Here is a 56,313-nt window from a genome sequence, read left to right on the forward strand (position 1 = left end):
GACGCGCTCCGTGACGAGGTGCTCGCAGGGCGTCTCCAGCCGGGCCGGGAATTCACCGTCAAACAGATCGCCGAGCAGTACGGGGTCTCCGCGACACCCGTGCGCGAGGCGCTCGTCGACCTCTCGGCGCAGGGGCTTCTCGACTCCGACCAGCACCGCGGCTTCCGCGTGCACCAGTTCTCGGTGGACGACTACCGGGGGATGGTCGAGGCCCGGATGCTCGTCGTGGACGGCCTCTTCCGCCGCTACCCGTCCGCGCCCGCGCCCGCCACTCCCGACGTGGGCCGCGGGGTCGCCCTCGTCTCCGTCCGACGCCGCGGCGAGGCGGCGGTACGTGCCGCCCGGGCCGGCGACCTCGACGTCCTGATCGGCTACGACATCCGCTACTGGCGCGAGTTGGGACGCCTGGTGTCCGCCAACGACTACCTCGCGGACTTCCTGCACCGGCTGCGGGTCCAGGCGTGGGTCTTCTCCGTCCCCTACCTGCGCTCCGACCGCGAGGTGCTCGGCGGGCTGTGGAGCGGGCACCTGGAACTGGTGGACGCGGTCACGCTCGGTGACGCGGAGGAGGCGATCGCCGTCGTCCGCGCGTACAACGCGCGCTCGCTGGAGTGGGCGGACCGACTGGAGGGGCTCGCCCCGTGACACGCGGGCGTCCCGGGGACGGCGGATCGCCCCGGACCCGGAGCCTCGCACGACAGACGGAACAGCCGCCTCCGTGACGACCGGAACAGGCGTCCTCGTCGCCCACGGCCCGCGAGCCGCGCCGCCCGGCACGGCTCGCGGGTTGACCGGGCGCGCCGACGGGCAGGCACCCTCCGGGTGTGCGTCAGGTATCCCGCGCACTACCCTGGCCGTCCCTGCAACTGACGGAGAGCGAGCCTCCCTTGGCCTGTGACCTGTGGCTGGTCCCCCTTGTCGACGTGCTGTGCCACAGCCCCGACAATCCCTTCGCCGAAGAGATCGCCGCCTACGACAAGGCCCTGACCGCGGCCGGTCTGCCCACCGTCCCCGTGTTCGCCTACATGCCGGGGCTGTCCGGCGACGTCGCGCCCGTCGCCGGGTTCGACTACGACGCCCTGCACTTCCTGCGGCGCGCCTATCTGCTCCAGCTGTGCGGCCTCCCCGTCGAACCCGTCGACGAGTTGGGCGGGGACTACGAGCAGCTGCTGGAGATGTTCGAGGCGACCGCGCAGCAGTCCCACCTCGTCTGGCACTACGACCACGCCGGCGCGTACGTCCCCGTGGACTTCCCGGCTCCGCTTTCCAACGACGAGCTGCTGGAGGGTGGCGGCCCGCTCGGTTCCTCGCACGGGCTGCTGCGGGAGCTGGACATCGTCGCGCCCGCGATCGGCATCGACCCGGCCAACCCGCCCGCCCCGCCGTTGCCGCCGGAGCGGCCGACCTCGCTGGAGGAGCCCGCGGGGACGGTTCCCCGCGACGACAGTCCGTTCGCGCGCGAGCGCCACGTATGGCTGGGCCTGCACGCGGCGGCCACCCGGAGCCTCGGACAGGGCTCGATGATCATCCTCAGCTGACCGAGGGGCGGTACTCCTCGCCGGAGTGCGGCACCTGTCGTTCCGCCCGCGTCAGCGCGGCTCCGGGGGCCGCTGCCTGGGCATGTTCGGGCGGGTGCCCGGAGGGAGCGGGAAACGGGGAGCCGCCGGGCCCGCCTCCGGCCGGGGGAGGGCCGGTCCGGCCGACTGGAGGGCGAGCGGCGTCGGGCCGGAACGGAACTCGACCATCCAGTCCGCCGTCTCCGCCCGCACCAGTTCCGTCACGTCCTCGGAGAACCGCCGCAGCACGCCCAGGCACCGCTCGGCGGCCTCGCTCGCGGTGCCCTCCGTGGGGCCGAGCACCTCGCGCACGCTCTCCGCGGCCCAGTCGAACTGGAGGGTCTGCAGCCGGCGCTGTACGGCCTGCGCCGTGGCCACGTTCCTTATCCACCCGGACGTCAGGCCGAAGTACCGGTCACAGCCCAGACAGGCCGCGCCCAGCAGCAGGGAGAGGTATCCCCAGCCGGCGGCACCGTCCGCTACCCCCGTCAGGTCGAGCAGCGGCAGCGCGGCCCCCACGATGACGCCCAGCGCCGTTCCGATCCGCAGGGCCCTGGCACAGCGGCGCTTCCAGAGACGGTCCGAGAGGTACCACTCGGCCGTCCGCAGTGCCTGGGTCTCGACCCAGCGGTACAGCTCGTCCAGCCGTTCCGCGGGTTCGCCCCAGTCGCCGAGCGGGAACGGCGTTCCGGTCAGATCACGGGGGGCCGGCCCCTCGGGCTGCCCCGGTGGCGGCTGCATCTCCGGCTGCTGGCTCACCGGGGCACTCCTCTGTTCAGCTCAGCGCTCGAGTCCTGCTGTGACGTGCGGTGCACGTGGTGCCTGCCCTTCCTACCGCCGAATGGTGGGCTATGGGCCCGGAATCCCGGGATTTCCGCCCGCAAGAGGGTGTTGATCAGCTAGAGGAGCCCGCAGTTTCTCACTCGAAAGAGTTGGGCGGCAGCCCGGGCGGGGACCACGTAGGCTCGGCGTACCGAACAGTCGTCAGTGAATGCCAGGAGTGAGTGATCGTGATTCCCGGTGGTGGCCAGCCCGACATGCAGCAGCTCCTCCAGCAGGCCCAGCAGATGCAGCAGGATCTCGCCCGTGCCCAGGAGGAGCTCGCCGCGACCGAGGTCGACGGACAGGCCGGCGGTGGCCTGGTGACGGCGACGGTCACCGGCTCCGGCGAGCTGCGCGCGCTGGTGATCGACCCCAAGGCCGTGGACCCGGAGGACACCGAGACGCTCGCCGACCTGGTCGTCGCGGCGGTCAAGGCCGCCAACGACAACGCTCAGCGGCTCCAGCAGGCCAAGCTGGGCCCGCTGACGCAGGGCCTGGGCGGCATGCCCGGCCTGGGATTCTGAGGCCCGGCTTCCCGGCGCCGGGCTTCTAAGCCGGCGCTCCGGCTACTACCGTAAGAATCAAGCAGACCCGAGAAGGGCGTTCCGTTGTACGAAGGCGTGGTTCAGGACCTCATCGACGAACTGGGCAGGCTGCCCGGAGTCGGTCCCAAGAGCGCCCAGCGGATCGCCTTCCACATCCTCCAGGCCGAGCCCACCGACGTACGCCGTCTCGCGCACGCGCTCCTCGAGGTCAAGGAGAAGGTCAGGTTCTGCGCGGTCTGCGGCAACGTGGCACAGCAGGAGCAGTGCAACATCTGCCGCGACCCGCGCCGCGACCAGTCGGTCATCTGCGTGGTCGAGGAGCCCAAGGACGTCGTGGCGATCGAGCGGACCCGTGAGTTCCGCGGGCGCTACCACGTGCTCGGCGGCGCGATCAGCCCGATCGAGGGGGTCGGCCCGGACGATCTGCGCATCCGCGAACTGCTGGCGCGGCTCGCGGACGGTGCGGTCACCGAGCTGATCCTGGCGACCGATCCGAACCTGGAGGGCGAGGCCACCGCGACCTATCTGGCGCGGATGATCAAGCCCATGGGGCTGAAGGTCACCCGGCTCGCGAGCGGTCTGCCGGTGGGCGGCGATCTCGAATACGCCGACGAGGTGACGCTGGGGCGTGCCTTCGAGGGGCGGCGCCTGCTAGATGTATGACCGACAGGGCCGACACGGCTCGTGCGCTCACCCGTGAGCCCCTAGGGAGGCACCCCTGATGTCCGACGCCACGCTGCACGCGCTCACGCAGAACCCGGACGACTTCGCGGTCCAGATCGCGGACTCGATCGAGTCCTTCATCGTGGCCACCACGGAAGTGGCGAAGGGCGACGAGCCCGACAGCGCGGTGCCCTTCCTGTTGCTGGAGATCTCGCAGCTGCTGCTCGCGGGCGGGCGGCTGGGCGCGCACGAGGACATCCTCCCGGACGAGCGCTACGAACCGGACACCGGCCCGGACGTCGACGTCGACGACCTGCGCGAGCGCTTCGCCCGGCTGCTGGACCCGGTGGACGTGTTCTCCGAGGTCTTCGACCCCTACGAGCCCCGCAAGGCGCCGGTGCCCTGCCGGATCTCCGACAACCTCGCCGACATCGTCATGGACCTGCGGCACGGACTGGCCCACTACCGGGCGGGCCGGACGGCCGAGGCGCTGTGGTGGTGGCAGTTCTCGTACTTCTCCAACTGGGGCCCGACGGCCTCCGGCACCCTGCGGGCACTCCAGTCACTGGTCTCGCACGTCCGCCTGGACCAGCCGCTGGCCGCTCTGGACGGCCTGGACACGGACGAGGACCTGGCGGAGGACGACCTGGCCGAGGAGGCCGGGCGGGTCATGGTGGAGGAGATCGCCGGACCGCTGGGCCTGGGGTCGCGCCGCACGTGACGGGGTGTCCCGGGGCCGTCGCACGGGGCTCCCGAGGAGATCACTATGACCATCCTCCGAGCAGCTCGTCTCAGGATGCGATATCCGGAGGGTGAATTCGGGCCGCTCGTTAGACTGAGCCGACCGCAGGGATGGCTGCGGCAGACACCGAGCGAGGAGCGCACGTGGGCCTTGTCGTGCAGAAGTACGGAGGCTCCTCCGTTGCGGATGCCGAAGGCATCAAGCGCGTCGCCAAGCGAATCGTGGACGCCAAGAAGAACGGCCACCAGGTGGTCGTCGTGGTTTCCGCGATGGGCGACACGACGGACGAGTTGATCGATCTCGCCGAGCAGGTATCCCCGATTCCTGCCGGACGCGAATTCGACATGCTGTTGACCGCCGGGGAGCGGATCTCCATGGCCCTGCTGGCCATGGCGATCAAGAAACTGGGCCACGAGGCGCAGTCGTTCACGGGCAGCCAGGCCGGTGTGATCACGGACTCGGTCCACAACAAGGCGCGCATCATCGACGTCACGCCTGGCCGGATCCGTACCGCCCTCGACGAGGGCAACATCGCCATCGTCGCGGGCTTCCAGGGCGTGTCCCAGGACAAGAAGGACATCACCACGCTGGGCCGCGGCGGTTCGGACACCACCGCCGTCGCCCTCGCCGCAGCGCTCGACGCCGAGGTCTGTGAGATCTACACGGACGTCGACGGCGTCTTCACGGCCGACCCGCGCGTGGTGAAGAAGGCGAAGAAGATCGAGTGGATCTCCTTCGAGGACATGCTGGAGCTCGCCGCCTCCGGCTCCAAGGTGCTGCTGCACCGGTGCGTCGAGTACGCACGCCGCTACAACATCCCGATCCACGTCCGCTCGTCCTTCTCGGGACTGCAGGGGACCTGGGTCAGCAACGAACCGCAAGGGGACCGCAAGGTGGAGCAGGCCATCATCTCCGGTGTCGCCCACGACACCTCCGAGGCGAAGATCACCGTCGTCGGAGTTCCGGACAAGCCGGGCGAGGCCGCGGCCATCTTCCGGGCCGTCGCGGACGCCGAGATCAACATCGACATGATCGTGCAGAACGTGTCCGCCGCCTCCACCGGCCTGACGGACATCTCCTTCACCCTTCCCAAGGCCGAGGGCCGCAAGGCCATCGAAGCCCTCGAGAAGGCGAAGGCCGCGATCGGCTTCGACTCGCTTCGCTACGACGACCAGATCGGCAAGATCTCGCTGGTCGGCGCCGGGATGAAGACCAACCCGGGCGTCACCGCCGCCTTCTTCCAGGCGCTGTCCGACGCGGGCGTGAACATCGAGCTGATCTCCACCTCCGAGATCCGCATCTCGGTCGTCACCCGCGCCGACGACGTCAACGAAGCCGTGACGGCCGTGCACACCGCCTTCGGGCTCGACAGCGACTCCGACGAGGCCGTTGTCTATGGCGGAACCGGCCGGTGACCTCGCCGCGCCGCAAGCCGACGCTCGCGGTCGTGGGAGCGACCGGGGCCGTCGGAGCGGTGATGCTCCAGATGCTGTCGCAGCACGCCGACGTCTGGGGCGAGATACGACTCGTCGCCTCCCCGCGCTCAGCCGGCCGCAAGCTGGCCGTCCGCGGGGAGGAGTGCGAGGTCCTCGCGCTGAGCGAGGACGTACTGGAAGGGGCCGACCTCGCCCTCTTCCTTGCGCCCGAGGACATCGCCGCGCGGTGGGCGCCGGTCGCCGCGGCCAAGGGCGCGGTGGTCGTGGACACCTCCGCGGCCTTCCGGGCGGACCCCGACGTGCCGCTGGTGGTGCCCGAGGTCAATCCGCACGCCGTCCGCATGAGGCCGCGCGGGATCGTCGCGAGCCCGGGATGCTCCACGCTGGCGCTTATCGTCGCCGTGGGCGCCCTGCACGCCGAGTTCGGGGTCAGCGAGCTGGTGGTGACCGCCCAGCAGGCCGCGAGCGGGGTAGGGCAGGCGGGTGTCGCCGCCCTGCGGGAGCAACTGGCGCTGGTCGCCGGCACCGACCTCGGAAACTCCCCCGGGGACGTCCGGCGCGCCGTCGGCGACGGCACCGGTCCCTTCCCGGGGCCCGTCGCCCTGAACGTGCTGCCCTGGTCCGGGGACCTGATGGCGGACGGCTGGTCGTCCGAGGAACTGCGCATCCGCGAGGAGACCCGCAGGATCCTCGGCATGCCCGCGCTGCCGGTCGCGGCGACCTGCGTCCGGGTACCGGTCGTCACCGGGCACTCCGTCTCCGTACACGCGCGCTTCGAGCATCCCGTCACGGTCGAGCGCGCCCACGAGATCCTGGCCACCTCGCCGGGTGTGGTGCTGTACGACGATCCGGCCTCGGGGGACTTTCCCACGCCCGCCGACATCGTGGGCACGGACCCCACCTGGGTGGGCCGGGTGCGGCGTTCCCTGGACGACGAGCGTTCGCTGGAGTTCTTCGTGTGCGGGGACAACCTGCGCAAGGGCGCGGCGCTCAACGCCGTCCAGATCGCGGAGACGATCATCCGTCCGGAGCGTCCCGAGCGTCCGGAAATCGGCGTCGGCTGACCGGTCGTCTTTGTAGGATCTGTGAACACCTTGTGATCGATTCGGCCACGGAACGCCCTTGAACTGGGATGATGTCGTGCTCGACGATGCTCTTCGGGCGTACCGCAACCAGCAGTCGGTCGGGGTGCGTCTCCGCGTGCGCCTGTGGTGTGCCACAAATCATGCTGTGAAAACGGGGTATTGGGGAAAAACGGGTGCGCATGAGGGCGATTTGCACACCGTCGAAAACGGTGGCGTACGCGTACAACCCTGACGGGGGGAAACGTGTCCAACAGGCGTGGCAGAGGTACTCGAGATCGCAGCGGTCGTCCCGCTCCGCGGGACGCCGATCATCCCCGTGCGGGGCACGGTCGTGGCTCCCGTCCGGAGCGCCGCGGCGCGTCCGCTCAGGCGGCCGCGCCCAAACGGCGGCATGCCGGTGATCGCGCCCATGCCCGCCAGAGCGCACGCGACCGCGGTGAACGGCATTCCCTCGCCGCGCGAGAGCGCTGAGGACGGCATGGCCGCCGGCACCACCGTCGACCATCTGACCGAGACCTACCGGGCCCACTACCGTTCCCTGCTGGGGCTCGCGGCGTTGCTCCTCGACGACACGGCCTCCTGCGAGGACGTGGTCCAGGAGGCGTTCATCCGCGTGCACTCCGCGCGGAACCGGGTGCGGGAGCCGGAGAAGACCCTCGCCTATCTGCGGCAGACCGTCGTCAACCTGTCGCGTTCCGCGCTTCGCCGTCGCATCCTCGGGCTCAAACTGCTGTCCAAGCCCATGCCGGACATGGCGAGCGCGGAGGAGGGCGCTTACGACCAGCTGGAGCGTGACGCCCTGATCAAGGCGATGAGGGGGCTCCAGCGGCGTCAGCGCGAGGTCCTGGTCCTGCGCTACTTCGCCGATATGACGGAGGCGCAGGTCGCGGAGGCCCTCGGCATATCGCTGGGATCGGTGAAGGCGTACGGCTCGCGGGGCATCGCGGCGCTGCGCGTCGTGATGGAGGCACAGGCATGAGCCCCGGAGAGGTGCCCGGTGACCCGCTCGGCAACGGGGACGCCGGCGGTAGGAACGGGCTGCCCCACGGCGGTACGCACGGGCCGCGCCACGGCGGCCGAGACAGCATGGGACACGGTGTGAACGACGGGCCCGGCGAGGCGCAGGCCGACAGCGGCCTCGGGCGCGACCGCCTCTTCCGAGATGTCCCCGGTGGTGCCGGAGGGGCCGACGAGGCGGAGCTGCGGAGGCTCCTCCAGGGCGCCGTCGCCGACCTCGTGCCCTCGGAGGATGCGCTCGACCATCTGCTCCGGGCGGTGCCCGCACGGCGCGCCCGCAAACGCCAGGCCGTCGTCGGCATCGCCGCCGCGGTGGTGCTGCTGGGCACGGCCGTCCCGGCGTTCGTCCACGTCGCCAACTCCGGCGCGGCCGTCGACGACCACTCCGTCAACGCGGGCCACGGCGAGCAGGCCCAAGGCGGTACCGGCTCCGAGACCGGAGTCGAGGGCGGTGAGCAGGGCGGGGACACGCCGGCCGGCTCCGGCGCAACCCGCCAGGGCGAAGCCCAGGGCGGCGGTACGTCGCAGGAGCCCGGGACCGGCGAGACGGAGGGCGCGGGCACCGACGCGACTCCCTCGGCCGACCCGCTTCCGGTGAAGGCACCGGTGTGTGGCGCGGGACAGCTGGGCGTCAGCTCGGTGCAGTCGGGTGCGCCCGACGCGTCGGGCAAGGTGTACGGCACCTTCCGTATCGCCAACATCTCCGAGAAGGACTGTGTGGTCGGCGGTGCGGGCCGGGTCTCCTTCGAGGCCCGGGGGGCGGCGGATCCGGCCAGGATCACTGTGGTCGCCCATGCGGCCGGGGACGCCGCGAGCGGTCTGCCCGATCCGTCGCAGGAGTCGCCCGCCCTGGTGCTCCAGCCGCAGAACGCCTACGAGGTCAGATTCGCCTGGATCCCCACCGAGACCTGCCCGACCACGAGCCCGCCACCCACCCCGACCGCACCGGCGGAGAGCGGCGGGGCGTCGGGAGGCGCCACCGGGTCGACGGGCGCGGGACAGTCGGCGAACGGCACCGAACCCCAGCTCGGCGCCGCGGACGGGACACCGGCGAACGGCAGCGTCGCGGTCAGCCACACGGCGGAGCCGGGCGGCCCGGCCGCCGCGGCGACGATCACCAACGCCTGCGCGGGCACGATCTACCGGACGGGCGTCCTGGACGCCTCCTGACCCCACGCCGTACGGGCCGGGGGCGGGGTGTGGGGCCGGGCGAGACACCCGTGCGACGGCGGCCGACCTACGGCGTGGCGCCCCGGGCGACCTCCCCGGGGAACGACGGACACCGCTCAGAGCCTGTCGGCCGAAGGCCACCCGACAGGCGCTCAGAGGCCGAGTGCGGCGTCCTTCGACGCCTCCACCTCGCGGCGCAGGAAGCGGAACCACATGAAGGCCACGAAGCCGGCGAAGACGAACCACTCCGCGGTGTAGCCGAGGTTCTGGAATGCCTTCAGATCCAGCGACGTGCCCGCCGCGGCAGCAGCCGGGACCGGGGTCAGCCCCTCCGGCGCGTCGGTGACGGTGACCCAGGCGTCGTAGATTTCGTCAGGGACGAGGTTGACCAGCGCTCCCGCGCTGATCATGCCGAGCTGGCCCTCCGGCAGCCCGCCCGCCGCGTCGACCCCCTTGGTGCCCACGGTCTCGGACGCCTGCAGGGCGCCCTCCACCGTGACCTCACCGGACGGCGGGGCAGGGACCTCCGCCCCGGACGGCAGCCAGCCGCGTACCACCGGCAGCGTCTTGCCGCCGTCCGTCCTGAGCAGCGTCAGCACGTAGCTTCCGGTGCGGCCGTCCAGCTGTCGGCCCGGCACCAGGAACTGCTCCCCGTAGCGGCCGCTCGCCCGCGCGCGCCGGCCCGAGGTCTCCTTGTCCACCGGCAGCAGCGAGTCCAGCGGCTCCGCCTTCAGCGTGCCCGGCCCGGGGGCCCGCTCCGCCTCCCGGTGGGAGTCGACGCGTTCCTCGAACTTCCCCAGCTGCCAGCTCCCCATGAACACGCAGAACGGGATCGCCAGCAGGACGAAGACATGGAGTCCCCACCAGCGGGGCGTTCTCAGGAACCGGTACACCCCTCCACGGTACGCAGCCGCGTCACCCCCCGGCCGGCCGGGTCCCCAGGTGGCGCGCGGCGAAGTCCAGCTCCAGACGCACCTGCCTGATCCTCTCCTCCACCACCAGGGAGCCGTGCCCCGCGTCGTACCGGTACACCTCGTGCACCGCGCCCCGGGCCGCGAGCCGGTCGACGTACACGTCGATCTGGCGGATCGGGCAGCGCGGATCATTGACGCCCGCCGAGATGTAGACCGGGGCCGTCACCTTGTCGACGTACGTCAGCGGGGACGAGACCTCGAAACGCTCCGGCACCTCCTGCGGCGAGCCGCCGAAGAGCGTCCGGTCCAGCGCCTTGAGCGCCTCCATCTCGTCCTCGTACGCCGTCACGTAGTCGGCGACGGGAACGGCGGCGAGGCCCACCGACCAGGAGTCCGGCTGCGTACCGAGCCCCAGGAGCGTCAGATAGCCGCCCCAGGACCCGCCCGACAGGACCAGCTTCGCCGGGTCCGCCAGGCCGGACGCGACCGCCCACGCGCGAACCGCGGCCACGTCCTCCAGCTCGATCAGGCCGATCCGGTGCTTCAGCGCGTCCGTCCACTCCCGCCCGTAGCCGGTCGAGCCGCGGTAGTTGACCCGGACCACCGCGTAGCCGTGGTCCAGCCAGGCCGCGGGTCCCGACGCGAAGGCGTCGCTGTCGTGCCAGGCCGGCCCGCCGTGGACCTCGAAGACGGTCGGGAAGGGCCCCTCGCCCTCCGCGGGCCGCTGCACCAGAGCGTGGACCCGGCCACCGGGCCCCTCCACCCACACGTCCTCCACCGGCACGGACCGCGGAGCCCTCGCACCCGGAGCGTCGAGCACGACCCCGCCCGTCGTGGAGCGCACCGCAGGCGGCTCGGCGGCCGAGGACCACAGGTACTCCACGGAGCCGTCCGGACGCGCCGTCGCCTCCGACACCGAGCCGGCCGGGGTCTCCACCCGCACCAGCGCCCCCGTCGCGATGTCGTAGCGCCACAGCTCACTGCGTGCCTCGAAGCTGTGCACGATCAGCAGGCCCGAGCCGTCCGGATACCACTCGGCCGACACGTCACCCGGAAGATCGAGCCGCAGATCGGTCTCCTCGCCCGTCGCCACGTCCCACAGCAGCGGCTCCCAGCGCCCCCGACGCTGGTGGCCGACGAGCAGCCGGGTGTCCCCGTCCACCGGGGCGAATCCCAGCACCGCCAGGCCCAGCTCCTCGGTACCGCCCCGGGTGTCGTCGAGTTCGGCGAGTACCGAGGAGTCCCCGGCCCGCAGCACCCGCAGGGCCGCGTGCATGGCGTCGCCGTGCTCGGTGTGCTCGATCGCGATCAGCGTCGCGTCGTGCGAGAGGTCACCGACCCCCGCCGACTCCCGGTGGCGGTATATCTCGACGGGCTCCGAGCCCTTCCGCACGAGATGGACCGTCGACCCCTCCTCGTCCGTCGACCGGCCCACCACCAGCGTGCCGTCCCGGCCGATGGCGAGCCCCGCCGGATAGGAGGGTGCGAGGCCGGGCACCGCTGTCTCGTCCGGGCCCCCCTCGAAGGGCTGCCGCATCCACACCCCGAACTCGTCCCCATCCGACGGCAAGTCTGGAACGGAGGAGCCCATGCCGTCGCGGAACCACCAGATCCGCTCTCCATCGGGGGAGAGCGTCCCGTCCGTGGTGCCGTTCGGCCGGTCTGTGACCTGCCGGGTGTGACCGGTCACCCGGTCCCACGCGTACAGCTCGTACTTGCCGGTCGCGTTCGAGACGAACAACGCGCGGTCGGGGGCTTCCTCCGCCCACTCGGGCAGGGAGACGCGCGGGGCGCGGAATCGCTGCTCCCAGACGGGCATGGGCTCTGTGTCACTCATGCCCCTATGTAACCCGATCGGCGCATGGTCGTTTACGGATCACCGGATGGTTCCATGCCGCGCTTCCCATTCGCTTCGGCTCTAGTGCAGAACGACGGCGACTCCACGTACGCGATCGCAGAGGACTTCAACAGGCGCGGCGTCATGACGTGGTCCGACCATCTTCGGTCGGTCAAGGGCAAGCCGGCACAGGGGATCCTTTGGAAGCCCGCCACCATCGCCCGCGTCATCCAGAACCCCGTCTGCGTCGGATACCAGACCTACAACGGGCAGATCTGGGAGACCGAGGAGGGGGAGCCGAGCGTCATCGCGGACAGGCCGATCCTGAAGCTCGGCGAGTGGGAGGCGGCGAACAAGGCGTCGCCTCGCGCACGCGGGTGGAGAAGGTCCGCCGCCGGGAGACCGCGTGCCTGCTCACCGGTACCGCCATCTGCGGTCACTGTGGAAGCCGGATGGTGTGTCAGCACACGACCAAACCCTGAAGACACCCGGACGTACCGCGATAACCGGTGCACAGCCAAGAACCGCTCTGTCGCCTGCACTTCACAGGCGGGTGTCGGCGAGACCGAATTGGAGTCCGTCTTCGCCGACGCACTCATGGACGCCATCGGCCATGCCCCGGAGATGGTCAAGTCGGTGGACCTCGGAGAAGACCACACGGCGGAGCTGGAGCAGAAGCGCGTACGGCTCAACAAGTTGGAGACCTTCCCAGAAGCCGCGTCCGTCTTCGTCACCACGCTGACCACCGCAGCATGACCGCAGACCGGCTCTGAGAGCCCTTCCAGCCCAGAACTATGAATCAGCCCTGGCCCCATGATGCTCCGGTCCGCCGACATTCCGTCGGCATCGTCCGCAGCCTGTGGACAACCTCCGGCGCGCGACATCACCCGGCACCGGCCACCGGCCGTTCCCGCGCTCCTGCCGCGCCCCCCCCGCCCGCCGGCGCCGCGCGAAACGGAACGACGGCCGGACGCACACGGAAACCCGCGGCCCGGTGTCGGAGGCGCCACCTACGATGACGGCATGCTCGCTTTCGCGGTGGCCGCCTTGTTTCTGCTGCTCTTCGGGATCGGCGTGCTGCGCGACCGGCGGCGTTTCGGCAACGCCGTGTATCTCGGACTCGCCGTCACCTTCCTCGGCATCGGCCTGCTCGCCGGCGTCGACAGCGCCCCGCCGGGTGTCGCGACGACGGTGATCGTCGTCGTGCTGCTCGTGCTCGGACTCGGACCGGTCGTGCTCGCCGGACTGCTGTGCGCGAACGGCGTACAGATGGTCCGCAAGGAGGGCGGCCGGCCGGCCAACCTGCTGTCGCTGCTCGCCGGTCTGCTCATCCTGGGCATGCTGGCGTTGATGGCCGTCGCCCTCGTCACACGGTCGAAGGCCCTGGGCATCGCCGTCGGCACGGGCATCGCGGTCCTCGCCTACGTCTCCTTCCTCTTCCTCTGCTTCGTCGGGTACGCCTTCCTCTACGGTCGGATGGGCGTACGGCGCGACGCGTCTTTCGTCGTCGTCCTGGGGGCCGGCCTGGTCGGCGGCCGGCTCGTCTCGCCGCTCCTCGCGAGCAGACTGGACCGCGGCCGCCGCATCTACGAAGCGCTCGAAGCGCGCGCAGGGGTGGTGCCGTTGCTGATCACCTCCGGCGGCCAAGGCCCGGACGAGGAGGTTCCGGAATCCCACGCGATGGCGGACTACCTCGTCGAGCGCGGCTTCCCGGGGGACCGGATCGTGCGGGAGGAACGCTCCCGGAACACCGAGGAGAACCTGGTCTTCAGCAAGGAACTGATGGACGCGCACGCCCCGGAAGCCGGATGCGTGATCGTCACCAACGACTTCCACGCCTTCCGAGCCGCCCTGACGGCTCGCCGGACCGGGGTGGACGGCCAGGTGGTGGGCTCGCCGACCGCCGCCTATTTCTGGCCGAGCGCGACCATGCGCGAGTTCGCCGCGGTGTTCCTGTACTACCGGAAGGTCAACCTCGGGATCTGTCTGATCCTGGTGCTGCTGGGGGTGGCGGCGGGGCTGGCCGGCTGAGGGCGGGACCAGCGGCCCGGTTCCGTACGACGGTGACGGCGACGGCCGTGGCCAGCGCGGCGGCACCGAGGGCCAGGGCTACGGCGGAGGGCCCGGAGTCGTTGACGAGCTCGGAGTGGGGGCCCGGATGGCCGCCTCCAGGGCGCGCCCCGGAATGCTCCCCGGCCGGCGCGGGCGAGGAACTCCGGCCGACTGCCGAGGTGCCGCCGGCGAGGACGAGCGCAGCGGCGGCGGGCAGGACGACGACCCGGGCTATCTGCTGTGTGCGCATGCCTCCAGAGGAACGGACCACGGCTCCCCGAGCCACCCGGGGGACCCCGTTCGGGTCCTCGCGACGGCCGCGACGGAGCTGACCCGATCCGCGACGGTACGGGGAACGCCGGCGTCGCCTGGCCACCCGGTTCCACCCGGGTGTACCGGTTTCGGCCACCTGGCACCCGGCGGAGTCGCTCGGCACGGCGCCCGACGGGCTCTCAGGCGGCCTTCGCCTCGACGGGCGAACGTTCCCGGATGCGGTATTCAGGGGGCGGTGGACGTCTGGCCGGGGTCGGGCGTACCGGCAGAACTGTCCTCCGGCGCGAGCCACGACATGCCGATGAGCAGGAAGACCACGAAGGTGATGCCACCGGCCACCGCGGCCGTCTTGCGCGGACGTCGCCGCGAGAGCTCCGCCAGCCCGCCGTCCGGGCGCCGGGCTTGCCGCCGTACCGGGGCCCGCGTCCGCCCCGCCCCCGCCGACCCGCCGCGCGGACCGGCCGAGGCCACGGTGGGGGGAGGCTGGGCGTGATCCGAGGTGCGCGCCCCCGCCGACCGGTGCGACGAAGGTCCCTGCGCGGGTGCCGGGGGTGCCGTCCGCGGCGCGGGCGCCGGCAGCGGGTGCTCGCGCCAGGCACCCGAGCCGAACCACTCCGTGATCGCCTGCGCGGCGGGCCGTCGCTCGGGCTGTTTCGCCAACAGCGTGAGCAGATACGTCTCGAACGCGTGCGGCAACCCCACCCCGAGCTGTCGGGGCGGAGCGGGTGGCGTGTCGATGTGCTGGTAGAGCAGCGCGGTGGCGGTGTCACCCTGGAACGGAGGCCGACCGGTGAGGAGTTGGTACAGGACGCAGCCGAGCGAGTACACGTCGGAGGCGGAGGAGGCGGGTTGCCCGAGCGCCCGCTCCGGGGCGAGGTACAAGCCGGTGCCGACGATCTGGCCGGTGGTGGTGAGCGCCGCCGACGGGTCGTCGACGAAGCGGGCTATCCCGAAGTCGGCCAGTTTCACCGTGCCGTCCACGTCGAGCAGCAGGTTGCCCGGTTTGATGTCCCGGTGGACGACTCCCTGGCGGTGCGCGGCGGCCAGCCCCGCCGCCGCGTGCGCGGCGACCACGGCGACCCGCTCCGGAGGCAGGACGAGGGCCGTCCCGGACTCGCCCGCGAGGCTGGAACCCTCGACCAGCTCCATCACGAGGAACAGTTTCCCGTCCCAAGTGCCGAAGTCGAAGACACCGACCACATGCGGATGACTGAGCCGCGCCGCGGTCTGCGCCTCCAGTCGGAACCGGTCGGCGGCCGAGGGGTCCGTCTCATGACCCAGCATCAACTTCACCGCGACCGGCCGCCCGAGGACCTCGTCGGTCGCCTGCCACACCTCGCCCATGCCGCCCCGCCCGATACACGTGTGCAGCCGATATCGGTCCGCGACCAGCACCTGACACCCAGCCTTTCGACGGTCAGCCAACCTGACAGAGCACCAGAGTAGAGCGCCGTGACCCCCCTCGCCCCGGCGACCGGTCGCCTGCCCAGCCGGGGGTGCCCCGGGAGCCCGTGAGTACCGGCCGTCCGTGCGCCGGCAGGACGCGGTACCGCCATCGGGACCCTCGCCGCCTACCGCGACGCGGTCGACTTCCCGGTGCGGTGGGGTATCCCGCGGTAGACCACCCAGAACCCCTGTCAGCAGTGCCCCATCGACCGGCCGGGCCACCGGCCCGACGGCCCGGCGGTGCGTCACGGCGGACCACGGAAGCAGCACGGACACGGGCAGTCCCGCCCAGTCGAGGGCCCTGTTCGACCTCGGGGAGACCGCTGACTCGTTCACGGCCCGATCGCGGTGCGTCTCCCGCCACCGCACTACGGGTGGGTCGGCGCGATCGCAGCCTCTACGCCCGTGGCGGGCGGCAGGGCGGTGCGGAGAGGTGCGGGTGCGAGCAGGGAGACGCCGCCTGACACGGGGCCGGCCGGCAACCGCCCGCAGCCGCCTCAGTCGGTGGCGTGATGGGGCGGCTGAGCCGCCGCGCGGCGGTACTCGGCGTTGATGCGCTGGGCCTCTTCGAGCTGGTCTTCGAGGATGATGATGCGGCAGGCGGCCTCGATGGGGGTGCCTTGGTCCACGAGCTCGCGGGCGCGCGCCGCGATGCGCAGCTGGTAGCGGGAGTAGCGGCGGTGCCCGCCCTCGGAGCGCAGCGGGGTGATGAGGCGGGCTTCACCGATGGCACGGAGGAAGCCCTGGGTGGTGCCGATCATCTCGGCGGCCCTGCCCATCGTGTAGGCGGGGTAGTCGTCGTCGTCGAGACGGCCGTACGAGTCGCCTGCTGTCATTGGCACCTCTCTCGTGGAACGCATGGAGGGGCCCTGGTGCCGTACGGCACCAGGGCCCTGAAGGAACTACTACACCATCCGCCGGCCCTGATACCGCGCCGGCCTTCCGTATCCGCGGACCCGACCTGGCTGCTGTCGGGTGTGCGGGGATCGTGATTGCCTGACCGGAGACCACCTCGCTCTCGATGTCCTGCGGTACCCGGGCTGGGCACTCGTGCCCGGGCGATCCTGATGGCGCGGCTTCCTCCGTTCTTCCTGAGCGATCAACCATCCGTGTTCTTACTGCGTACCGCGGTGTCGCGTACTGCGGTGCCGCGAACTGCACGGGCGAGTTCGCATCCCGTCATGACCGCGTCCCCGCTCCGGCGGCCCCTGACGACTGCGGGCCACCCGGTCCGGCTGTCAGCCCCGTTGCCGTCCTACGACCACCCTGGCTTCGGGACTCCACCGCCGCACCGTCCTGCGACTACTGCTGCTCCCGGCAGTTCGTGTCTGCCGGCCCTTCGGACTCTCTGGGCTACGAGAGAAAACATAGCTGTGCTGCTCGCTAATATCTAGTCTCGGCGGCATAGATTTTTGTGTGTCCGGTGGTGAGGCAATCGACCTTGGCTTGGGCAGGTGATCGGGCGGACAGGGCGGCCACGCCGGGTTGACCGGGTACGCGAGAGGGCCCGACCGGCGTGTGCCGGTCGGGCCCTCTCGGCCGCGCGGGTGCCCGCTCAGCGTCTTCCGCAGCCCGCGGTCAGACCGCTGCCGGAGTGCCGAGCAACGCGGAGGCGTGCTGGAGGGAGCTGAGGGCGTCGGCGGGCCGGGGAAGGCCGCGGCAGGTGAAGCCGAGCCGGGTCATGGCCCGGAGTACTTCGGCGGCGCTGAAATCGCGCCTGTCCTGCCGGGTGATGACCTGGCCGACCTGCATGGCGGGGTAGGCGCGGCGGCCGATGATCACGGACTCGCCGGTGACCGGCTCGGGCTTGACGCCCTTCATGGAGTCCAGGACTCCGCTCTTGGTGAGGTCGAAGGGGAAGCGGGCGATGACACAACGCACGATGTCTCACAGGGGGAGGAAGGGGAGGGTTCCGCCGCGATCAGGCGGTTCACGCAAGGGCGAGGGGAGGCAGGTCCAGGGCGCCGCCGTGTTCGCTCACGAGGGGCGGTGCCGCGGGGCCGCGGTGGCACACGCCGTACTCGGAGGCCAGGGCGGTGAGCGAGGTGAGTGGCCCGCCGTGGCCGGGGAGGTCGCGCAGCTGGAGCCGGTCCGTGTAGACGGGGCTGTCGCGGACGCCGGTGAGCCGCCCCAGGGTGACGCGACCGGTGAGCTGCCCGTCGTTGTCGGTGACGAGCAGGAGCCTGGTGCGGGCGCTCGCCATGACGGCCAGGGCCACTTCGACGGTCATGTCATCGCCGACCTGCGGTCCGGCCGTGTCCACGGTGTCGGGCTCCGTCCCACACTCGGTCGTGGCCGGAGCCGGGCGGGGCGGCGTCTGGACGGTCGTCACACGTGCCTCCTGGAGAGGGATCGGCGTTCGGATCACGCGGTGCTCAGGCCGCCGCGTCGAAGGCGGACCGACGTCCGCCGACGCGTCGGGCGGCCGAAGCGGGACCGCGTCGGGCACGGGAGGACGTGCCGCGCGTGCGCCGTTCGGCCGGCGGCACGGTGATCGTCACGGGGATGCCGGAGGGGGTACGGGCGCCGGTGATCCGGCTGAGTTCTTCCCCGCCGGAGCGGACCTGGGTGATCTGGGGCACGATGCCGGCGGCCGCCATGAGGCGGCTGATGCCGCGACGCTGGTTGGCGGTGACCAGGGTCACGACGCTGCCGGACGCGCCCGCCCGGGCGGTACGGCCACCGCGATGGAGGTAGTCCTTGTGGTCGGTCGGCGGATCCACGTTCACCACGAGGTCGAGGTCGTCGACGTGGATGCCTCGCGCCGCGACGTTCGTCGCGACCAGGACGGTGACGTGGCCCGTCCTGAACTGGGCGAGGGTGCGGGTGCGCTGCGGCTGTGACTTGCCGCCGTGCAGGGCGGCGGCCCGGACACCGCTGGCGAGGAGGTCCTGGGTGAGGCGGTCCACGGCGTGCTTGGTGTCCAGGAACATGATCACTCGGCCGTCGCGGGCTGCGATCTCCGTCGTCGCCCGGTGCTTGTCGGCACCGTGGACGTGCAGGACGTGGTGTTCCATCGTGGTCACCGCGCCCCGGGAGGGGTCCACGGAGTGGACGACGGGGTCGGCGAGGTAGCGGCGGACCAGGAGATCGACGTTGCGGTCCAGGGTGGCGGAGAACAGCATGCGCTGGCCCCCGGGACGGACCTGGTCCAGGAGCGCGGTGACCTGAGGCATGAAGCCCATGTCGGCCATCTGGTCGGCTTCGTCGAGGACGGTGATCGCGACCTGGTCCAGCAAGCAGTCACCGCGGTCGATGAGGTCCTTCAGTCGGCCGGGGGTGGCCACGACGACTTCTGCTCCCCCGCGCAGTGCTTTCGCCTGCCGGCCGATCGGCATGCCGCCGACCACGGTGGCGAGGCGCAGCTTCACGGGGCGGGCGTAGGGGGTGAGCGCTTCGGTGACCTGCTGCGCCAGTTCCCGGGTGGGGACCAGGACCAGTGCCAGCGGCTGACGCGGCTCGGCGCGCTGCCCGGCGGTGCGGGCCAGCAGGGCGAGGCCGAAAGCGAGGGTCTTTCCCGAGCCGGTCCGGCCGCGGCCCAGGACGTCACGGCCCGCCAGGGAGTTCGGCAGGGTCGCCCCCTGGATGGGGAACGGGACGGACACGCCCTGCGAGGCGAGCGCGGCCAGCAAGGTCTTCGGCATGTCGAGGTCGGCGAACGTCTCGACCGCGGGGAGAGCCGGGGTGGTCGTCTCCGGCAGGGTGAACTCCCCCTGCGCGGTGGGACGTCGGCCGTGACCGCCGGAGCGAGCCGGAGCTCCCGAACGGCTCGGCGCGGGCGACCCGAAACGACCGCCCCGGGCCGAGCCGCTGGATGAACCGTTCGCGTGGCCGCCGTTGCGGCGGGTACGGGTGGAGCGGCTGTTCGTGCGTGTGGATTCCATGCAGAACCTTCCTTGACACGGCGCGTATCGAGGAACTCCGGCAGCTGAGGAAAAGTGCTGGGAATCACAGGCACGGGCCGAACGAAATGCAAAAGGAGTGGCTTCACCCAAGGCGAAGGAATATGGGCTCGATTGGGTGAGCGAAAAGGTGTGGCGATTCAGGTTTATCGGGAACCTGTGAAACGAATGCAGCTGGGGCCCGCACCCCGAGGGATGCGGGCCCCAGCTACGAATTACGCGCCGGTGTCAGGCGGAAACGATGTTCTCGGCCGTCGGGCCCTTCTGGCCCTGCGCGATGTCGAAGGTGACCTTCTGGCCTTCCTGGAGCTCGCGGAAGCCCTGGGCGGCGATGTTCGAGAAGTGGGCGAACACGTCAGCGCCGCCACCGTCCTGCTCGATGAAGCCGAAACCCTTTTCCGCGTTGAACCACTTCACGGTGCCAGTAGCCATGTCATATCTCCTTTGGGCAGTACATCGGAATCCGTACGGTACGGACGCCGTGTCGCCGCGATGATGCCCTGCCCGGAAATGACCGGAAATGCAAAACGCTTCCCTGTGACACGAGGTCGGCGGGATGCGCCTGAAGCTTTTGGGTACCAAAACTGCAACTGGTTCCGACAGTAGCATGCCTCCGCAGTCCGTGTGCGTCGGATATTTCCCCCTGTGTGTTGCCGACAGAAAGCCTCCGAGCGGGGGTCGCTAAATCCTCAGATCGCGAGCACAGGTATTCGCGTGCTTCGAATGCCTCTTAGGTGTCCTCGCAGTCCTGGACGCACCGGTCACCATGGCGACACACACCGACGTACCGGCCGGTGCCGAGTTCGAGACGTTCGCGTTTCCCGGCCGCGTTCTCGGGATGAATCTCGCGCGCGAGAAGGCAGCAGCAGCAACAGGCGGCGGCATGACCTCGGGTGCGCCGGCCCCACCGGCCTCATGGCGAGTGTCGTCACAACGGCCCCGGCGCATTCACTCCGCCGAGGCCGCCCTTCCGGATCGTCACACGTGAGAGTGCTCGATCCACGTTCAATTGTACGACTGGGGCTCATGCGGGCCGAGCGCGCGACGCTTGCCCTGTCGGTGTGGGGTGGCTGTGACCGGGAGGCCGACGAATGGGCGGGAAGGCGGCGCCGTAGTGGTGGGCGGCGATGCGTGCGTCGTGCTGGGCGTTGAGCCGGTGGATCAGGCGCGTGCCGAGCGCGATCAGCAAGGCGAGGGCGGCGAGCGTGATCAGGGTCTCCACGGGGTCACCTCCGCGGGCGTGCCGGCATGGAGATCATCCGCGCTCCGACGACCGGGTGCCCGAGAGGCGCCGGGGCGGCCCCGCCGGTCGTGGCCTCGTCGGACAACAGGACGCCGGCGGCCAGGACGCCGCCGGGGATGGCTGCGGCCGTCATGAGCCGGGCGGCTGCGGCCGGTTCGGTTTCGGGCGGGATCACCAACAGGTCGCAGCGGCCGACGGTGTAGGAGAGCAGGATCACCTTGTCGGGATCCTGTTCGATGAACCAGCCCACGTGCACGGTGTGCCCGGTGGCAGGAACCTTGTGCGGGACGACGGGCCAGCGGGTGGGGTTCACCGTCATCCGCGTGATGCGCCCGAAGCGGGCCTCAAGCGCGTCGACCAAGGGCGGCAGCTCGGCGGTGAGGTCTCGCGAGCGAGGCCACCACGCGCCGTCCAAGACGCCGGCGAGGGTGGTCTTCGGTGTCAGCGACAGGCGCGCCGGAAGCGAGGGCGCGAGGGTGGCGGTCATGATCGCGAACCCGTCTCCGGGCCGCCCCGCGGGGCGGCCCAGTGTGTTGATCGCCGGAAACGACGTCCGCGTGGGAGCGGGTGTTCGACTTACTCCCGGTACTTTCAGGGTACTCCGCCCAGCGTTCGGATGAGCCGCTCTGACCAGGTGATTTCCCATCCGGCACGCCGTCCGGCCGATGGCGCGGGTATACCACAGGCGTGCGGAGTACTGTATGACCACGGCGGTCTCTCGTCGGCCATGAGGTGTCGGCGGCCCCGCGCAGGCAGGCGGACCACGATGGCCGAATCTGACACTCCCACCCCACGGCAGCTCCTGCCGGACGAGATCCACCGAGCGGTGAATCCGGGCACGGCCCTGCTCCGGCTGCGGACGACGCATTCCCGCGGAGGTGTCCTCGACGGCGCGTGGTGGCCCCGCTCCCGGGACATCGCGACCGAGCTGCCCGCCCTGATCCAGGCGCTCACCGCACACCTCGGCCCCGTCACGCGTGTCGGCCTGGACGCGGACGCCTGGGAGGAGGTCCCGACTCGTGTGGTCGTCGACGACCGGGTCGTGCGTCTCGACTCCTTCCCTGTCGGTGACGACACCGTCCTCATCACCCGTGGCGACAACGACCACTTCGCCCTCCTCGTGGTGCCCCCGGACACGACACCCGACGCGGCACGCGACGCCATGGCCCGTGCGGTCGACGCCGGTAACGTCACCCAGGCCGCCGGGATCCTTGTCGCCACGCTTCCCGGACCAGTGACGGAACACCAGGAGTCGACATGATCCATATGGCGGACATCCGTGAGTGGCGGACCCACGACGTGGTGGACACGAGGGGCCACAGGATTGGCGAGCTGGAGGCGGTCTATGTCGACACCAGCACCGACGAACCGGCCATGGCGACGGTCCGGGTCGGCCTGCCCACCCGCCACCGCCTGGTGTTCGTTCCCCTGGACGGTGCGACCGCGGGGCCGGGCTACGTGAAGGTCGCCCATGACAAGTCGCTGGTGAAACGGTGTCCTTCGGTCGGCACGGACGACGTACTTCCCGCTGGGGACGAGGAGGCGGTCTTCCGGCACTACGACCTCCCCTACCAGTCCGGGGCGAACGGCGAACGGCAGCTGGCCCGCCGCTGAGCTCCCCAACCGAGCTAAGGGGTAGCCCTCATGACACTCTTCCTGACCCTGATCATCATCGCGATTGTGCTGGGCATCATCGGTGCCACCGCCGACGGGCTGGCCTTCCTGCTGGTCGTCGGCATCGTGCTGCTCGTGGCGGACCTCATCTACATCGTCATGCGCATGCGCCGCTCCGCCCGCGCCCGCCCGGTCCGCTGACCTGACGCAGTGTGCGAACCGGTCTGGGCAGCGACGAAGTCGTGTCCTGACTGTGCGGGCGCGCGGGGGCTCAACCGAATGTGGCGAGATGGTCGGCGTTGCCGCCGCGCCACTCGATGAGGAAGATGGTCGCGTCATCGCTGGTGACGCCGCCTCGTTCCTGTTTCAGGGCGTGGGAGAGCGCGCGCACCACCGACCGCACCGCCGTGTAGTCGCGGACGGCTCGGTTGGCGCACTCGATGAGCTGCTCCTCACCGAACTGTTCCCCGCCGGGCTGATGCTCTTCGATCAGACCGTCGGTGAAACACAGCAGCCGGTCCCCGGGCAGCAGCATCCGCTCGCTGACCACCGGCTCCTCGCCGCCGAAACCGACCGGCAGGGTGGTCGGGCTCTCCAGCCGGTCCACCACGGCATGGCCGCGGATCAGCAGCGGAGCCGGGTGACCGGCATTGACCCACTGCAGCCGGCCCGTGGCGACGTTCAGACACATCATCTGCGCGGTGACGAAGTGATCGGGGCCGAACTGCTCGTTGATGGCCCTGTCCATGAACGCGTACACCTGGGACAGACCGGTGTTGGCCCGTCGCGTGTGGCGGTAGGCGCCGATGGCCACCGTCGCCATGGTCGCCGCGTTCAGGCCGTGGCCCATCGCGTCGATCATGGCCACATGAAGGATGTCGCCGTTGAGGGCGTAGTCGAAACTGTCGCCGGCCACGTCGTACGCGGGCTCCAGGATTCCAGCCACTTCAACCTGCGGAACAGTCATCGACAGCGGAGGCAGCAACGACCACTGGATTTCCGCGGCCACGCTCATCGGGGCGCGGCGTCGGGCCTGGAAGAACAGGTCGGTATAGGCGTCTTTGGTGACGATCATGTCGGCTACCAGCCCGGCGAGTCTGCGCAGCAACCTCCGGTCGTCGTCATCGACGCTGTCCAGGGTGACGGCCATCGCCCCGACCTGGTCACTGCCGTCCAGCAGCGGCACAAACATCCGCACGGTGCCGTCCTGCGGTACCTCTACCGTTTCGCAGTTCAGGAACGCCTCCCCGGCGGGAGAGTCCTCGACCGGTTCGGGGTCACCGACCACCAATCCCCGTCCCGGCAGGGGCACCAGCACCATCTGTTCGTAGTCCTGCAAGAGGATCGAGACGTCCCTACCACCGACCCTGGCCACTTCTTCCGCGACGAGCGGGGCGATCAACTGCGGCGGCATCTCGTGAGCCCGGTCCAGCAACAGACCCAGCAACCGCTCACCGAACCCCTCCGACCGGTCCACCCCAGACCTGCCCGGCTTCCGCTCGCCTTCGGACATTGCTGCTCCATCCTTCATCCACTGCGGTCGCGTCCTGGGAAGTGGTGTAAGGGTTCGACCTGATCCAGGGGTTTACTCCGGCGTCGGGGTCAAGCCCCACGCCGGCAGCGCATACGGGTCAATGGTTCGGCCACTGGCCGACGACTGCGACTTCCTGCTGCTCGGTCCACCCGAACGGGAGGTGGACTCGAAGCTTGCGTAGGGATGTGTGGGCAACAAACGTCGTCGTGTTCAGGTCAGAATGGCGGCGGCGGCTCGGAAGGGTTCCGGACGTCGGTCAGCGGATCGCGGTCGCGGTCGCGGGTGAAGTAGAGCTTGTTGGTGCGGAGGGCCACGCAGCGTTGCTGTTTCGGGCTCACCCACCTGCCCGTTCCAATGAAGCGGCAGTGGACCCGGATGTCCTCGGGAGGAGCTGCTCAATGCGCGGGATGTCGAGCGTCATGGTGTTCCGATCGTAGTGAGACGGCCGGCCCTGGTGGGGATACGCCACGGGTGATCAGGCGGAGGGCGGGGATGGTGCCTGGTCGACGGCTTCGTGTCCCTGCTGTCCGACCGGGGCGTCCCTCTTGAGGAGATATCTCGGCTCGTCGGGCACTCTGGGACGGCTGTGACCGAGGAGGTCTACCGGAAGCAGATCCGGCCCGTGATCCAGACCGGCGCCGTGGTCATGGACGGCATTTTCGGCGCTGAGCCGCAGCGACCTTGGACACTCGGGAGCCGGTAGTCACGCACATGGGCAATGCACACGAAAAGGTGAGGCACCTAGGAATGTTCCTAGGTGCCTCACCTGGTGTTTCAGCTGTCGGGGTGGCGGGATTTGAACCCACGACCTCTTCGTCCCGAACGAAGCGCGCTGCCAAGCTGCGCTACACCCCGATGTCGCTGCTCTGTCTTCACTTCGCGGCGACATCGATTACTCTAGCCCACCCGAGCCCGGAGACGAAATCCGGTTTTCGCGGCCTCCGGGCGCCGTCCGGAAGTGGTCGACGGTCACCGGCACCGGGCCCAGGGTGTGGCAGACGGCCCCCAGGACCAGCCCGTTCCGAGGGCGGCCGCCCTGTTCCCCCTCCGTGGGAAGGCGTCCCGTCCCCGGCGTCGGCAGCGGGGCACCCCGGTCAGGGCACGGCGGTGTGAGACCGGTCCCCGGTGGGTGGTTGCGGCGTGCCCGCCGCCGACGTAGGAGGGCGCGGCGCAGAGCCCTGTCGGGTGGCCTTCGCCCGACAGGCGCTCAGGGGTGGGCGGTCAGCGTCAGCAGGGTCGCCTCCGGCGGGCAGGCGAACCGGACGGGAGTGAACCGGTTGGTGCCGCAGCCCGCGGACACGTGCAGGAAGGACGTCCGGTCCGCCACGGTGTGCGTGGACAGGCCCTTCACCCGGTCCGTGTCCAGATCGCAGTTCGTCACCAGTGCCCCGTAGAAGGGGACGCACAGCTGCCCGCCGTGGGTGTGACCCGCCAGGACCAGCTCGTAGCCGTCCGCCGTGAACGCGTCGAGCGAGCGCAGGTAGGGGGCGTGGACCACGCCCACCGTGAAGTCGGCCGAGGCGTCGGGACCGCCGGTCACCCGCTCGTAACGGTCCCGCTTGATGTGGGGGTCGTCGAGGCCGGTGAAGGCGAGATCCAGGCCGTCGAGCCTGAGTCGGCCACGGGTGTTGGTGAGGTTCAGCCAGCCTGCCTCGTCGAAGGCGTCCCGGAGGTCCTCCCACGGGTTGTGCACCGCGCCTTCGACCGGCTTGTTGCCGTTGAGGCCGTGCCTGCCCTGCACCTTCTCCAGGAGGTAGAGGGCGGGGTTGCGCAGCCGCGGTCCGTAGTAGTCGTTGGATCCGAAGACGTACACGCCCGGAAACTCCATCAGCGGGCCCAGCGCGTCCAGCACTTCCGGCACCGCGTCGGTGTCGGAGAGGTTGTCGCCGGTGTTCACGACGAGGTCCGGTCGCAGTCCCGCCAGTGACTGGAGCCAGGCCCGCTTCTTGTGCTGGCCGCACACCATGTGGATGTCGGAGACCTGCAGGACGCGCAGATCGCGCATCCCGCGCGGCAGTACGGGAATCGTCACCCGGCGCAGGCGGAAGGAGCGGGCTTCGAAGCCCGCGGCATAGACCAGTCCGGCGGCGGCTGTCGCCGTGAGACCTGCGGTGATCTTCAAGGGGATTCCGTACCGTGCGCGCATCCCCCCATCGTCGCAGACCGCGGGACGCGGGTCGGGGCAGGAGGGCGTGGCGGGTTAATGCGCGGGCGGGCGTTGCGCGTCACCTGACACACTTGCCCCATGACCACGCTCAAGGCCAAGCTGCAGGACGATCTCAACGCCGCCATCAAGGAGCGCGACGAGCTGCGCTCCTCGACGCTGCGGCTCACCCTCACCGCCATCACGAAGGAGGAGGTCGCGGGCACGACCAAGCGCGAACTCTCCGACGACGAGGTGCAGAAGGTGATCGCCAAGGAGGCGAAGAAGCGCCGCGAGGCCGCGGACGCGTTCGCCCAGGGAGGCCGTGCCGAGTCGGCCGAGCGCGAGAAGGCGGAGGGCGTCGTCCTCGACGCCTACCTGCCGAAGCAGCTCGGTGACGACGAACTGGAGCAGATCGTCGCCGCGGCCGTCGCCGAGGCCGCCGCCGCCGGTGCGGAGGGTCCGCGCGCGATGGGGGCCGTCATGAAGATCGTGAACCCCAAGGTGGCCGGCCAGGCCGAGGGCGGCCGTGTCGCCGCCGCGGTCAAGAAGCTGCTCGCGGGCTGACGCCACGGCTTGACGCCGTGGGCCGGGCGGCTGATCCCGGCCACGGCACCCGGCCCGGCCCGCCGTGACCGCACGGAGCGACCCGGACGCGTTGCGTCGATACGCCGGAGGGCGCCCCCGAATCTCTTGGGGGCGCCCTCCGGCGTATCGCAACGGGGCCGTTCTACCGGCCGCCACCGCCGCCCTGACCGCGGTTGTTCCCACCACCGGCCAGGTCCGGCGGAATGGTGATCCCGGGGAACGGGGTGCCGTCGCCCGGCCGCCCGTCGCCTGGCTTGTCGCCGCCACCGGGCTTGTTCCTGTTCCTGTTCCTGTCCCTGTCCCTGGGCTTCTCCTTGTCCTCCGGCTTCTCGGCGCGGGGGACGGAGACGGGGGCGAAACTCGGGGTCTCGGAGGCTTTCAGCGCTCCGGTCATCGCGATCCGCCAGATCGGGCCGGGGAGGCAACCGCCACAGACCTTGTCGTAGTAGACGCCGCCGATGGTGATGTTGTACATGCCGGTCTTCTCGCCGACGTCGTCACCGACCCACACCGCAGTGGACAGGTTCGGCGTGTACCCGACGAACCAGGCGTCCTTGCGGTCGTTGGTCGTTCCGGTCTTGCCGGCGTTGTCGCGGTCGCTGAGACCGGCCCGTTGGCCGGTGCCGTCCTCGACCACGCCCTTGAGCATCTGGTTGACGGTGTCCGCGGTCCGCTCGCTCATCGCCCGCGAGCACCGCGTCTGCGGGACCTTCAGCTTCTTGCCGTTGGGCGTGGTGATCGACTCGATGGCGATCGGGGTGCAGTACGTGCCGCGGTTGGCGAAGGTGGCGTACACCGAGGCCATGTCGAGCGGGGTGCTCTCCTGGCCGCCGAGGGTGATGGACGGCAGTTCCTTGAGGTCCTTGCCCAGGCTCTGCTCGTAGCCCATCTTCTTCGCCATGTTCACCGTCTCGCACAGACCGGTCATCTGCTCGAGGTGCGCGAAGTAGGTGTTGATGGACTTGCCGAGCGCGCTGGTCATGTCCCAGCTGCCGGCCTCGGACTGCAGCTCGTTCTGCAGGTCCCAGTTGCCGCCTCCGGCGGGTCCGCCCGCGCAGGTGGTGAAGGAGTTCATCGGTACCGAGATCTTCCACGGCGTACTGAAGGACTGTGCCGGGCTCAGCCCCTTCTCCAGCGCCGCGGCGGCCGTGATCGGCTTGAACGTCGAGCCGACCTGGAAGCCGTAGGTGGTGCCGCCCATCCTGCTGCCGACGGCGAGGTTGAGCGTGGTCTGGTGCTGCTTCTGGTCCAGGCCGTACGGACGGGACTGACCCATCGAGAGGATCTTGCCGGTACCTGGCTGTACCTGGACCACCGAGGCGGCGACCTTGTCGTCCTCGTTGATCTTCGCCACAGCGGCCTCGTTGGCCGCCTCCTGCGCGCGTGGGTCGAGGGTGGTCCTGATGGTCAGGCCACCGAGGTTCCACAGCTTCTGGCGCTCCTCGACCGTCTTGCCGAAGACCGGGTCGGTGAGGATGGTCTTGCGGACGTAGTCGCAGAAGAAGCCGGCGCCGTCGACGGCGGTGATGCAGCCGTTCCTGGGCGTCTTCACCTTCAGCTTGACCGGGGTGGCCTTGGCTTTGTCCGCCTCGGCCTGGCTGATGTCCTTGACGTCGGCCAGGCGCTGGAGCACCACGTCGCGGCGCTTCGTGGCTTCCTGGATGTCGTTGACCGGGTCGTAGCGGCTCGGGGACTGGACGAGTCCGGCCATCATGGCCGCCTCCTCCAGCTTCAGGTCCGCGGCCGGCTTGGAGAAGTAGCGCTGGGAAGCCGCCTCGATGCCGTAGGCCTGCTGCCCGAAGAAGGTGATGTTGAGGTAGTTCTCGAGGATCTTCTTCTTCCCGAGCTCCTCCTCGACCTGGATCGCGTACTTCAGTTCGCGTACCTTGCGGCCGATGGTCTGCTGGGTCGCCTGGGCGACCTTCTCCGGGTCGTCGCCCGCCTCCTCGACGAAGACGTTCTTCACGTACTGCTGCGTGAGCGTCGACGCGCCCTGGGCCACGCCGCCCGACTGGGCGTTGCGGTTGATCGCACGCAGGACGCCCTTGAGGTCGACCGCGCCGTGCTCGTAGAAGCGCGAGTCCTCGATCGCGACGATCGCCTTCTGCATGTACGGGGAGATCTTCTCCAGCGGTACTACCTTGCGGTCCCGCGAGTACACGGTGGCGAGGTGACCCCCCGACGAGTCGAGGATGGTCGTGCGCTGACTCAGCGGCGGTGTCTTCAGATTGGACGGGATCTCGTCGAATCCCTCGACGGTGCCTTTCGCCGCCAGCCCCAGTGCTCCGGCCGCGGGCAGCGCGATGCCTGCCAGCACGGCTCCGGAGAGCACACTGACACCGAGGAACTTGGCGGCCTGCTGGGTCCCGGTCAGACCTCCGCCCGAGCGCTTGTTTGCCATGGGGGCAGCCTAATCCGTCGTGCCGGGCGTTCCACGGGAGCGGGGGGTCCCGGAGCGTTCCCGTACCAGACCGTGACATCCGGAGGGGGCGGCCGGCCGAGGCCCGGCGTGACCGGTCTGCCGGCGGGTATGACAAGCGGTGGCGTCAGCCAGGCTCTGAGGGGCCGGGACCGCCGCCTCCGGGGGCGCGCCGGCCGGACGTGACGGCACGGCAGGACGAGGCGCCGACGTCCTGATTCGCCGGACACGCGTATAGGCATTGGCCTAAGCTGCTCTCAACTGTCACAGCAGTGTGGTTCTGCATCAAGACCCGGGCGTGACTTCGGCGTGAACTCCCCTGGACCCGAATCGCGGGAAGCCCTGCCCGATTTCATCTCATGTGTCATTGGATGTCCTGTGTGGCTCTGTCGGATACTGGCGAACTGTTCTGTTTGTCGGTTTCGGCACGCATGTCCTCCGGTCACTCCTCTGGGTGATCTGCCGCGTACGCATAGTCCGTTCGGGCCATTCAAGATTGGGCCCGAAGGGGGTGTTGCGCTGTGCCTGCGGTCCGTAACGTCCTCAACTGGCAGCGGTGAATATGCCGCTGTCGCCGTGGGGGAGCCTCGATTCGGGAGAGGACGGCGCCGGTATGGGCTGGGTAGCTGACTGGAGTGCGCAGGCGGCCTGCCGCACTACCGATCCGGATGAACTTTTCGTACAGGGAGCGGCGCAGAACCGGGCCAAGGCGGTGTGTACCGGATGCCCGGTGCGGACCGAATGCCTGGCCGACGCCCTGGACAACCGGGTGGAATTCGGCGTGTGGGGTGGCATGACGGAGCGTGAGCGCCGCGCTCTGCTGCGGCGGCGGCCGACCGTCACGTCGTGGCGGCGGCTGCTGGAGACGGCACGCACTGAGTACGAGCGGGGAGCGGGCCTGCTGCCCGTGGCGATGGACGACGACGCGACCTACGAGAGCTACGCGGCCGTGGGCTAGAGCTCCGGTCCGTCAGGTGATCGCGCGGGCCCGTGCCTCCGGCCCCACCGCCGGCCATGAGGGGCCCCACGCCAACGAGGAGCGGGCGGTCGTCCGTACCCCGCCCGCGGCCGTCCACGGGTCTTCCGGTGAGTCGGCCGCCGAGGCGCGCAACCGCGCCGGGTTCCCGGCGGTGGTGGTCCCGCGCGAGGTCGGCCGGGAGGCACTGCCGCGTCGCGGACGACGGTACGACTCACCCGTCCTCCACACCTGGACGTCCGCGTGCCCGAGCCCGGTGTCCGTGCCCCGCGGTGAGCGGGATCAGACGCGCCCCGGACCGTGGAGCGGCCGGGGCGTGGACCGGGGCCGCCCGGACCGGTCGGGGACGGGGACTCTGTGCCGGAGACGGCTCAGGGCCGTGGGACGCGACCCGACGCGAGGCGATCGCCGATGGCCCGAAGGCCGGCGAGATCATGTACGTCGCCCGGTAGCGCGGCCACCTCGGCTACCGGTACCTCCGGGTGGAGCGCGGTGAAACGGTCACGCGTGCGCTGTTCGCGTGCGAGCACCTGCATCCGTTCGGCGTGCAGACGGAGCAGTCCTGCGGTCAGTTGCGGGATGTCCTGTGCGGCTACGGAGGGGGTGTGCGCGGGGTCGTACGGGTCGGCTGTGGGGGCAGCCTCGGGGTCCTGCGACGAACGTGCGGCGGCGGTGGCGATGTCTGACGGCTCGGGGATGGTGGCGCGGGGGCCACGAACATCAGTCTTCCCGGACACCTGATCCACCATGCGCCCCTCGTCAAGATTTTCTGCGGCTGCCCGTGCCCGCCCGGCCGAAAGCCGGGCGGCGCCGCTGCCGTGCACGCGGTTCAGGACGAGCCCGGCGAGCGGCATCTCCTCGGCCGCCAGCCGCTCCACGAAGTACGCGGCCTCGCGCAGCGCGTCCCGCTCGGGCGTGGCGACCACCAGGAAGGCCGTGCCAGGCGCCTGCAGGAGCTTGTACGTCGCGTCCGCCCGGGTCCGGAAGCCTCCGAACATCGTGTCCATGGCGGCCACGAAGGTCTGTACGTCCTTGAGGAACTGCCCCCCCAGCAGCTTGCCCAGAGTGCCGGTCATCATCGACATGCCGACGTTGAGGAACTTCATGCCCGCCCGGCCGCCCATCTTCGCCGGTGCCATCAGCAGCTTGATGAACTTGCCGTCCAGGAAGGACCCCAGCCGTTTCGGGGCGTCCAGGAAGTCCAGCGCGGAGCGGGACGGCGGGGTGTCGACCACGATCAGGTCCCACTCCTCGCGCGCCCTCAACTGGCCGAGTTTCTCCATGGCCATGTACTCCTGCGTACCGGCGAACCCGGCGGACAGCGACTGGTAGAAGGGGTTCTCCAGGATCGCCCGCGCCCGGTCGGCGTCCGCGTGCGCCTCGACGATCTCGTCGAAGGTGCGCTTCATGTCGAGCATCATCGCGTGCAACTGCCCGCTCTCCGCCCGCCGCCCGCCGGCCGGGCCGGAACCGCGCGTCGCCGTGCCGCGCGCGGGCCGGCTTCTGATGCCCTCGACCCGGCGGGGGATGTTGTCGAGCGAGTCGATTCCCATCGACTGGGCGAGCCGCCGGGCCGGGTCGATCGTCAGCACGACGACCTTCCGGCCGCGCTCGGCCGCCCGGACGCCCAGCGCCGCCGCCGTCGTCGTCTTGCCGACCCCGCCGGCGCCGCAGCAGACGATGATCCGGGTCCCCGGGGCGTCGAGGAGCGGGTCCAGCGCGAGCGCGGGAACGGAGTCGAGTCCGTCACCGGGACGTCCCTCCTCCTCGCTCCCGACGGGCGGGACCAGGCCCTCGCCGAAGCCCGAGGACACGAACTCGCCGTCCGTGGGGGGAACGTCCGGGACGACGACGTCGTCGTCGGGGGCGTTCGGGGTGGGCGCGTCCGCGGGAGGGGCGTGTGCGGCGGGGGCGTTCGTGCGGGAGGCGGCCCGCGCGGGCGCGTCCGCGGTGGCTCCGGACCCGGCCGCAGGAGCCATGGCCGTCTCCCCGGTCCGTGCGCTGTCCGTCATGCGCCCACCCCCTGTTTCCGCAGTTCCTTCGCCAGCCGGTAAAGGCCCGCGATGTCCGCCCCGTCCCCCAGGTAGGGCAGTTCGTACGTCGGCATGTCGAGCCCGATGAGGACCGTCCGCTGCGCGCGCTCCAGCTCCACCCGCTGGGCGTGCTCGGCCGCCTCCTCCAGGAGCGGTCCGACCAGCCGCTTCCCCCCGGGGACGCCGGCGGCGGCCAGGCTCGCCGCGATCGCGTCCCGGTGGTCGCCGGCCGCCGCCCGTACCGCCGCCTCGTCGAGGACGTGCGGGCGGACCATGTTGACGATCACCTGTCCCACCGGCAGTTCGGCCGCCCGCAGCTCCGCGATGCCGTCGGCGGTCTCCTGGACCGGCATCTCCTCCAGCAGGGTCACCAGGTGCACGGCTGTCTCGGGAGACTTCAGCACGCGCATCACCGCCTGCGCCTGGTGGTGTATCGGGCCGATCCTGGCCAGCCCCGCCACCTCGTCGTTGACGTTGAGGAAGCGGGTGATCCGGCCGGTCGGGGGCGCGTCCATGACCACGTGGTCGTAGGTGTACGCGCCGTTCTTCTCCCGGCGCCGTACCGCCTCGCAGGCTTTGCCGGTCAGCAGTACGTCCCGCACGCCGGGCGCGATCGTCGTCGCGAAGTCGATGGCGCCGATCTTCTTCAGGGCACGGCCCGCGCCGCCCAGCTTGTAGAACATCTGCAGGTAGTCGAGGAGCGCGCGTTCGGCGTCGATGGCCAGCGCGAAGACCTCGCCGCCGCCGGGGGCGACGGCGATCTTGCGTTCCTCGTAGGGAAGTGCCTCCGTCTCGAAGACCTGTGCGATGCCCTGCCTGCCTTCGACCTCCACGAGGAGAGTCCGCTTGCCCTCGGTCGCGAGGGCGAGCGCGAGGGCGGCGGCGACCGTCGTCTTACCGGTACCGCCCTTGCCACTGACGACCTGGAGCCTGCTCACGTCTTCGAGCCTAACCACTGGCGCGGCCGCCTAAGCAGGAGCCCGCCTGTGGCAACGGATACAGTCGGGCCATGACCAAGTGGGAGTACGCGACGGTGCCGCTTCTGGTGCACGCGACGAAGCAGATTCTGGACACCTGGGGCGAGGACGGCTGGGAGCTCGTCCAGGTCGTGCCCGGGCCGAACAACCCCGAGCAGCTCGTGGCCTACCTGAAGAGGGAGAAGCAGTGAGCGGGGGCGTCGAGGCCAGGCTGGCCGAGCTGGGCCTGACGCTGCCGGAGGTGGTGCCTCCGCTGGCCGCTTACCAGCCCGCCGTGCGGTCCGGCGTGTACGTCCACACCTCGGGCCAGCTCCCGATGGTGGAGGGCAAGCTCCAGCTGACCGGCAAGGTCGGCGGTGAGGTCACCGCCGATGAGGCCAAGGAACTCGCGGCCGTATGCGCGCTGAACGCGCTCGCGGCCGTGAAGTCGGTCGCCGGCGACCTGGACCGGATCAAGCGGGTCGTGAAGGTCGTGGGCTTCGTCGCCTCCGCCCCCGACTTCACAGGTCAGCCGGGTGTCGTCAACGGTGCCAGCGAGCTGCTCGGCGCGGTCCTCGGCGACAAGGGTGTGCACGCCCGCAGCGCGGTCGGCGTGGCGGTGCTGCCGCTGGACGCCCCGGTCGAGGTCGAGGTCCAGGTGGAGCTCGAGCAAGACGGAGAGCCTGTCGGCTGACCTTCGGCCGAGAGAAGGACGCGGCCCTCCGTGAACAGCCGGTTCCGCCCCGTCCGGGGGAGGAGCCGGCTCTCGAACATCCGGACCTCCCGGCATACCATCCGCCCATGGCGAATGGTCAGTGGTACCCACCGGAATGGCCCGACCGCATCCGCGCCCTGGCCGCGGGCGAGCTCACCCCCGCGATGCCCAAACGGGCCGCCACGGTCCTGCTGCTGCGGGACGGGGACGGCGGGCCCAGCGTGCACATGCTGCGGCGGCGCGCCTCCATGGCCTTCGCGGGTGGCGCCTACGCCTATCCCGGCGGCGGTGTCGATCCGCGGGACGAGCACCCCGTGCGCTGGGCCGGACCGTCCCTGGAGTCCTGGGCCGCGCGGCTCGGCCTTCCCGACCCGGCACAGGCGCAGGCGGTGGTGTGCGCGGCCGTGCGGGAGACCTACGAGGAGTCGGGCGTGCTGCTCGCCGGCGAGACGGCCCGTTCGGTGGTCGGCGACACGACCGGCGACGACTGGGAGAAGGACCGGGAGGCCCTGGTCGCCCGCGCGTTGTCCTTCGCCGACTTCCTCGACCGGCGGGGCCTTGTGCTGCGTTCGGATCTGCTCGGCGCGTGGGCGCGCTGGATCACGCCGGAGTTCGAGCCCCGGCGCTATGACACGTGGTTCTTCGTCGCCGTGCTGCCGTCCGGCCAACGGACCCGCAACGCCTCGACGGAGGCGGACCGTACGGTCTGGATCCGCCCGGCGGAGGCCGCGGCGGGTTACGACCGGGGCGAGCTGACCATGATGCCGCCCACCATCTCCACCCTCCGGGCCCTCGAACGCTTCGGGACGGCGGCCGACGCCCTCGCCGGGGCCGCGGGGCAGGACCTGGCGCCGGTGCTGGCGCAGGCGCGCCTGGACGGGGACGAGCTGATCCTGAGCTGGCCGGGTCACGACGAGTTCACCAAGCACATTCCCACGGGGGGCAGGGGATGACCGGCGCAGCCGCGCTTCCCGGCCGGCCCCGGGGCGGTGTGCTGTCCGGTCCCGCGACCGCGCGCGCCGTGAACGTCCTCGCGCCGAACCCGTCCGTGATGACCCTCGACGGCACCAACACCTGGATCCTGTCCGAGCCGGGCTCCCCGCTCGCCGTCGTCGTGGACCCGGGACCGCTGGACGAGGGTCACCTCGGGAACGTCGTGGACACCGCGGAGAGGCTCGGCAAGCGGGTCGCGCTCACCCTGCTCACCCATGGTCATCCGGACCACGCGGAGGGCGCCGGCCGCTTCGCGGAGCTGACGGGGACCCAGGTGCGCTGCCTCGACCCGGCGTTGCGGCTCGGTGAGGAGGGCCTTGCGGCCGGAGAGGTGGTCGAGGTCGGCGGACTGGAGCTGCGGGTGGTGCCGACGCCCGGACACACCTCCGACTCGCTCTGCTTCCACGTGCCCGCCGACCGGGCGGTGCTGACGGGCGACACGATCCTCGGGCGCGGCACGACGATGGTGGCTCACCCCGACGGGCGGCTCGGCGACTACCTCGACTCACTGCGGCGGCTGCGCTCGCTGACCGTCGACGACGGTGTCCACACGGTGCTGCCGGGGCACGGGCCGGTGCTCCAGGACGCCCAGGAGGCGGTGGAGTTCTATCTGGCCCACCGCGCCTCGCGTCTCGCCCAGGTCGAGACGGCGGTCGAGGGCGGCCACCGGACGTCCCCGGAGGTCGTCGCCCGTGTGTACGCCGACGTGGACCGCTCCCTGTGGCCCGCGGCCGAGCTGTCGGTACGGGCGCAGCTGGAGTACCTGCGGGAGCACGGCCTGATCTGACCGGCCGTCCTGACACCCCCCTGGCCGGTCTCCCGTGCCGGCGGTCCGGGCGCCCTGGGCCCCGCGGTGCGCACCCCCGAGAAGCGGACCTTTTGGCCTGTGCTTTACGCTCCGCTTACTTGTGACCGTTTGATTCGGGGGAAACGTGTTCGTCCTGTCGATCCTGCTGTTCATCACCGCGGTGGTCCTCTTCTTCGTCGCCCGCGCCAACGCCTCGGGAGGGCTGAGACTCGGGGCGCTGGGCGCGCTGATCGCCGGTGTCCTCTCACTGTTCGGTTCCACCCTCTATGTCGTGAGCGCCTACGAGGTCGGCGTCCCGGTCGTCTTCGGCAAGGTGGGGGCGCCGATGACCTCGGGCATGCACCTGACGTCGCCGTTCACGAGCGTCACGACCTTCTCCACCCGCCCCGTCGACCTCAACCTCTCCGACAAGGACGTGGTGGAGGTCCGTTCCTCGCAGGGTGGCGTCATGTACGCCGAGGTGACCGTGAAGTGGGCGGTGACCCCGGCCAAGTCCGTCGAGCTCTACCGGCTCGCGGGCAGCGAGGACGCCATCCAGCAGCGGCTGGTCTACCCCGACAGCCGGGAGATCGTCCGCAACGTCTTCGCCCGCTACACGAGTGAGCAGGGCTACGCCAGCGACCGCGAGAAGATCAACGCCGAGATCGGCACGCTGATCAAGGAGCGGCTCGCTCCGCGCGGCATCGCTGTCACCGCGGTCAACCTGCGCAACGTGAAGCCCTCGGACGCCCTCCAGGGTCAGATCGACCGCAAGATCCAGCAGCAGCAGGCGACCGAGCGGGCGACCGAGGCCGCCCGCACGGCCAAGGCGGAGGCCGACCGGCGCCGTATCGAGGCCGAGGGCATCGCCCGCGCCAACAAGATCCTCAACGATTCGCTGACGGACAAGGTCCTGGCGAACCAGTGCATCGACGCCTACAAGGAGGCCGCGGCGAAGAACCCGGTCTACGCGGTGCCGTGCGGTGGCGGCAGCGGAAGCCCGCTGATCGTGGACGGTACGAAGCGCTGAGCGCGGACACGCGGAAGGGCCGCCCACCAGGGCGGCCCTTCCCGTGCGTGCGGCACTAGCGCGAGCGCTTCGCGAGCCGCTCCACGTCGAGGAGGATCACGGCGCGGGCCTCGAGGCGCAGCCAGCCGCGTTGGGCGAAGTCCGCCAGGGCTTTGTTGACCGTCTCGCGGGAGGCGCCGACCAGCTGGGCGAGCTCCTCCTGCGTCAGGTCGTGGACGACGTGGATGCCCTCCTCCGACTGCACGCCGAAGCGGCGCGACAGGTCGAGGAGCGCGCGGGCGACACGGCCCGGCACATCCGAGAACACCAGGTCGGACATCTGGTCGTTGGTCTTGCGGAGCCGGCGGGCGACGGCGCGCAGCAGCGCGGTGGCCACCTCGGGGCGGGCGTTCAGCCAGGGCTGGAGGTCGCCGTGGCCCAGACCCAGCAGTTTGACCTCGGTCAGCGCCGTCGCCGTCGCGGTGCGCGGGCCCGGGTCGAAGAGGGACAGTTCGCCGATGAGCTCGCCGGGGCCGAGGACGGCCAGCATGTTCTCGCGCCCGTCGGGCGAGGTCCGGTGGAGCTTCACCTTGCCTTCGGTGACCACGTACAGGCGGTCGCCGGGGTCGCCCTCGTGGAAGAGCGCGTCGCCACGGGCGAGCGTCGCCTCACTCATCGAGGCGCGCAGCTCCGCGGCCTGCTCGTCATCGAGCGCCGCGAAGAGCGGGGCGCGCCGCAGAACGTCGTCCACGAATTCTCTCCTTGTCGACCTGCTCAGGGGACGGTGCATCCCCATGATGCCGCACCGGAAAACAGTGCGATCGATCACAAGGGTCCTACACAAGTCTGACCTACCGGCGCGCCCGGTCGTGCTCCAGGGGGCTGAATTCCCCAACTCGCCGCCGGGATCGCGGGACCGACGGCCCTGGACAGAGCGCCCGGTGGATGTGATTCCGCTGTGGGCGAACAGTCGTCGGTGAGCGAGGCGAAGCGTGCAAATCGCATGTCTCCGCCGTTCCGGCCCTGGTCCGGGTGCCCTCCCGGTGCCCGCCCGGCGGCCCTCCCGGGCGTGCACCGGGAGGGCCGCCAGGAGCCCCGGGGCACCCCGGCCGCACTCCGGTCGGCCGTACACCGCTGCGCCGTCCGGCGTAGCCTTCGGGCATGGCAGAGAGCAACGTCCGCACGGCGAAGCCGAAGAAGGCCGCCGCCAAACCCGAGTCACGACTCGCGATGGTCCGCCGGGCCCGGAAGATCAACCGGGAGCTCGCCGAGGTCTATCCCTACGCCCACCCCGAGCTGGACTTCCGCAATCCGTTCGAGCTGCTCGTCGCCACGGTCCTCTCCGCCCAGACCACCGACCTGCGGGTCAACCAGACCACCCCCGCGCTCTTCGCGAAGTACCCGACACCCGAGGACCTGGCCGCGGCCGTCCCCGAGGAGGTCGAGGAGCTGATCCGGCCCACCGGCTTCTTCCGTGCCAAGACCAAGTCGATCATGGGGCTCGCCGCCGCCCTCAGGGACGACTTCGGGGGGGAGGTCCCCGGGCGCCTCGACGACCTGGTGAAACTTCCCGGCGTGGGCCGCAAGACCGCCTTCGTCGTCCTCGGCAATGCCTACGGTGTCCCCGGCATCACCGTCGACACCCATTTCATGAGGCTCGCCCGCCGTTGGAAGTGGACCGAGCAGGAGGACCCGGTCAAGATCGAGGCGGAGATCGCCGGGATCTTCCCGAAGAGCGAGTGGACGATGCTCTCGCACCGGGTGATCTTCCACGGCCGCCGCATCTGCCACGCGCGCAAGCCCGCCTGCGGCGCCTGCCCGATCGCCCCGCTCTGCCCGGCCTACGGAGAGGGCGAGACCGACCCCGAGAAGGCCCGCAAGCTGCTCAAGTACGAGAAGGGCGGCTACCCCGGCCAGCGACTGAACCCGCCCCCGGACTATCCGGGCATGCCCGCGCCGCCGCTCGGAGCCGGCGCGTGAGGGAACGAACCCACACGTCGATCGCGTTGTGAACCACGGGGGTGCCTATGACGCGCACGGAAGAAGACAGGGAATCGGTCCACGGCGGGGAGCACGGTCCCGCGACGGCGGGCCTCCTTCGCGCTGACGGCCTGCCCGACTGGCTCGCCCCGGTCGACCGGATGGCCCGCGGCATCCGTCCCGAACAGCTCAGCCGCTTCCTGCCGCCCAAGACCGGCGGCCGCCAGTCCGCCGTCCTGATCCTGCTCGGGGAGGGCGACCGCGGTCCCGAACTGCTCCTGATGGAACGCGCCGGCAGTCTGCGTTCCCATCCGGGGCAGCCCTCCTTTCCCGGTGGCGCACTCGATCCCGAGGACGGTGACCCAGCCGACGGCGGCCCGCTGCGGGCCGCGCTGCGCGAGGCCGAGGAGGAGACCGGGCTCGACCCCGCGGGCGTCCAGCTCTTCGGGATGCTGCCCCGGCTCTACATTCCGGTCAGCGGATTCGTCGTGACCCCGGTCCTCGGCTGGTGGCGCACCCCCACCCCGGTCGGCGTGGTCGACCCCGCGGAGACCGCCCGGGTCTTCACCGTCCCCGTGGCGGATCTCACGGACCCCGCCCATCGCGCCACCGCCGTCCATCCCAGCGGCCACCAAGGCCCCGCGTTCCTCGTCGCATCCGCTCTGGTCTGGGGTTTCACCGCCGGAGTGATCGATCGCCTGCTTCACTACGCGGGCTGGGAGCGTCCATGGGACCGGGCCAAGCAGGTCCCACTCGACTGGCGCTCATGACAGGCTGACCCAGGCGACCGAAGACGAATCTGCGAGGCAATTGACGGTGAACGTGCTGGACATCCTGCTGCTGCTCGCCGCCGTGTGGTTCGCCATCATCGGATACCGCCAGGGTTTCGTGGTCGGCGTCCTGTCGGTGGTCGGCTTCCTCGGCGGTGGCATGGCGGCCGTCTTCCTGCTCCCCGTCCTCTGGGATCAGCTGACGGACGACTCGCAGATCTCGACCACGGCCACCGTCGTCTTCGTGATCGTGGTCATCGTCTGCGCCTCGGTCGGCCAGGCGTTCACCACTCACCTCGGGAACAAACTGCGCCGGCACATCACCTGGTCGCCTGCCCGTGCCCTGGACGCCACGGGGGGCGCGCTCGTCAACGTGGTCGCGATGCTGCTGGTCGCCTGGCTGCTCGGCTCCGCACTCGCCGGTACCTCACTGCCCACGCTGGGCAAGGAGGTACGCAGTTCCAAGGTGCTGCTGGGCGTGGAACGGGTGATGCCCGATCAGGCATCCACCTGGTTCACCGACTTCACCTCGACGCTCGCCCAGAACGGCTTCCCCCAGGTCTTCAGCCCGTTCGCCAACGAGCCCATCACCGAGGTCCGGCCGCCCGACCCGGCACTCGCCGGCAGCGCGGTCGCCGCCCGAGCCCAGGGCTCCATCGTCAAGGTCGTGGGCACGGCACCGGGCTGCGGCAAGGTGCTCGAAGGCACCGGGTTCGTCTTCGCCGACCGCCGGGTCATGACCAACGCCCACGTCGTCGGCGGCGTCGACGAACCCACCGTCCAGATAGGCGGCGAGGGCAAGCTCTATGACGCGAAGGTCGTCCTCTACGACTGGAAGCGTGACATCGCCGTCCTGGACGTCCCGAACCTTGACGCCAAGCCCCTGGAGTTCACCGACGAGGACGCCCGCAGCGGCGACGACGCGATCGTCGCGGGCTTCCCGGAGAACGGCTCCTACGATGTCCGCTCGGCTCGCGTGCGGGGCCGCATCAGCGCCAAGGGCCCGGACATCTACCACCGCGGCGAGGTACGCAGGGACGTGTACTCCCTCTACGCGACGGTCCGTCAGGGCAACTCCGGCGGCCCGCTCCTCACCGAGGACGGCAGGGTCTACGGCGTGATCTTCGCCCGCTCGCTCGACGACGCCAACACCGGCTACGCGCTGACCGCCGACGAGATCCGGGACGACATCACCCAGGGACGGGTGGCCGACCAGCAGGTCGACAGTCAGGCGTGCGCGCTGTAGCGAGGCGGGCGGGCGCGTCAGTCGCGAGTATGCCGGAGCCGGGCCGACACCCAGCGGGCCCTGCGGCGCAGAATGCGCGGAATCCCCATGCCTTGCACGGGATGTGAGCGACCCTCGTCCTGGGGGCCACTCCTCTCGTGAGTGCCCGGCCCAGCGGCCGAGCGGCGGTTGCGTGCCGTGTCACCGTAGTCGTGCGTCCAGCCCATACCCCGACGTCTGCCCCTGCCCCAAGGTCGGTAACCGCCCGGGGGCCCGCCAATTGGAGTATGCGCGCGGCACATGGCGGGCCGGGCGGCAGGGCCTCCCGTCGGCTCAGCGATCGGGTTCGGGGTCCTTGAGCCAGTTCACGAGCTCTGTCGAGAAGGCCACCGGATCCTCCTCGTGAGGGAAATGCCCCAGGCCGTCGAAGAGCCGCCAGCGGTACGGCGCCTCCACGTACGCGCCGGAGCCCGCCGCGCTGCGGGTCCGCATCACCGGGTCCGCCGAACCGTGCAGGTGCAGTGTGGGTACCCGCACCGGGCGCTTCATACGCCGGTTGAACTGGAGGCCGTCCGGCCGCGCGAGCGAGCGCACCATCCACCGGTACGGCTCGATCGAGCAGTGCGCCGTCGAGGGGATGCACATCGCCCTGCGGTACACCTCGATCGCCTCCTCGTCCGGCAGCCCCGGACCGGACCACTCCCGGATCAGCCGTCCCGTCAGCAACGCCTCGTCCGCCACGAGCTGACGCTCCGGCAGCCATGGCCGCTGGAAACCCCAGATGTGCGAACCGGCCCGCGACTGCGAGAGGTCGGCGATCATCGCCGAGCGCCAGCGCCTGGGGTGCGGCATCGAGGAGACCGCGAGCCGGCGCACCAGCTTCGGGCGCATCACGGCGGCCGTCCAGGCCAGGTAGCCGCCGAGGTCGTGGCCGACCAGCGCGGCGTCCGGCTCACCGAGCGAACGGACCACGCCGGTGATGTCGAGCGCCAGGTTCGCCGGGTCGTACCCGCGTGGCGTGCGGTCGCTGCCGCCCACCCCGCGCAGGTCCATCGCCACCGCGCGGAAGCCCGCCTCGGCGAGAGCGGGCAGCTGATGACGCCAGGTCCACCAGAACTGGGGGAAGCCGTGCAGGAGCAGCACGAGCGGCCCTTCGCCCATCTCGGCGATGTGGAAGCGCGCGCCGTTCGCCGCCACGTCGCGATGCGTCCAGGGGCCCTCGATACGGACGGGACTTCCGCTGCCGGTGCTGCTCTCGGAGACGGTCATGCAGACGAGCGTCCCACAGCGGCGGCCTCGTCCCGCGCCGCGGCCGTCAGAGCCGCCCGTTCGGGGCGGGGGTGCGGCTTGGCGTTCTGGAGGACCGCGGCGGTCCGCTTGGCGGAGCTGAGCGACTTCTCCGGCGGCTTCACCTTCTTGAACTTGGCGTAGGCGAGCAGCCCGAGCAGTCCGGCGAGGATGACGTTCGCGGCGAAGGAGAGCAGGAAGCAGACCGAGATGTGCCAGTGGCTCCATGCCTGGATGCCGTAGGCGAGCGCGAAGCTCAGCATCGGCAACGAGAACAGCAGCACCGTGGCCGCCGCGATGCCCGCCGCGCTGCCGATGGCGCCGCGCTTCACGTCCTGCTTGACCTCGGCCTTGGCCAGGGCGATCTCGTCGTGCACCAACGCGGACATCTCGGCGGTCGCCGAGGCGACCAGCTGGCCGAGGCTGCGCTCGGCTTCGTTGACCGGGTCGCTCATCGCTGCTCCCTCTTCTCTTCTACGGTCCGGAGTCTCTTCTGCGGTCCGACCTCAGATCATGCCGGACTGTCGGCGTCGTCGCTCGACGCCCCCGCGAGTCGGGCGCGCTCGCGGTGCTCGGCGGCCTTCCTCTCGTGGATCGCGGCCATCCGGAGGTGGTAGGCGGGGTCGTCCTCCTCGTATATGTCGGGGATGCCGTCCTCGTCGTCGTCCCGCTCCTCCTCCTCCAGCAGGGCCCGGTACTTCCGTACCCGCAGCTTGAGCAGAACCGTCGCGAGCAGGGCCGCGATCAGCGAGCCGATCAGCACCGCCGCCTTGACCTCCGCGGTCAGGGTCGCGTCGCCGTCGAAGGCCAGCTCGCCGATGAGCAGCGAGACGGTGAAGCCGATGCCGGCGAGGGAGGCGACGGCGAAGACGTCGGCCCAGGCCAGATCCTGGTTCAGCTCGGCTCGTGTGAAGCGGGCGGCCAGCCAGGTGCCGCCGAAGATGCCGAGCGCCTTGCCGACGACCAGTCCGAGCACGACACCCAGGGTCACCGGCTGGGTGAAGACGTCGCCGATCGCCTTGCCGGAGAGGTTGACTCCGGCGGAGAGGAGGGCGAAGAGGGGTACGGCCAGTCCGGCGGAGAGCGGGCGCACCAGGTGCTCGATGTGCTCGCCGGGCGAATGCTCCTCGCCCTCGCGCCGGGAGCAGCGCAGCATCAGGCCCATGGCGACACCGGCGATGGTGGCGTGGACGCCGCTGTTGTACATGAGGCCCCAGATGAGCAGGGCGAGCGGGATGTAGACGTACCAGCCGCGGACGCCCTTGCGCAGCAGCAACCAGAAGAGGGCGAGCCCGGCGACGGCCCCGCCGAGAGCGGCGAAGTTGAGGTCGCTGGTGAAGAAGACCGCGATGATCAGGATCGCGAACAGGTCGTCGACGACGGCCAGGGTGAGCAGGAACGCCCGCAGCGCGGAGGGGAGCGAGGTGCCGATGACGGCGAGGACGGCGAGCGCGAAGGCGATGTCGGTGGCCGTCGGCACGGCCCAGCCGTCCATCGAACCGCCGCCGATGACGTTGGTCAGCGCGTAGACGCCGGCGGGCGCGGCCATGCCGCAGACCGCCGCGATGACCGGCAGGGCCGCGGCCTTGGGGTCGCGCAGTTCGCCGGCGACGAGTTCGCGCTTGAGTTCGATGCCCGCGACGAAGAAGAAGATCGCGAGGAGGCCGTCGGCCGCCCAGTGCTGGAGGGAGAGGTCGAGGCCGAGGGCGGCGGGCCCTATGTGGAAGTCCTGCACGGCCTCGTATCCGGCGCCGGCCGTGTTGGCCCACACGAGCGCGGCGACGGCGGCGACGAGGAGGAGTACTCCGCCGACGGTCTCGGCGCGCAGCGCGTCGGCGACGTACTGCCTTTCGGGCAGTGAGAGACGGCCGAGGAACTTACGGCCGGTGGGGGTGGGGGCGGACGGGGGCACGGCGGAGACCTCCGGTCGGTGGGCAGGGCAGAGCACGTGCCGACCAGACTTCCCGGCGCACCTGGGTATTTCTCGTCGTGTCTCTGGCGCTTTGCTTACTTTACCTAACGACGCGGGGGAGTGTCCGGCGATCTTCACTTTAGGGACAAAACGCCTCGATGGCGTGTTCTGGAGGGCCGTTCAGACGGCGCCGCCCGCCCCGGTGCTCCGGGGCGGGCGGCGCCGTCTGCTCCGTGTCGCTCAGTCCTCGCTGGACGTGCTCGGCAGCTTCGTCTGGATCAGGTCCATGACGGACGAGTCCGTCAGCGTGGTGACGTCTCCGAGCTGACGGTTCTCGGCGACGTCGCGCAGCAGGCGGCGCATGATCTTGCCGGAGCGGGTCTTCGGCAGCTCGGCCACCGGCAGGATCTGCTTCGGCTTGGCGATCGGTCCGAGCGTCGCGCCCACGTGGTTGCGCAGCTCCGCGACGAGGTCGGCGTTCTCGCTGGCCGTGCCCCGCAGAATGACGAATGCGACGATGGCCTGACCGGTGGTCTCGTCGGCGGCGCCGACGACGGCCGCCTCGGCGACCGACGGGTGCGAGACGAGCGCGGACTCGACCTCCGTGGTGGAGATGTTGTGCCCGGAGACGAGCATGACGTCGTCGACCCGGCCCAGCAGCCAGATGTCGCCGTCCTCGTCCTTCTTGGCGCCGTCGCCGGCGAAGTACATGCCCTCGAAGCGCGACCAGTACGTGTCGATGAACCGCTGGTCGTCGCCCCAGATGGTGCGCAGCATCGACGGCCACGGCTCGGTCAGGACCAGGTAGCCGCCGCCTCCGTCCGGGACCTCGTTGGCCTCGTCGTCCACGACGGTCGCCGCGATGCCGGGCAGGCCCCGCTGGGCGGAGCCCGGCTTGGTCGCGGTGACCCCGGGCAGCGGCGAGATCATCATCGCGCCGGTCTCGGTCTGCCACCAGGTGTCCACGATCGGGGTCTTCCCGGCGCCGATGTGCTCCCGGTACCAGATCCATGCCTCGGGGTTGATCGGCTCGCCGACGGAGCCCAGCAGCCGCAGGCTGGACAGGTCGAACTTCGCGGGGATGTCGTCGCCCCACTTCATGAAGGTGCGGATCGCGGTGGGCGCCGTGTAGAGGATCGTGACGCCGTACTTCTGGACGATCTCCCAGAAGCGGCCCTGGTGCGGGGTGTCCGGGGTTCCCTCGTACATGACCTGTGTCGCGCCGTTGGCCAGCGGTCCGTAGGTGATGTACGAATGCCCGGTCACCCAGCCGATGTCGGCGGTGCACCAGTAGACGTCGGTCTCCGGCTTGAGGTCGAACACGGCGTGGTGGGTGTACGCGGCCTGAGTGAGGTACCCGCCCGAGGTGTGCAGGATCCCCTTCGGCTTACCCGTGGTGCCGGAGGTGTAGAGGATGAAGAGCGGGTGCTCGGCCTCGAACGCCTCCGGGGTGTGGTCGGCGGACTGCCGGGTGACGATGTCGTCCCACCAGACGTCCCGGCCCTCGGTCCAGGTGCCCCCCGCCTCCTCGAGCGACTGCCCGGTACGGCGGACGACGAGCACGTTGCGCACGCGGTCGACCCGCTTCAGCGCCTCGTCGACGGCGGGCTTGAGCGCGGAGGGCTTGCCGCGGCGGTAGCCGCCGTCGGCGGTGATGACGACCTTGGCGTCGGCGTCCTCGATACGGGTGGCGATGGCGTCGGCCGAGAAGCCGCCGAAGACCACCGAGTGCGCGGCGCCGATGCGGGCGCAGGCCAGCATCGAGACGACGGCCTCGGGGATCATCGGGAGGTAGATCGCGACCCGGTCGCCCTTCGTGACGCCCAGTTCGGTCAGGGCGTTGGCGGCCCTGGAGACCTCGTCCTTGAGCTCCGCGTAGGTGAGGGCGCGGCTGTCGCCGGGTTCTCCCTCGAAGTGGATGGCGACGCGGTCACCGTTTCCCGCCTCGACGTGCCGGTCGACGCAGTTGTACGCCACGTTGAGCGTGCCGTCGGCGAACCACTTCGCGAACGGCGGGTTCGACCAGTCGAGGGTCTCGGTCGGCTCGGTGGCCCAGCTGAGCCCTTTCGCCTGCTCGGCCCAGAAGCCAAGCCTGTCCGCCGCGGCCCGCTCGTACGCCTCCGCCGTCACGTTGGCGTGCGCGGCCAGCTCGGTCGGCGGCGCGAACCGCCGCTCTTCCTTGAGCAGGTTGGCCAGGCTTTCGTTGCTCACGACATCTCCCTTTCCCAGGGCGTCCTATGTGCCTATGTGTCCCGCGTCATAGCTCATCAGTCCGAGGCCCGGGTGACAAGGGCCTCCAGGTAATTGGTGTAGACCTGTGTGGTGGCGGATGCGCGGTGGCCCCCTCCTCCCGGGCGGCGGGACGAGGGGGCCACACAGTCTCACGGGCCTCCGGGCGGGATGGTTCAGGACGCGCGGGCGGCCGCTGCCTCCCGCGGGGCACCGGGCGCGTCCGGCGGGACCCGGTCGAAGACGTCGTCATAGCCGTGCGCCTCGGCCGGGTCGGCCAACAGATACGCCTGGGCCTCGCCCACATGGAAGTACATGCCGTGCAGCGTCAGTGTGCCGTCGGCGAGCCGCCGGGCGACCGCGTCGTGCGCCCGCAGGTGCTCCAACTGCTGGACCACGTTGGTCAGGCAGAGCTGTTCGACCGCGTCGGCGGGCAGCCGCCCGGAGATCCGCGCCCAGGCGTGGCGACGGCTCGCCATCCGCTCCAGGCTGGGCCGGCCGTGCCGCAGCCACCGGTGCAAGGGCGTCTGCGGTGCGTCCGGTCGACTGCCGAGCAGGGCCTGCATCGCTCCGCAGCCGGAGTGTCCGCAGACGGTGATCGACTCGACCCCCAGCACCTCCACCGCGTACTCGATCGCCGCCGCCACCGAGTCGTCCCCGCTCTCCTCGCCGGGCCGTGGCACCAGATTGCCGACGTTCCGCACGGTGAAAAGGTCTCCCGGACCACTGGCGGTGATCATGCTCGTGACGAGCCGTGAGTCGGCACAGGTGAGGAAGAGCTGCGAAGGGCGCTGCCCCTCGCGGGCGAGCCGCGCGAGCTCGCCGCGCATCAGCGGCGCGGTATCGCGCTGGAACTGGCCGATGCCGCTCGCCAGCCGGTGCCCGGTGGCTTGCGGAGTCTCGAGGGCCGGGCGTTCCCCGCAGCGGTGGTTGCGCCAGGGCGTCCAGGGGCGACAACAGCCGTGCGACTCGGCGCTCGGTCCGGCGATCCTCGCGCCGGACGGTCCGGTCACCTCGACCGCACCGCCGTGCCGCAGGTGGCTCGCCTGCCAGTCGTGCAGCGTCTCGTACGCGGCGTGGTCCATGAAGGAACCGTCCAGCTCGACCACGACCCTTCCCCCCGCCGGCAGCTGATGGAGGGCCCGGCTCAGCCGGGGAACCGCGATGAAGGTCAACTGGCCTCGGACGCGGACCAGATGCTCGCCCTCCCGCTCCTCGTGGGTGATGCGGGTCTTGGCCAGGCGCCGCATCGCGACGGCGACGGCGACGAGGATGCCGAGGGCGACGCCCTGCAGGATCCCGATGAGCACGACGCCGCTCAGCGTCACCGCGTAGACCAGGACTTCACGGTGCCGGGTCACGCTGCGGATGTGTGTGATGTTCACCATCTGGATGCCGACGACCATCACCAGCGCGGCGAGCGCGGGCAGCGGGATCAGGTCGAGTACGGGGACCAGGAAGAGCGCGGCGAGCACGATCCACAACCCGTGCAGCATCGTGGAGTTGCGGCTGACCGCACCCGCCGAGACGTTGGCGACGCTGCGCACGGCGACGCCGGCCACCGGCAGTCCGCCGAGAGCGCCGGACACGACGTTCGCCGCGCCCTGGCCCGCGAGTTCGCGGTCGAGACGCGATCGCGGGACACCGTGGCCCCGGTCGGACCGGGCCGCCACCAGTTTGTCGACGGCGACGGCGGACAACAGCGACTGCACGCTCGTGACCAGCGTGATGGTGAGCACGCCCGCGGCGACTCCGAGAACCGGGCCCTCGGGCAGGCCGGGCAGGGCGTGGTTGCTCCAGGACGGCAGGTCCACGCGGGGGACGCCGATTCCGGCGACCTCGGCGAGCACTGTGGCCGCCGCCACGGCGGCCAGCGCGGCCGGAACCCGGCCCACCCGTCGCCCGGCTCGGCCGGGCAGGCGCGGCCACAGCAGGAGGACGCCGATGGTGAGCAGACTGATCACCAGGGCGGCCGGGTGCGCATCGGCCAACTGGGCGGGCAGACCCAGGGCGTTGTCGACGGCGGAGCTCTGGGGGGTCCCGCCGAGCACGATGTGGAGTTGGGCCAGGGCGATGGTGACGCCGATGCCCGCGATCATGCCGTGCACGATCGCGGGGGACACAGCGAGCGCGGACCGTGCCACCTTCAGGGCGGCCAGGGCGGCCTGGGCGAGACCGGCGAGGACGGTGATGGCGCAGGTGGTGCGCCAGCCGTAGGTCTGGATGAGTTCGGCGGTGACCACGGTGAGACCCGCGGCGGGACCGCTGACCTGGAGCGGCGCTCCGCCGAGCCGGCCGGCCACGAGGCCCCCGGCGGCGGCTGCCACCAGTCCGGCCTGGAGCGGCGCTCCGGTGGCGAGGGCGATGCCGAGGGAGAGCGGCAGCGCGATGAGGAAGACGGCGACGGACGCGGACAGGTCCGCGCCGGCGATGTGGAAGCGGCGCCCCCCGCCAGGCGGGCTGTGGGGCCCGTGGAACCGGGAGCGGGCGCCGCGCCGGCGGGTGCCGGCACCGTCGGTGGTTTTGCCTTCGGTGTTCTGAGAGGTCGTGTTTCGGGGTGTGCAGAGGGGCATGTCTTCCCGTCTCCTCCGGGGCGGCGCGGTCGCGGCTCGTGCGGGACGAACGTGGGGGTCGCGGCCGTGGGGCACGGCGTGCAGCGGCGGGATGGAGGAGCGTCGCGTCCCCTCGAAGGGAGCATCAACGCTCAGTAAATGGATCGTAATGCAGAGTAAAGACTGCGGCATTATTTTCGGGGCAAACAGGTCAAACATTCACCGGTTTCGGTGAATAGTGCGTTCATTACCGCTTGTCGTTTCATCTTCCCGGTGGCCTTGGTGCGACGTTGACGCCGCTCGCAGAGGACGCACGCTCGCACCGAACCGGAGGAGAGGTGGGCGGATGAACGCCGCCGGGAGAAGGAACACAGTCCACAGGAGCGGATTCGCCGTCGGCGCCCTGGCGCTCGCTTTGGCCGCCGGACTCGCCGGCTGCACGGGCCCCGGTGCGGCGACCAACGCCAAGAAGGGCGCGGCGGAGGCCGAGAAACCCCCCGCCGCGGCCCCGCAGAGCCAGGTGCGTCTCATCGGCGACGGCTCCACCGCCTTCACCGGAGCCCAGCCCGACCAGCCCACCTGGCAGCGTCTGAAGCCGGGTGAGAAGCCTCCGCAGTTCGTGGTGTTCTCCTGGGACGGTGCCGGCGAGGACAGTCAGAAGCTCTTCTCCCACTTCCGTGAGGTGGGGAAGAAGTACGACGCGACCATGACCTACTTCCTGAGCGGCGTGTACCTGCTACCGGAGGAGAAGCGGGCGCTCTACGACCCGCCGCAACACGCCGTCGGCAGCTCGGAGATCGGCTTCAACGACGTCCAGGGCATCCGCGACACCGTCCGCCAGCTGCGCGGCGCCTGGCAGGAGGGCAACGAGGTCGGGACGCACTTCAACGGCCACTTCTGCGGCAAGGAAGCCGGGGTCGGCAACTGGTCCGTCGAGGACTGGAAGAGCGAGATCAACCAGGCCAAGGCGTTCGTGAAGAACTGGAAGACGAACTCGGGTCTGACCGGCGAGGAGCCCCTGCCCTTCGACTACGACAAGGAACTCGTCGGCGCTCGCACGCCCTGCCTGGAGGGGCAGAAGAACTTCGTCGAGGCCGCCTCCCAGATGGGCTTCCGCTACGACACCAGCGGCGTCAACGACCAGATCTGGCCCAAGCGGAACGAGGGCGGCCTGTGGGACCTGTCGATGCAGCTCGTCCCGGTCCCGGGGCGCGCGTTCCAGACCCTCTCGATGGACTACAACTTCATGGTCAACCAGTCCGGTACTGCCACCCAGGGCGACCCGTCCAAGCACGCGTACTGGGGTGACCAGATGCGCGACGGTCTGCTGCAGGCGTTCGACCGCTCCTACGACGGCAACCGCGCGCCGCTGATCATCGGCAATCACTTCGAGTCCTGGAACGGCGGCACGTACATGCGCGCCGTCGAGGAGACCATCGCCACGGTCTGCGTCAAGAAGGACGTGAAGTGCGTGTCCTTCCGTCAGCTCGCGGACTGGCTGGACGCCCAGGACCCGGCGGTCGTCGCGAAGATGCGCACCCTCAAGGTCGGCGAGGCGCCGCAGGGCGGCTGGACGGCCTTCCTGGCGCCGCGGCCCGCGGCCCCGGCGGCCGGCGAACCGGACGCCGGGACGCCGGCGGTCAAGCGGGACGGGAAGGGCTGACGGACGGGAGCCCGGTGCGGCGGGGCGCGGCTCAGGCCGGCTGGGCCGCGCCGAGTCCCTCGCTCAGCACGAACCCGGGGTCGACCTGCGCCGCCAGATCGGCCCCGGTCTTCGCGTTGCCCCAGCTCTCCGCGTTCCGCAGGTGGAAGTAGACCATCTGGCGCGTGTAGCGCTCCCAGTCGCGCCGGCCGTAGGAGTCGTCCGCGGCGTTCTGGAGGGCCTGGAGTGCCATCCGGTTGTCCGCCTCAAGGAGTTCGAAGCGGGGCGGACGACCCTTCTCCATCGCGCGGACCCAGTCCGAGTGGCCCACCGTCACCAGCAGGTCCTCGCCGACCTCCGCGCGCAGGAAGTCCAGGTCGTCCTGGCCCTGCACCTTGTTGCCGACCACTCCGAGCGCGATGTCGAAGTCGCGCGCGTACTCCTTGTACTGGCGGTAGACCGAGACGCCCTTGCGGGTCGGTTCGGCGACCAGGAACGTCATGTCGAAGCGGGTGAACATCCCGGAGGCGAACGAGTCGGAGCCGGCCGTCATGTCGACCACGACGTACTCGTCCACGCCGTCGACCAGATGGTTCAGGCACAGCTCGACCGCGCCGACCTTCGAGTGGTAGCAGGCCACCCCGAGGTCGGACTCGGTGAACGGGCCCGTCGCCATCAGTCGGATGTCGCCGTCGTCCAGCCGGACGGTCCGGGCGCACGCCTCGTACACCGGGTTGTCCTCGCGCACCCCCAGCAGCCGCGAGCCTCCGCCGGGCGGGGTCGTCTTGATCATGGTGTCGGCGGAGGCGATCCGCGGGTTGGACCCGCGCAGGTACTCCTTGATGAGCGGCAGGTGCGCGCCCATCGCGGGCATCCCCGCCGCTTCCGGCTCGTCGAGCCCGAGCGCGGCTGCGAGATGCTGGTTGATGTCGGCGTCCACCGCGATGACATGGGCTTCATTGGCGGCGAGATGGCGGATGAAGAGCGAGGACAGCGTCGTCTTCCCGCTGCCGCCCTTCCCTACGAAAGCGATCTTCATGTTCACCTAGCGTAGTGGAGTGAACGCGAAAGGTGGTCGGGGTGCGTGAAGAAGACCACTCCAACGTGGGGGTGGGCCCAAGGGCGCGTAGCCTCCCTACCTATGAGTACGCACGCCTCTGACCCCCTGGCCGCCCTGGGCTCCCTGCCGGGTGTCGCCGATTCGGTGGACTCCGTACGCAAGGCCGTCGACCGGGTCTACGGGCACCGCGTGATGCGGCGCCGCAGCAACGAGATCACCTCGGAAGCCGCGCTGCGCGGCGCGCGTGGCTCGGCCGCGCTGTCCGGCGCCGACTGGGCGCTGGAGGAGGTCCGACGGCGTACCGACTTCGGCGGAGACGGCGAGGCCCGGACGGTCGGCGGGGCGCTGCGGCTGAGCGCCGAGGCGGGCCAGCTCCTCTCCATCTGGCGCCAGTCGCCCCTGCGTGTGCTCGCCCGGCTGCACCTGGTCGCGGTGGGTGAGACCGAGCGCGCGGCGGGCGCGGCCGATTCCGTGGGCCGGCCGCGCCAAGGCGGCGAGCGGGTGGACGAGCCGCTGATCGAGGCCCCGCTGCCCGATCCGGCGGAGGTCGCGGGGCGCCTTGAGGGGCTCTCGGAGCTGATCATCGCGGGCGGTACGGCTCCGGCCCTGGTGAGCGCGGCCGTGGTGCACGGCGAACTCCTCGCGCTGCGCCCGTTCACCTCGCGCAACGGGTTGATCGCGCGGGCCGCCGAGCGGATCGTGCTGATCGGCAGCGGGCTCGACCCCAAGGCGGTCTGTCCGGCCGAGGTCGGCCACGCCGAGCAGGGGCGGGCCGCGTACGTAGCGGCCTTCGAGGGCTACCTGTCCGGGACGCCGGACGGCATGGCGAATTGGATCGCCCACTGCGGCCGGTCCGTCGAGCTGGGCGTCCGGGAGTCGACAGCGGTCTGCGAGGCGCTGCAGCGCGGCGCCGCCTGACGCCCGCCCCGGGCCGTGCCGGTCACCGGCCGGCAGGGTCTGGGAAAGGGTTGCGGCGGTACCAGCCTTCGGTACCGCCGCTGGCACGTCCGCCCAGTTACCATGCGTCCTCGATATATGCCCATCAGGCGGGGAACTTCGCCCATCGCCTGGTGCGGCTGGCCCGTAATCGACGGGTCGACGTCGCGTGGGTGCTCAGCTTCTGTGCGAGGTCCGTGGGGCCTTCTTGCTCAACAGGTGATCCTCTCGGATGTCCCAGGTCTCGCGGGCCTGATTCCTTTTTACTCCTGTCCGAGGGGAAGTGAAAGCCCTGACTCCACTTCTTTGCGTTCGCCTCAGATCCGGGCAAAAGGATCAGTGAGGGCGCTGCCCCGCCGGCGCCGGCTGGCGTACCAGACGAGGCCGGCGGTCGCGGCGGCCGCACCGACCGCAGCCGCGGCGACGAGCGCCGGCCGCGGGGGCATCCGGAGCCCCGGCACGCGCTGTTTGAGGCGGACCGGCCTGTCGAAGGTCAGGATCGGCCAGTCCCGGGCGACTGCTTCCCGGCGCAGGGTCCGGTCGGGGTTCACCGTGTAAGGGTGGCCGACGGCTTCCAGCATCGGCACGTCCGTGGCGGAGTCGCTGTAGGCGTAGCAGCGCGCGAGATCGTAGCCCTCCGACCTCGCGAGCTCCCGGACCGCCTCCGCCTTGGTGGGACCGTAGGCGTAGTACTCCACCTCGCCCGTGAAGCAGCCGTCCCCGCCGACGACCATCCGGGTCGCGACGACACGGTCGGCGCCGAGCATCTCGCCGATCGGCTCGACCACCTCGGCGCCGGACGTGGAGACGATCACGACGTCGCGGCCGGCCGTGTGGTGCTTCTCGATGAGTGAGGCCGCCTCGTCGTAGATGAGCGGATCGATCAGATCGTGCAGGGTGTCGGCGACAAGCTCCTTGACCTGCGCGACGTTCCAGCCTTTGCAGAGCGCGGAAAGGTATTCACGCATCCGCTCCATCTGGTCGTGGTCGGCGCCGCCCACGAGGTAGACGAACTGGATGTAGGCCGTCCGCAGGACGGCGCGGCGGTTGATCAGCCCGCCCTGGTAGAAGGACTTGCTGAAGGTCAGCGTCGAGGACTTCGCAATGACCGTCTTGTCCAGGTCAAAGAAGGCGGCTGTGCGCGGCAACGAGTGGTTTTCCACGACCAGAGCATAGGTGCCCGCCATTCGGCGTACGCTGGGGCGCGTGGGTTTGCCTGAGAAGGCTCTCGGGTACACCATGGAAGTCACGGATCGTTCGCGACCGTGCTAACCCGGTCCGGCTCCTCCCCCCCCGAGTCGGCCGGAGAGACGACCCCCGCTCTCCCCCCCGGCGGGGGTCGTCGCATGTCCGGACGCGTTTCCTCTCGCCGAAACATCATGGGTCCCCTCTCGTCGTCTGTCGGTTCGGGGCGACACATCACCCTGGATTCGTCACCGAGAGTAGTCGCACTGCTGCTCTCCGGGAAGCCCCGGTATGGGTTACCGGGATATTCACAACCGGTGAGTTGTCCACAGTTTCCGAGCAAGATCCACATGATTTCCGGGATGGCCCCACCGTGATTCCAGCCGCGGAGTTCGCGGTCGACAGGAATCACCGATCCGGGCCGCGCCAGAGGTGCGGTCGGGTCTCACGGACAGGGGGCGTCCACGATGACAGGAACCATGACTTCCGGCGCTTTGGGGACTTACGACGAGAGTCTGGCCGGAGAGGCCGGACGGCGGGCCGGGCAGCCGCTGATCGTGACCGAGGACCTCGCGTTGCTCGACGACCTGCTCCGGCTGTGCGCCGCGGCCGGCGTCGAGCCCGAGGTGCACCACAGCGCTCCCGGCCGCCGGGCGTGGGCCGACGCCCCGCTCGTCCTCGTCGGAGACGACGCGGCGGCCCGCTGTCGTGGTGCGGCCCGCCGACCGGACGTGCTGCTGGTCGGGCGGAATCCGGACGACGCCGACATGTGGCGGCCGGCCGTCGAGATCGGCGCGGAGTGCGTGCTGCGCCTGCCGGACGCCGAGGGCTGGCTCGTCGACCGCATCGCCGACGTGGCCGAAGGAGCGGGGCCACCGGCCCTGACCGTCGGAGTCATCGGCGGTCGCGGTGGGGCGGGTGCGTCGACGCTGGCCTGTGCCCTGGCCCTGGCCGCCGCCGGGACCGGCCGCAGCACCCTGCTCGTGGACGGTGATCCGCTCGGCGGCGGACTCGACGTCCTGCTCGGAGGCGAGCGCGCCGAGGGCCGGCGCTGGCCCGACTTCGCCGCGTCCCGGGGCCGGGTGGCCGGCCGGGCGCTGGAGGAGTCGCTGCCCTCGGTCCGGGGGATGCGGCTGCTCAGCTGGGACCGGAGCGACTCGCTCCTCGTGCCGCCCGAAGCGATGCGCGCGGTGCTCGCCGCCGGACGACGCCGCGGCGGAGTCGTCGTCGTGGACCTGCCCCGCAGGGTCGACGAGGCGGTCACCGAGGCACTGGCCCAGCTCGATCTCGGGCTCCTCGTCGTCCCCGGCGAACTACGGGCCGTGGCGGCGGCCCACCGGGTCGCCTCCCTCGTCGGAATGGTCCTCACCGACCTTCGCGCGGTCGTGCGAGGGCCGTATGCCGCCGGGCTCGACGCGCGCTGGGTCGCCGACGCCCTGCGGCTGCCGCTGACCGGCGAACTGCCCGACGATCCTGACGTCGTGACGGCCCATGACACCGGCAGGCTCCCGGGGGGCGACCCCCGGGGCCCACTCGGCCGGTTCTGCACGGCCTTCTGGGATCGTGCGCTGACGCCGGACGGTGTGCGGTGAGCACCCCCACGCCACGGAGCGGGACGACGGCCGGCACGGGCCTTCTGGAGGCCGTACGGCAATGGCTCGCGCAGAGCGGCGCCGAGCCGACTCCGGCCCGGGTGGCGGCGGCGCTGCGCGCCCAGGGGCGTCTCCTCGGCGACACGGAGGTGCTGGGTGCCGCGGAGGCATTGCGCTGCGAACTGGTCGGCACCGGGCCGCTGGAGCCGCTGCTCGCCGACCCCCACGTGACCGACGTCCTGGTCTCGGCCCCCGACCGGGTCTGGGTGGACCGCGGCGCCGGACTCGAACTCACCGAGGTCGCCTTCGCGGACGCGGCCGCCGTGCGCCGGCTGGCACAGCGGCTCGCGGCCGTGGCCGGACGACGACTGGACGATGCCCGGCCCTGGGTCGACGCCCGGCTGCCGGACGGGACACGCATGCACGCCGTGCTGCCGCCCGTCGCCGTCGGCTCCACCTGCCTGTCCTTGCGGGTGGTGCGCCCGAGGGCCTTCTCGGTGGCGGAGCTGACCGCGGCCGGGACGGTCCCGCCGGGCGGCGAGGGCGTACTCCGGGCACTGATCGACGCCCGTATCTCCTACCTGATCAGCGGTGGCACGGGATGCGGGAAGACCACGCTGCTCTCGACCCTGCTCGGCCTGGTCGGAGAGCGGGAGCGGATCGTCCTCGCCGAGGACTCGGCCGAACTGCGGCCCGACCATCCGCATGTCGTGCGCCTGGAGGCGCGTCCTGCCAACCAGGAGGGAGCGGGCCTCGTGACCCTGCGGGACCTGGTCCGCCAGGCCCTGCGGATGCGCCCCGACCGCCTGGTGGTCGGCGAGGTCCGGGGAGGCGAGGCCATCGACCTGCTCGCCGCACTGAACACCGGCCACGAGGGCGGCTGCGGGACCGTCCACGCCAACACGGCGGCCGACGTCCCGGCGCGGCTGGAGGCCCTGGGGACCTCCGCGGGGCTCGACCGGGCGGCACTGCACAGCCAGTTGGGCGCCGGGCTCTCGGCGGTGCTCCACGTCGCGCGCGACCGGACGGGGCTGCGGAGGATCGCCGAGATCCACGTCCTCGAACGGAACCGGGAGGGCCTGGTGGTGACGGTCCCCGCACTGCGTTGGGGCGCGACCGGCTTCGAACCGGAGCGCGGCTGGAACCGGCTGCGGTCGCTGATCGGGGGTGAGGCGACGTGATGGCGCCGACGGCCGTGGCACAGGGCGCCGCGGTCCTGTGCGCCGGGGGAGCGGCGTGGCGGGTCGCCGCTCGGGAGCGGGCGACACGGCGGGCGAGGGCGGTGCTGTCGGGCGCCGGCGTGGCGCCCGAGCGGCTGTGCCCGAGGTGGCGCTCCGCGGCGGAGCGGTGGCGGGTTCTTGCGCGGGGGCGACGCGCTTGGCTGTGTCTGCCGCTCGCTCTGCTGCTCGCGTGGGTGGGGGAATCGCCTGTGCCTGTGGTCGCCGGGGTGGTGGCTGTGCCTCTGGTGGGGCG

The 56,313-nt window shown here is 70.8% G+C and carries 54 protein-coding genes and 1 tRNA gene (2 of these 55 cut by a window edge); 29 read left to right on the top strand and 26 right to left on the bottom strand.

The window, feature by feature from the left end; translation table 11 throughout:
- Positions 1–645: the 3' portion of a GntR family transcriptional regulator gene (locus tag OG393_RS16895; RefSeq protein ID WP_327378456.1), read on the top strand. The gene continues 51 nt to the left of window position 1, outside the view; 645 of the gene's 696 nt are visible here — the last part of the coding sequence; its start codon lies off the left edge, out of view; it ends in the stop codon at positions 643–645.
- 242 nt (positions 646–887) lie between these two features.
- On the top strand, positions 888–1,538 hold the full coding sequence (locus tag OG393_RS16900; protein ID WP_327378457.1) for a hypothetical protein: 651 nt from the start codon (positions 888–890) through the stop codon (positions 1,536–1,538).
- 51 nt (positions 1,539–1,589) lie between these two features.
- Here OG393_RS16900 and OG393_RS16905 read toward each other — a convergent pair whose 3' ends face one another.
- Entirely contained in the window at positions 1,590–2,297 is a 708-nt protein-coding gene (locus tag OG393_RS16905; protein ID WP_327378458.1) for an SLATT domain-containing protein, read from the bottom strand.
- Positions 2,298–2,566: 269 nt separating this feature from the next.
- On the opposite strand from OG393_RS16905, the gene OG393_RS16910 reads away from it, so the two are divergent.
- The 7 genes from OG393_RS16910 to OG393_RS16940 all read left to right on the top strand — a co-directional run bounded on the left by OG393_RS16910 (position 2,567) and on the right by OG393_RS16940 (position 9,036).
- A complete protein-coding gene (locus OG393_RS16910; protein ID WP_327378459.1) occupies positions 2,567–2,902 on the top strand; it encodes a YbaB/EbfC family nucleoid-associated protein in 336 nt (111 codons plus the stop codon).
- An 84-nt stretch (positions 2,903–2,986) separates the two neighbouring features.
- Positions 2,987–3,586, top strand: coding sequence for a recombination mediator RecR (gene recR / locus OG393_RS16915; protein WP_327375482.1), 600 nt, complete (start codon positions 2,987–2,989; stop codon positions 3,584–3,586).
- Between the two features lie 58 nt (positions 3,587–3,644).
- Positions 3,645–4,307 (top strand): DUF5063 domain-containing protein, encoded by a 663-nt coding sequence (locus OG393_RS16920; RefSeq protein WP_327375483.1) that lies wholly within the window; start codon positions 3,645–3,647, stop codon positions 4,305–4,307.
- Between the two features lie 164 nt (positions 4,308–4,471).
- Complete coding sequence (locus OG393_RS16925) at positions 4,472–5,743, top strand: aspartate kinase (RefSeq protein WP_327375484.1); 1,272 nt, start codon at positions 4,472–4,474, stop codon at positions 5,741–5,743.
- Positions 5,740–6,828, top strand: a complete 1,089-nt coding sequence (locus tag OG393_RS16930; RefSeq protein ID WP_327375485.1) for an aspartate-semialdehyde dehydrogenase — start codon at positions 5,740–5,742, stop codon at positions 6,826–6,828. Before OG393_RS16925 ends, OG393_RS16930 begins: the two co-directional genes overlap by 4 nt.
- A 412-nt stretch (positions 6,829–7,240) precedes the next feature.
- Positions 7,241–7,828: a SigE family RNA polymerase sigma factor gene (locus tag OG393_RS16935; RefSeq protein WP_327378460.1), complete on the top strand. Its 588-nt coding sequence runs from the start codon at positions 7,241–7,243 to the stop codon at positions 7,826–7,828.
- Positions 7,825–9,036, top strand: coding sequence for a hypothetical protein (locus tag OG393_RS16940; RefSeq protein ID WP_327375486.1), 1,212 nt, complete (start codon positions 7,825–7,827; stop codon positions 9,034–9,036). The genes OG393_RS16935 and OG393_RS16940 overlap by 4 nt, the downstream gene beginning before the upstream one ends.
- 152 nt (positions 9,037–9,188) lie before the next feature.
- Here OG393_RS16940 and OG393_RS16945 read toward each other — a convergent pair whose 3' ends face one another.
- Positions 9,189–9,929: an SURF1 family protein gene (locus OG393_RS16945; protein WP_327375487.1), complete on the bottom strand. Its 741-nt coding sequence runs from the start codon at positions 9,927–9,929 to the stop codon at positions 9,189–9,191.
- 22 nt (positions 9,930–9,951) lie between these two features.
- A complete protein-coding gene (locus tag OG393_RS16950) occupies positions 9,952–11,787 on the bottom strand; it encodes a S9 family peptidase (RefSeq protein ID WP_327375488.1) in 1,836 nt (611 codons plus the stop codon).
- 84 nt (positions 11,788–11,871) lie between these two features.
- Here OG393_RS16950 and OG393_RS16955 point away from each other — a divergent pair, with 84 nt between their 5' ends.
- Complete coding sequence (locus tag OG393_RS16955; RefSeq protein WP_327375489.1) at positions 11,872–12,543, top strand: recombinase family protein; 672 nt, start codon at positions 11,872–11,874, stop codon at positions 12,541–12,543.
- A gap of 267 nt (positions 12,544–12,810) precedes the next feature.
- Positions 12,811–13,818 carry a YdcF family protein gene (locus tag OG393_RS16960; protein WP_327375490.1) on the top strand — a complete coding sequence of 336 codons (1,008 nt, stop codon included), beginning with the start codon at positions 12,811–12,813 and terminating at the stop codon, positions 13,816–13,818.
- Between the two features lie 519 nt (positions 13,819–14,337).
- Here the strand turns inward: OG393_RS16960 and OG393_RS16965 are convergent.
- The 8 genes from OG393_RS16965 to OG393_RS17000 form a co-directional block, all read right to left on the bottom strand.
- The gene (locus OG393_RS16965; RefSeq protein ID WP_327375491.1) at positions 14,338–15,507 is read right to left on the bottom strand and encodes a serine/threonine-protein kinase; all 1,170 of its coding nucleotides are present in this window, start codon (positions 15,505–15,507) and stop codon (positions 14,338–14,340) included.
- A gap of 548 nt (positions 15,508–16,055) precedes the next feature.
- Positions 16,056–16,394, bottom strand: a complete 339-nt coding sequence (locus OG393_RS16970) for a MerR family transcriptional regulator (protein WP_327375492.1) — start codon at positions 16,392–16,394, stop codon at positions 16,056–16,058.
- A gap of 742 nt (positions 16,395–17,136) precedes the next feature.
- On the bottom strand, positions 17,137–17,439 hold the full coding sequence (locus tag OG393_RS16975; RefSeq protein WP_327375493.1) for an SCO5918 family protein: 303 nt from the start codon (positions 17,437–17,439) through the stop codon (positions 17,137–17,139).
- Between the two features lie 49 nt (positions 17,440–17,488).
- Complete coding sequence (locus tag OG393_RS16980; protein ID WP_327375494.1) at positions 17,489–17,890, bottom strand: hypothetical protein; 402 nt, start codon at positions 17,888–17,890, stop codon at positions 17,489–17,491.
- Positions 17,891–17,933: 43 nt separating this feature from the next.
- Positions 17,934–19,442 carry a DEAD/DEAH box helicase gene (locus tag OG393_RS16985; RefSeq protein WP_327375495.1) on the bottom strand — a complete coding sequence of 503 codons (1,509 nt, stop codon included), beginning with the start codon at positions 19,440–19,442 and terminating at the stop codon, positions 17,934–17,936.
- Positions 19,443–19,688: 246 nt separating this feature from the next.
- Entirely contained in the window at positions 19,689–19,892 is a 204-nt protein-coding gene (locus OG393_RS16990) for a cold-shock protein (protein WP_327375496.1), read from the bottom strand.
- Positions 19,893–20,484: 592 nt separating this feature from the next.
- The gene (locus OG393_RS16995; protein ID WP_327375497.1) at positions 20,485–20,682 is read right to left on the bottom strand and encodes a hypothetical protein; all 198 of its coding nucleotides are present in this window, start codon (positions 20,680–20,682) and stop codon (positions 20,485–20,487) included.
- 4 nt (positions 20,683–20,686) lie between these two features.
- Positions 20,687–21,190 carry a DUF5994 family protein gene (locus OG393_RS17000; RefSeq protein ID WP_327375498.1) on the bottom strand — a complete coding sequence of 168 codons (504 nt, stop codon included), beginning with the start codon at positions 21,188–21,190 and terminating at the stop codon, positions 20,687–20,689.
- Positions 21,191–21,469: 279 nt separating this feature from the next.
- On the opposite strand from OG393_RS17000, the gene OG393_RS17005 reads away from it, so the two are divergent.
- The 3 genes from OG393_RS17005 to OG393_RS17015 are packed head-to-tail and all read left to right on the top strand — an operon-like array spanning position 21,470 to position 22,518.
- Positions 21,470–21,964, top strand: a complete 495-nt coding sequence (locus tag OG393_RS17005) for a DUF5994 family protein (protein WP_327375499.1) — start codon at positions 21,470–21,472, stop codon at positions 21,962–21,964.
- Complete coding sequence (locus OG393_RS17010) at positions 21,961–22,317, top strand: PRC-barrel domain-containing protein (RefSeq protein WP_327375500.1); 357 nt, start codon at positions 21,961–21,963, stop codon at positions 22,315–22,317. The genes OG393_RS17005 and OG393_RS17010 overlap by 4 nt, the downstream gene beginning before the upstream one ends.
- Positions 22,318–22,347: 30 nt before the next feature.
- Positions 22,348–22,518, top strand: a complete 171-nt coding sequence (locus tag OG393_RS17015) for a hypothetical protein (RefSeq protein WP_327375501.1) — start codon at positions 22,348–22,350, stop codon at positions 22,516–22,518.
- 70 nt (positions 22,519–22,588) lie between these two features.
- Here the strand turns inward: OG393_RS17015 and OG393_RS17020 are convergent, their stop codons facing one another.
- The 3 genes from OG393_RS17020 to OG393_RS17030 form a co-directional block, all read right to left on the bottom strand.
- Positions 22,589–23,830: a PP2C family protein-serine/threonine phosphatase gene (locus OG393_RS17020; RefSeq protein ID WP_327375502.1), complete on the bottom strand. Its 1,242-nt coding sequence runs from the start codon at positions 23,828–23,830 to the stop codon at positions 22,589–22,591.
- A gap of 802 nt (positions 23,831–24,632) precedes the next feature.
- Positions 24,633–24,706: transfer RNA gene (locus tag OG393_RS17025), tRNA-Pro, on the bottom strand.
- Between the two features lie 352 nt (positions 24,707–25,058).
- On the bottom strand, positions 25,059–25,997 hold the full coding sequence (locus tag OG393_RS17030) for a metallophosphoesterase (protein ID WP_327375503.1): 939 nt from the start codon (positions 25,995–25,997) through the stop codon (positions 25,059–25,061).
- Positions 25,998–26,096: 99 nt separating this feature from the next.
- Between OG393_RS17030 and OG393_RS17035 the strand changes: the two genes are divergently transcribed.
- Positions 26,097–26,561 (top strand): GatB/YqeY domain-containing protein, encoded by a 465-nt coding sequence (locus OG393_RS17035; protein WP_327375504.1) that lies wholly within the window; start codon positions 26,097–26,099, stop codon positions 26,559–26,561.
- A 163-nt stretch (positions 26,562–26,724) separates the two neighbouring features.
- Here OG393_RS17035 and OG393_RS17040 read toward each other — a convergent pair whose 3' ends face one another.
- The gene (locus tag OG393_RS17040) at positions 26,725–28,983 is read right to left on the bottom strand and encodes a transglycosylase domain-containing protein (protein WP_327375505.1); all 2,259 of its coding nucleotides are present in this window, start codon (positions 28,981–28,983) and stop codon (positions 26,725–26,727) included.
- A 631-nt stretch (positions 28,984–29,614) separates the two neighbouring features.
- On the opposite strand from OG393_RS17040, the gene OG393_RS17045 reads away from it, so the two are divergent.
- Complete coding sequence (locus OG393_RS17045) at positions 29,615–29,959, top strand: WhiB family transcriptional regulator (RefSeq protein WP_327375506.1); 345 nt, start codon at positions 29,615–29,617, stop codon at positions 29,957–29,959.
- Positions 29,960–30,348: 389 nt separating this feature from the next.
- On the opposite strand, the gene OG393_RS17050 is transcribed toward OG393_RS17045, so the two are convergent.
- Positions 30,349–31,989: an ArsA family ATPase gene (locus OG393_RS17050; protein ID WP_327375507.1), complete on the bottom strand. Its 1,641-nt coding sequence runs from the start codon at positions 31,987–31,989 to the stop codon at positions 30,349–30,351.
- Positions 31,986–32,948 (bottom strand): ArsA family ATPase, encoded by a 963-nt coding sequence (locus OG393_RS17055; RefSeq protein ID WP_327375508.1) that lies wholly within the window; start codon positions 32,946–32,948, stop codon positions 31,986–31,988. The genes OG393_RS17050 and OG393_RS17055 overlap by 4 nt, the downstream gene beginning before the upstream one ends.
- A 71-nt stretch (positions 32,949–33,019) precedes the next feature.
- Here OG393_RS17055 and OG393_RS17060 point away from each other — a divergent pair, with 71 nt between their 5' ends.
- The 5 genes from OG393_RS17060 to OG393_RS17080 all read left to right on the top strand — a co-directional run bounded on the left by OG393_RS17060 (position 33,020) and on the right by OG393_RS17080 (position 36,491).
- A complete protein-coding gene (locus OG393_RS17060; protein ID WP_003991873.1) occupies positions 33,020–33,178 on the top strand; it encodes a DUF4177 domain-containing protein in 159 nt (52 codons plus the stop codon).
- Positions 33,175–33,660, top strand: a complete 486-nt coding sequence (locus OG393_RS17065; protein WP_327375509.1) for a RidA family protein — start codon at positions 33,175–33,177, stop codon at positions 33,658–33,660. Before OG393_RS17060 ends, OG393_RS17065 begins: the two co-directional genes overlap by 4 nt.
- A gap of 107 nt (positions 33,661–33,767) precedes the next feature.
- Positions 33,768–34,634, top strand: coding sequence for an NUDIX hydrolase (locus OG393_RS17070; protein ID WP_327375510.1), 867 nt, complete (start codon positions 33,768–33,770; stop codon positions 34,632–34,634).
- Positions 34,631–35,461 (top strand): MBL fold metallo-hydrolase, encoded by an 831-nt coding sequence (locus OG393_RS17075; RefSeq protein ID WP_327375511.1) that lies wholly within the window; start codon positions 34,631–34,633, stop codon positions 35,459–35,461. The genes OG393_RS17070 and OG393_RS17075 overlap by 4 nt, the downstream gene beginning before the upstream one ends.
- Before the next feature lie 145 nt (positions 35,462–35,606).
- Positions 35,607–36,491 (top strand): prohibitin family protein, encoded by an 885-nt coding sequence (locus OG393_RS17080; protein ID WP_327375512.1) that lies wholly within the window; start codon positions 35,607–35,609, stop codon positions 36,489–36,491.
- A gap of 55 nt (positions 36,492–36,546) precedes the next feature.
- Here the strand turns inward: OG393_RS17080 and OG393_RS17085 are convergent, their stop codons facing one another.
- Complete coding sequence (locus OG393_RS17085; protein ID WP_015034542.1) at positions 36,547–37,221, bottom strand: Crp/Fnr family transcriptional regulator; 675 nt, start codon at positions 37,219–37,221, stop codon at positions 36,547–36,549.
- Positions 37,222–37,631: 410 nt separating this feature from the next.
- Between OG393_RS17085 and nth the strand changes: the two genes are divergently transcribed.
- The 3 genes from nth to OG393_RS17100 are packed head-to-tail and all read left to right on the top strand — an operon-like array spanning position 37,632 to position 40,466.
- The gene (gene nth / locus OG393_RS17090; protein WP_327375513.1) at positions 37,632–38,450 is read left to right on the top strand and encodes an endonuclease III; all 819 of its coding nucleotides are present in this window, start codon (positions 37,632–37,634) and stop codon (positions 38,448–38,450) included.
- A 47-nt stretch (positions 38,451–38,497) separates the two neighbouring features.
- Positions 38,498–39,220, top strand: a complete 723-nt coding sequence (locus OG393_RS17095; protein WP_327375514.1) for an NUDIX hydrolase — start codon at positions 38,498–38,500, stop codon at positions 39,218–39,220.
- A 46-nt stretch (positions 39,221–39,266) separates the two neighbouring features.
- Positions 39,267–40,466 carry a MarP family serine protease gene (locus OG393_RS17100; RefSeq protein ID WP_327375515.1) on the top strand — a complete coding sequence of 400 codons (1,200 nt, stop codon included), beginning with the start codon at positions 39,267–39,269 and terminating at the stop codon, positions 40,464–40,466.
- A 17-nt stretch (positions 40,467–40,483) separates the two neighbouring features.
- On the opposite strand, the gene OG393_RS17105 is transcribed toward OG393_RS17100, so the two are convergent.
- From OG393_RS17105 to OG393_RS17130, 6 genes are all read right to left on the bottom strand, one after another.
- Complete coding sequence (locus OG393_RS17105; protein WP_327375516.1) at positions 40,484–40,672, bottom strand: hypothetical protein; 189 nt, start codon at positions 40,670–40,672, stop codon at positions 40,484–40,486.
- Positions 40,673–40,778: 106 nt separating this feature from the next.
- The gene (locus tag OG393_RS17110) at positions 40,779–41,714 is read right to left on the bottom strand and encodes an alpha/beta fold hydrolase (protein WP_327375517.1); all 936 of its coding nucleotides are present in this window, start codon (positions 41,712–41,714) and stop codon (positions 40,779–40,781) included.
- Complete coding sequence (locus tag OG393_RS17115) at positions 41,711–42,187, bottom strand: phage holin family protein (protein WP_327375518.1); 477 nt, start codon at positions 42,185–42,187, stop codon at positions 41,711–41,713. Before OG393_RS17115 ends, OG393_RS17110 begins: the two co-directional genes overlap by 4 nt.
- 56 nt (positions 42,188–42,243) lie before the next feature.
- Positions 42,244–43,644 carry a Na+/H+ antiporter NhaA gene (nhaA, locus tag OG393_RS17120; RefSeq protein ID WP_327375519.1) on the bottom strand — a complete coding sequence of 467 codons (1,401 nt, stop codon included), beginning with the start codon at positions 43,642–43,644 and terminating at the stop codon, positions 42,244–42,246.
- Between the two features lie 240 nt (positions 43,645–43,884).
- Positions 43,885–45,855 (bottom strand): acetate--CoA ligase, encoded by a 1,971-nt coding sequence (gene acs / locus OG393_RS17125; RefSeq protein ID WP_327375520.1) that lies wholly within the window; start codon positions 45,853–45,855, stop codon positions 43,885–43,887.
- 194 nt (positions 45,856–46,049) lie between these two features.
- Positions 46,050–48,446 (bottom strand): bifunctional SulP family inorganic anion transporter/carbonic anhydrase, encoded by a 2,397-nt coding sequence (locus OG393_RS17130; protein ID WP_327375521.1) that lies wholly within the window; start codon positions 48,444–48,446, stop codon positions 46,050–46,052.
- Between the two features lie 325 nt (positions 48,447–48,771).
- Here OG393_RS17130 and OG393_RS17135 point away from each other — a divergent pair, with 325 nt between their 5' ends.
- Entirely contained in the window at positions 48,772–50,088 is a 1,317-nt protein-coding gene (locus tag OG393_RS17135) for a hypothetical protein (protein WP_327375522.1), read from the top strand.
- A gap of 31 nt (positions 50,089–50,119) precedes the next feature.
- Here the strand turns inward: OG393_RS17135 and OG393_RS17140 are convergent, their stop codons facing one another.
- Positions 50,120–51,106: an ATP-binding protein gene (locus tag OG393_RS17140; protein ID WP_327375523.1), complete on the bottom strand. Its 987-nt coding sequence runs from the start codon at positions 51,104–51,106 to the stop codon at positions 50,120–50,122.
- Between the two features lie 102 nt (positions 51,107–51,208).
- Between OG393_RS17140 and OG393_RS17145 the strand changes: the two genes are divergently transcribed.
- Positions 51,209–52,045 (top strand): oxidoreductase, encoded by an 837-nt coding sequence (locus tag OG393_RS17145; protein WP_327375524.1) that lies wholly within the window; start codon positions 51,209–51,211, stop codon positions 52,043–52,045.
- A 335-nt stretch (positions 52,046–52,380) separates the two neighbouring features.
- Here OG393_RS17145 and OG393_RS17150 read toward each other — a convergent pair whose 3' ends face one another.
- Entirely contained in the window at positions 52,381–53,250 is an 870-nt protein-coding gene (locus OG393_RS17150) for an HAD family hydrolase (protein ID WP_327375525.1), read from the bottom strand.
- Positions 53,251–53,727: 477 nt separating this feature from the next.
- On the opposite strand from OG393_RS17150, the gene ssd reads away from it, so the two are divergent.
- The 3 genes in view from ssd to OG393_RS17165 are tightly spaced (each overlapping or abutting the next) and all read left to right on the top strand, a layout consistent with a single transcriptional unit that may run on beyond the window.
- Positions 53,728–54,840: a septum site-determining protein Ssd gene (ssd, locus tag OG393_RS17155; protein ID WP_327375526.1), complete on the top strand. Its 1,113-nt coding sequence runs from the start codon at positions 53,728–53,730 to the stop codon at positions 54,838–54,840.
- Complete coding sequence (locus OG393_RS17160; protein WP_327375527.1) at positions 54,837–56,021, top strand: TadA family conjugal transfer-associated ATPase; 1,185 nt, start codon at positions 54,837–54,839, stop codon at positions 56,019–56,021. Before ssd ends, OG393_RS17160 begins: the two co-directional genes overlap by 4 nt.
- Positions 56,021–56,313 carry the start of a type II secretion system F family protein gene (locus OG393_RS17165; RefSeq protein WP_327375528.1) on the top strand. 577 nt of this gene lie beyond the right edge of the window, so 293 of the gene's 870 nt are visible here — the first part of the coding sequence; it begins with the start codon at positions 56,021–56,023; its stop codon lies beyond the right edge, outside the window. Before OG393_RS17160 ends, OG393_RS17165 begins: the two co-directional genes overlap by 1 nt.

It is taken from the genome of Streptomyces sp. NBC_01216, assembly GCF_035994945.1.
Classification (GTDB): Bacteria; Actinomycetota; Actinomycetes; order Streptomycetales; family Streptomycetaceae; genus Streptomyces.

Excerpts from the sequence above, each read along its gene's own strand:
- OG393_RS16905 (WP_327378458.1), bottom strand. The coding sequence starts at position 2,297 with ATGCAGCCGCCACCGGGGCAGCCCGAGGGGCCGGCCCCCCGTGATCTG.
- OG393_RS16920 (WP_327375483.1), top strand. The coding sequence starts at position 3,645 with ATGTCCGACGCCACGCTGCACGCGCTCACGCAGAACCCGGACGACTTC.
- OG393_RS16935 (WP_327378460.1), top strand. The coding sequence starts at position 7,241 with ATGCCGGTGATCGCGCCCATGCCCGCCAGAGCGCACGCGACCGCGGTG.
- OG393_RS16940 (WP_327375486.1), top strand. The coding sequence starts at position 7,825 with ATGAGCCCCGGAGAGGTGCCCGGTGACCCGCTCGGCAACGGGGACGCC.
- OG393_RS16950 (WP_327375488.1), bottom strand. The coding sequence starts at position 11,787 with ATGAGTGACACAGAGCCCATGCCCGTCTGGGAGCAGCGATTCCGCGCC.
- OG393_RS16960 (WP_327375490.1), top strand. The coding sequence starts at position 12,811 with ATGCTCGCTTTCGCGGTGGCCGCCTTGTTTCTGCTGCTCTTCGGGATC.
- OG393_RS16970 (WP_327375492.1), bottom strand. The coding sequence starts at position 16,394 with ATGACAGCAGGCGACTCGTACGGCCGTCTCGACGACGACGACTACCCC.
- OG393_RS16985 (WP_327375495.1), bottom strand. The coding sequence starts at position 19,442 with ATGGAATCCACACGCACGAACAGCCGCTCCACCCGTACCCGCCGCAAC.
- OG393_RS16990 (WP_327375496.1), bottom strand. The coding sequence starts at position 19,892 with ATGGCTACTGGCACCGTGAAGTGGTTCAACGCGGAAAAGGGTTTCGGC.
- OG393_RS17000 (WP_327375498.1), bottom strand. The coding sequence starts at position 21,190 with ATGACCGCCACCCTCGCGCCCTCGCTTCCGGCGCGCCTGTCGCTGACA.
- OG393_RS17005 (WP_327375499.1), top strand. The coding sequence starts at position 21,470 with ATGGCCGAATCTGACACTCCCACCCCACGGCAGCTCCTGCCGGACGAG.
- OG393_RS17010 (WP_327375500.1), top strand. The coding sequence starts at position 21,961 with ATGATCCATATGGCGGACATCCGTGAGTGGCGGACCCACGACGTGGTG.
- OG393_RS17015 (WP_327375501.1), top strand. The coding sequence starts at position 22,348 with ATGACACTCTTCCTGACCCTGATCATCATCGCGATTGTGCTGGGCATC.
- OG393_RS17020 (WP_327375502.1), bottom strand. The coding sequence starts at position 23,830 with ATGTCCGAAGGCGAGCGGAAGCCGGGCAGGTCTGGGGTGGACCGGTCG.
- OG393_RS17030 (WP_327375503.1), bottom strand. The coding sequence starts at position 25,997 with ATGCGCGCACGGTACGGAATCCCCTTGAAGATCACCGCAGGTCTCACG.
- OG393_RS17035 (WP_327375504.1), top strand. The coding sequence starts at position 26,097 with ATGACCACGCTCAAGGCCAAGCTGCAGGACGATCTCAACGCCGCCATC.
- OG393_RS17040 (WP_327375505.1), bottom strand. The coding sequence starts at position 28,983 with ATGGCAAACAAGCGCTCGGGCGGAGGTCTGACCGGGACCCAGCAGGCC.
- OG393_RS17045 (WP_327375506.1), top strand. The coding sequence starts at position 29,615 with ATGGGCTGGGTAGCTGACTGGAGTGCGCAGGCGGCCTGCCGCACTACC.
- OG393_RS17050 (WP_327375507.1), bottom strand. The coding sequence starts at position 31,989 with ATGACGGACAGCGCACGGACCGGGGAGACGGCCATGGCTCCTGCGGCC.
- OG393_RS17060 (WP_003991873.1), top strand. The coding sequence starts at position 33,020 with ATGACCAAGTGGGAGTACGCGACGGTGCCGCTTCTGGTGCACGCGACG.
- OG393_RS17070 (WP_327375510.1), top strand. The coding sequence starts at position 33,768 with ATGGCGAATGGTCAGTGGTACCCACCGGAATGGCCCGACCGCATCCGC.
- OG393_RS17075 (WP_327375511.1), top strand. The coding sequence starts at position 34,631 with ATGACCGGCGCAGCCGCGCTTCCCGGCCGGCCCCGGGGCGGTGTGCTG.
- nth (WP_327375513.1), top strand. The coding sequence starts at position 37,632 with ATGGCAGAGAGCAACGTCCGCACGGCGAAGCCGAAGAAGGCCGCCGCC.
- OG393_RS17095 (WP_327375514.1), top strand. The coding sequence starts at position 38,498 with ATGACGCGCACGGAAGAAGACAGGGAATCGGTCCACGGCGGGGAGCAC.
- OG393_RS17105 (WP_327375516.1), bottom strand. The coding sequence starts at position 40,672 with ATGGGCTGGACGCACGACTACGGTGACACGGCACGCAACCGCCGCTCG.
- OG393_RS17110 (WP_327375517.1), bottom strand. The coding sequence starts at position 41,714 with ATGACCGTCTCCGAGAGCAGCACCGGCAGCGGAAGTCCCGTCCGTATC.
- OG393_RS17115 (WP_327375518.1), bottom strand. The coding sequence starts at position 42,187 with ATGAGCGACCCGGTCAACGAAGCCGAGCGCAGCCTCGGCCAGCTGGTC.
- OG393_RS17130 (WP_327375521.1), bottom strand. The coding sequence starts at position 48,446 with ATGCCCCTCTGCACACCCCGAAACACGACCTCTCAGAACACCGAAGGC.
- OG393_RS17135 (WP_327375522.1), top strand. The coding sequence starts at position 48,772 with ATGAACGCCGCCGGGAGAAGGAACACAGTCCACAGGAGCGGATTCGCC.
- OG393_RS17140 (WP_327375523.1), bottom strand. The coding sequence starts at position 51,106 with ATGAAGATCGCTTTCGTAGGGAAGGGCGGCAGCGGGAAGACGACGCTG.
- OG393_RS17145 (WP_327375524.1), top strand. The coding sequence starts at position 51,209 with ATGAGTACGCACGCCTCTGACCCCCTGGCCGCCCTGGGCTCCCTGCCG.
- OG393_RS17150 (WP_327375525.1), bottom strand. The coding sequence starts at position 53,250 with ATGGCGGGCACCTATGCTCTGGTCGTGGAAAACCACTCGTTGCCGCGC.
- ssd (WP_327375526.1), top strand. The coding sequence starts at position 53,728 with ATGACTTCCGGCGCTTTGGGGACTTACGACGAGAGTCTGGCCGGAGAG.